This window comes from Streptococcus sp. 2741 (genome assembly GCF_013276315.1).
Classification (GTDB): domain Bacteria; phylum Bacillota; class Bacilli; order Lactobacillales; family Streptococcaceae; genus Streptococcus; species Streptococcus pseudopneumoniae.
The window spans coordinates 1-50,788 of the sequence record NZ_VMKU01000003.1 but is presented as its reverse complement, the minus strand read 5'-3'; the positions used below and the strand labels follow the sequence as shown (position 1 = coordinate 50,788).

52 protein-coding genes, 5 pseudogenes and 1 riboswitch are annotated in these 50,788 nt (G+C 38.6%); of the genes and pseudogenes, 16 read left to right on the top strand and 41 right to left on the bottom strand.

Annotation, left to right across the window (positions count from 1 at the left end; genetic code table 11):
- Window positions 1–95 precede the first annotated feature (95 nt).
- From HT671_RS00390 to HT671_RS00360, 7 genes and pseudogenes are all read right to left on the bottom strand, one after another.
- Entirely contained in the window at window positions 96–1,838 is a 1,743-nt protein-coding gene (locus HT671_RS00390) for an ABC transporter ATP-binding protein (protein WP_050975794.1), read from the bottom strand.
- Entirely contained in the window at window positions 1,828–3,573 is a 1,746-nt protein-coding gene (locus HT671_RS00385; protein WP_000022577.1) for an ABC transporter transmembrane domain-containing protein, read from the bottom strand. The genes HT671_RS00390 and HT671_RS00385 overlap by 11 nt, the downstream gene beginning before the upstream one ends.
- 54 nt (window positions 3,574–3,627) lie before the next feature.
- Window positions 3,628–4,259: pseudogene (locus HT671_RS00380) on the bottom strand (DUF421 domain-containing protein).
- Window positions 4,256–4,711, bottom strand: coding sequence for a DUF3290 family protein (locus tag HT671_RS00375; protein ID WP_000675346.1), 456 nt, complete (start codon window positions 4,709–4,711; stop codon window positions 4,256–4,258). The pseudogene HT671_RS00380 and the gene HT671_RS00375 overlap by 4 nt, the downstream one beginning before the upstream one ends.
- A gap of 126 nt (window positions 4,712–4,837) precedes the next feature.
- Window positions 4,838–5,479, bottom strand: coding sequence for an SdpI family protein (locus HT671_RS00370; protein WP_023932593.1), 642 nt, complete (start codon window positions 5,477–5,479; stop codon window positions 4,838–4,840).
- Entirely contained in the window at window positions 5,480–5,746 is a 267-nt protein-coding gene (locus HT671_RS00365) for an autorepressor SdpR family transcription factor (protein ID WP_023932591.1), read from the bottom strand.
- The gene (locus tag HT671_RS00360) at window positions 5,730–6,563 is read right to left on the bottom strand and encodes a type II CAAX endopeptidase family protein (protein WP_188093780.1); all 834 of its coding nucleotides are present in this window, start codon (window positions 6,561–6,563) and stop codon (window positions 5,730–5,732) included. Before HT671_RS00360 ends, HT671_RS00365 begins: the two co-directional genes overlap by 17 nt.
- A gap of 284 nt (window positions 6,564–6,847) precedes the next feature.
- On the opposite strand from HT671_RS00360, the gene HT671_RS00355 reads away from it, so the two are divergent.
- The 5 genes and pseudogenes from HT671_RS00355 to HT671_RS00335 all read left to right on the top strand — a co-directional run bounded on the left by HT671_RS00355 (window position 6,848) and on the right by HT671_RS00335 (window position 10,790).
- Window positions 6,848–7,675 (top strand): exodeoxyribonuclease III, encoded by an 828-nt coding sequence (locus HT671_RS00355; RefSeq protein WP_172922997.1) that lies wholly within the window; start codon window positions 6,848–6,850, stop codon window positions 7,673–7,675.
- Between the two features lie 11 nt (window positions 7,676–7,686).
- Window positions 7,687–7,782: pseudogene (locus HT671_RS00350) on the top strand (glyoxalase); the annotation flags it as partial.
- Between the two features lie 47 nt (window positions 7,783–7,829).
- Window positions 7,830–8,069 (top strand): glyoxalase, encoded by a 240-nt coding sequence (locus tag HT671_RS00345; RefSeq protein ID WP_001810061.1) that lies wholly within the window; start codon window positions 7,830–7,832, stop codon window positions 8,067–8,069.
- Between the two features lie 382 nt (window positions 8,070–8,451).
- Window positions 8,452–8,547, top strand: a riboswitch (purine riboswitch).
- Window positions 8,548–8,946: 399 nt separating this feature from the next.
- The gene (locus HT671_RS00340) at window positions 8,947–9,528 is read left to right on the top strand and encodes a xanthine phosphoribosyltransferase (RefSeq protein WP_000770395.1); all 582 of its coding nucleotides are present in this window, start codon (window positions 8,947–8,949) and stop codon (window positions 9,526–9,528) included.
- The gene (locus tag HT671_RS00335) at window positions 9,528–10,790 is read left to right on the top strand and encodes a nucleobase:cation symporter-2 family protein (protein ID WP_001194488.1); all 1,263 of its coding nucleotides are present in this window, start codon (window positions 9,528–9,530) and stop codon (window positions 10,788–10,790) included. The genes HT671_RS00340 and HT671_RS00335 overlap by 1 nt, the downstream gene beginning before the upstream one ends.
- A 54-nt stretch (window positions 10,791–10,844) precedes the next feature.
- On the opposite strand, the gene HT671_RS00330 is transcribed toward HT671_RS00335, so the two are convergent.
- Window positions 10,845–12,335, bottom strand: a complete 1,491-nt coding sequence (locus HT671_RS00330; RefSeq protein ID WP_000372608.1) for a Sau3AI family type II restriction endonuclease — start codon at window positions 12,333–12,335, stop codon at window positions 10,845–10,847.
- A gap of 116 nt (window positions 12,336–12,451) precedes the next feature.
- On the opposite strand from HT671_RS00330, the gene dcm reads away from it, so the two are divergent.
- The gene (gene dcm / locus HT671_RS00325) at window positions 12,452–13,732 is read left to right on the top strand and encodes a DNA (cytosine-5-)-methyltransferase (protein ID WP_172922995.1); all 1,281 of its coding nucleotides are present in this window, start codon (window positions 12,452–12,454) and stop codon (window positions 13,730–13,732) included.
- A 63-nt stretch (window positions 13,733–13,795) separates the two neighbouring features.
- Here the strand turns inward: dcm and HT671_RS11455 are convergent.
- The 22 genes and pseudogenes from HT671_RS11455 to HT671_RS00210 all read right to left on the bottom strand — a co-directional run.
- A pseudogene (locus HT671_RS11455) lies at window positions 13,796–14,176 on the bottom strand (DpnD/PcfM family protein); the annotation flags it as partial.
- A pseudogene (locus tag HT671_RS00310) lies at window positions 14,172–14,934 on the bottom strand (DpnI domain-containing protein). The pseudogenes HT671_RS00310 and HT671_RS11455, both read right to left, overlap by 5 nt.
- Window positions 14,935–15,073: 139 nt before the next feature.
- A pseudogene (locus HT671_RS11450) lies at window positions 15,074–15,412 on the bottom strand (hypothetical protein); the annotation flags it as partial.
- A gap of 256 nt (window positions 15,413–15,668) precedes the next feature.
- Entirely contained in the window at window positions 15,669–16,019 is a 351-nt protein-coding gene (gene rbfA / locus HT671_RS00300; protein WP_001273597.1) for a 30S ribosome-binding factor RbfA, read from the bottom strand.
- Window positions 16,020–16,184: 165 nt separating this feature from the next.
- The gene (gene infB / locus HT671_RS00295; protein ID WP_000039199.1) at window positions 16,185–18,986 is read right to left on the bottom strand and encodes a translation initiation factor IF-2; all 2,802 of its coding nucleotides are present in this window, start codon (window positions 18,984–18,986) and stop codon (window positions 16,185–16,187) included.
- 16 nt (window positions 18,987–19,002) lie between these two features.
- Complete coding sequence (locus HT671_RS00290) at window positions 19,003–19,302, bottom strand: YlxQ-related RNA-binding protein (RefSeq protein WP_001041390.1); 300 nt, start codon at window positions 19,300–19,302, stop codon at window positions 19,003–19,005.
- Complete coding sequence (locus HT671_RS00285; RefSeq protein WP_000857562.1) at window positions 19,295–19,588, bottom strand: YlxR family protein; 294 nt, start codon at window positions 19,586–19,588, stop codon at window positions 19,295–19,297. The genes HT671_RS00290 and HT671_RS00285 overlap by 8 nt, the downstream gene beginning before the upstream one ends.
- 21 nt (window positions 19,589–19,609) lie before the next feature.
- On the bottom strand, window positions 19,610–20,746 hold the full coding sequence (gene nusA / locus HT671_RS00280) for a transcription termination factor NusA (RefSeq protein ID WP_000032273.1): 1,137 nt from the start codon (window positions 20,744–20,746) through the stop codon (window positions 19,610–19,612).
- A 43-nt stretch (window positions 20,747–20,789) separates the two neighbouring features.
- Window positions 20,790–21,269, bottom strand: a complete 480-nt coding sequence (gene rimP, locus HT671_RS00275; protein ID WP_007284956.1) for a ribosome maturation factor RimP — start codon at window positions 21,267–21,269, stop codon at window positions 20,790–20,792.
- Window positions 21,270–21,394: 125 nt separating this feature from the next.
- Complete coding sequence (trmB, locus tag HT671_RS00270) at window positions 21,395–22,030, bottom strand: tRNA (guanosine(46)-N7)-methyltransferase TrmB (RefSeq protein WP_172922994.1); 636 nt, start codon at window positions 22,028–22,030, stop codon at window positions 21,395–21,397.
- Complete coding sequence (locus tag HT671_RS00265) at window positions 22,027–22,821, bottom strand: phosphotransferase family protein (protein WP_000363006.1); 795 nt, start codon at window positions 22,819–22,821, stop codon at window positions 22,027–22,029. Before HT671_RS00265 ends, trmB begins: the two co-directional genes overlap by 4 nt.
- 160 nt (window positions 22,822–22,981) lie before the next feature.
- Complete coding sequence (locus HT671_RS00260) at window positions 22,982–23,593, bottom strand: type II CAAX endopeptidase family protein (protein WP_138702987.1); 612 nt, start codon at window positions 23,591–23,593, stop codon at window positions 22,982–22,984.
- A gap of 29 nt (window positions 23,594–23,622) precedes the next feature.
- Window positions 23,623–23,871, bottom strand: coding sequence for an immunity protein BlpZ (gene blpZ / locus HT671_RS00255; protein WP_000278083.1), 249 nt, complete (start codon window positions 23,869–23,871; stop codon window positions 23,623–23,625).
- A gap of 42 nt (window positions 23,872–23,913) precedes the next feature.
- Window positions 23,914–24,603, bottom strand: a complete 690-nt coding sequence (locus HT671_RS00250) for a CPBP family intramembrane glutamic endopeptidase (protein WP_000760519.1) — start codon at window positions 24,601–24,603, stop codon at window positions 23,914–23,916.
- Between the two features lie 31 nt (window positions 24,604–24,634).
- Window positions 24,635–24,868, bottom strand: a complete 234-nt coding sequence (locus HT671_RS00245; protein ID WP_000379956.1) for a ComC/BlpC family leader-containing pheromone/bacteriocin — start codon at window positions 24,866–24,868, stop codon at window positions 24,635–24,637.
- 307 nt (window positions 24,869–25,175) lie between these two features.
- Window positions 25,176–26,213, bottom strand: a complete 1,038-nt coding sequence (locus HT671_RS00240) for a thioredoxin domain-containing protein (protein ID WP_000744512.1) — start codon at window positions 26,211–26,213, stop codon at window positions 25,176–25,178.
- A 165-nt stretch (window positions 26,214–26,378) separates the two neighbouring features.
- Entirely contained in the window at window positions 26,379–26,564 is a 186-nt protein-coding gene (locus tag HT671_RS00235) for a hypothetical protein (protein ID WP_078156111.1), read from the bottom strand.
- Between the two features lie 235 nt (window positions 26,565–26,799).
- On the bottom strand, window positions 26,800–27,030 hold the full coding sequence (locus HT671_RS00230; protein WP_001093252.1) for a bacteriocin class II family protein: 231 nt from the start codon (window positions 27,028–27,030) through the stop codon (window positions 26,800–26,802).
- A 298-nt stretch (window positions 27,031–27,328) separates the two neighbouring features.
- Complete coding sequence (locus HT671_RS00225; RefSeq protein ID WP_007284953.1) at window positions 27,329–27,448, bottom strand: PncF family bacteriocin immunity protein; 120 nt, start codon at window positions 27,446–27,448, stop codon at window positions 27,329–27,331.
- A gap of 2 nt (window positions 27,449–27,450) precedes the next feature.
- Window positions 27,451–27,681, bottom strand: coding sequence for a bacteriocin class II family protein (locus HT671_RS00220; RefSeq protein ID WP_001093251.1), 231 nt, complete (start codon window positions 27,679–27,681; stop codon window positions 27,451–27,453).
- 191 nt (window positions 27,682–27,872) lie between these two features.
- Entirely contained in the window at window positions 27,873–28,277 is a 405-nt protein-coding gene (locus HT671_RS00215; RefSeq protein WP_050207408.1) for a hypothetical protein, read from the bottom strand.
- 19 nt (window positions 28,278–28,296) lie between these two features.
- Entirely contained in the window at window positions 28,297–28,533 is a 237-nt protein-coding gene (locus HT671_RS00210; RefSeq protein ID WP_000379959.1) for a Blp family class II bacteriocin, read from the bottom strand.
- A 282-nt stretch (window positions 28,534–28,815) separates the two neighbouring features.
- On the opposite strand from HT671_RS00210, the gene blpA reads away from it, so the two are divergent.
- The 3 genes from blpA to blpC are packed head-to-tail and all read left to right on the top strand — an operon-like array spanning window position 28,816 to window position 32,553.
- Window positions 28,816–30,969: a peptide cleavage/export ABC transporter BlpA gene (blpA, locus tag HT671_RS00205; RefSeq protein ID WP_000205164.1), complete on the top strand. Its 2,154-nt coding sequence runs from the start codon at window positions 28,816–28,818 to the stop codon at window positions 30,967–30,969.
- A 10-nt stretch (window positions 30,970–30,979) separates the two neighbouring features.
- Entirely contained in the window at window positions 30,980–32,341 is a 1,362-nt protein-coding gene (locus tag HT671_RS00200) for a bacteriocin secretion accessory protein (protein WP_001069109.1), read from the top strand.
- A gap of 56 nt (window positions 32,342–32,397) precedes the next feature.
- A complete protein-coding gene (gene blpC / locus HT671_RS00195) occupies window positions 32,398–32,553 on the top strand; it encodes a quorum-sensing system pheromone BlpC (protein WP_000358818.1) in 156 nt (51 codons plus the stop codon).
- Between the two features lie 41 nt (window positions 32,554–32,594).
- On the opposite strand, the gene HT671_RS00190 is transcribed toward blpC, so the two are convergent.
- From HT671_RS00190 to HT671_RS00180, 3 genes are read right to left on the bottom strand one after another with little or no spacing between them, the layout of a single operon-like run.
- Window positions 32,595–33,935, bottom strand: a complete 1,341-nt coding sequence (locus HT671_RS00190; protein WP_172922993.1) for a sensor histidine kinase — start codon at window positions 33,933–33,935, stop codon at window positions 32,595–32,597.
- Between the two features lie 13 nt (window positions 33,936–33,948).
- The gene (locus tag HT671_RS00185; RefSeq protein ID WP_001219132.1) at window positions 33,949–34,686 is read right to left on the bottom strand and encodes a LytTR family DNA-binding domain-containing protein; all 738 of its coding nucleotides are present in this window, start codon (window positions 34,684–34,686) and stop codon (window positions 33,949–33,951) included.
- Between the two features lie 4 nt (window positions 34,687–34,690).
- A complete protein-coding gene (locus HT671_RS00180; RefSeq protein ID WP_000682128.1) occupies window positions 34,691–35,029 on the bottom strand; it encodes a LytTR family DNA-binding domain-containing protein in 339 nt (112 codons plus the stop codon).
- Window positions 35,030–35,387: 358 nt separating this feature from the next.
- Here HT671_RS00180 and HT671_RS00175 point away from each other — a divergent pair, with 358 nt between their 5' ends.
- Both HT671_RS00175 and HT671_RS00170 read left to right on the top strand, forming a co-directional pair.
- Window positions 35,388–35,639 (top strand): hypothetical protein, encoded by a 252-nt coding sequence (locus HT671_RS00175; protein WP_138702985.1) that lies wholly within the window; start codon window positions 35,388–35,390, stop codon window positions 35,637–35,639.
- Between the two features lie 28 nt (window positions 35,640–35,667).
- Window positions 35,668–35,991, top strand: a complete 324-nt coding sequence (locus tag HT671_RS00170) for a helicase BlpT (RefSeq protein ID WP_172922992.1) — start codon at window positions 35,668–35,670, stop codon at window positions 35,989–35,991.
- A gap of 61 nt (window positions 35,992–36,052) precedes the next feature.
- Here the strand turns inward: HT671_RS00170 and HT671_RS00165 are convergent, their stop codons facing one another.
- Both HT671_RS00165 and HT671_RS00160 read right to left on the bottom strand, forming a co-directional pair.
- Window positions 36,053–37,102: an ABC transporter permease gene (locus HT671_RS00165; RefSeq protein WP_000653756.1), complete on the bottom strand. Its 1,050-nt coding sequence runs from the start codon at window positions 37,100–37,102 to the stop codon at window positions 36,053–36,055.
- Complete coding sequence (locus tag HT671_RS00160; protein WP_000889950.1) at window positions 37,099–37,830, bottom strand: ABC transporter ATP-binding protein; 732 nt, start codon at window positions 37,828–37,830, stop codon at window positions 37,099–37,101. The genes HT671_RS00165 and HT671_RS00160 overlap by 4 nt, the downstream gene beginning before the upstream one ends.
- Window positions 37,831–37,897: 67 nt before the next feature.
- On the opposite strand from HT671_RS00160, the gene HT671_RS00155 reads away from it, so the two are divergent.
- Window positions 37,898–38,308: an HIT family protein gene (locus HT671_RS00155; RefSeq protein WP_001278321.1), complete on the top strand. Its 411-nt coding sequence runs from the start codon at window positions 37,898–37,900 to the stop codon at window positions 38,306–38,308.
- 9 nt (window positions 38,309–38,317) lie between these two features.
- Window positions 38,318–38,605, top strand: coding sequence for a hypothetical protein (locus HT671_RS00150; RefSeq protein WP_000777749.1), 288 nt, complete (start codon window positions 38,318–38,320; stop codon window positions 38,603–38,605).
- 682 nt (window positions 38,606–39,287) lie between these two features.
- On the opposite strand, the gene dnaJ is transcribed toward HT671_RS00150, so the two are convergent.
- From dnaJ to HT671_RS00120, 6 genes are all read right to left on the bottom strand, one after another.
- The gene (dnaJ, locus tag HT671_RS00145) at window positions 39,288–40,427 is read right to left on the bottom strand and encodes a molecular chaperone DnaJ (protein ID WP_014017330.1); all 1,140 of its coding nucleotides are present in this window, start codon (window positions 40,425–40,427) and stop codon (window positions 39,288–39,290) included.
- Window positions 40,428–40,705: 278 nt separating this feature from the next.
- Window positions 40,706–41,107, bottom strand: a complete 402-nt coding sequence (locus tag HT671_RS00140; RefSeq protein ID WP_000114360.1) for a hypothetical protein — start codon at window positions 41,105–41,107, stop codon at window positions 40,706–40,708.
- 1 nt (window position 41,108) lies between these two features.
- On the bottom strand, window positions 41,109–42,932 hold the full coding sequence (gene dnaK / locus HT671_RS00135) for a molecular chaperone DnaK (protein ID WP_000034669.1): 1,824 nt from the start codon (window positions 42,930–42,932) through the stop codon (window positions 41,109–41,111).
- A gap of 366 nt (window positions 42,933–43,298) precedes the next feature.
- Window positions 43,299–43,823: a nucleotide exchange factor GrpE gene (gene grpE / locus HT671_RS00130; protein WP_000046032.1), complete on the bottom strand. Its 525-nt coding sequence runs from the start codon at window positions 43,821–43,823 to the stop codon at window positions 43,299–43,301.
- A 26-nt stretch (window positions 43,824–43,849) separates the two neighbouring features.
- Window positions 43,850–44,884 (bottom strand): heat-inducible transcriptional repressor HrcA, encoded by a 1,035-nt coding sequence (hrcA, locus tag HT671_RS00125; RefSeq protein ID WP_000255739.1) that lies wholly within the window; start codon window positions 44,882–44,884, stop codon window positions 43,850–43,852.
- Window positions 44,885–45,023: 139 nt separating this feature from the next.
- Complete coding sequence (locus HT671_RS00120; protein WP_001088699.1) at window positions 45,024–45,557, bottom strand: DUF2812 domain-containing protein; 534 nt, start codon at window positions 45,555–45,557, stop codon at window positions 45,024–45,026.
- A gap of 607 nt (window positions 45,558–46,164) precedes the next feature.
- On the opposite strand from HT671_RS00120, the gene HT671_RS00115 reads away from it, so the two are divergent.
- The 3 genes from HT671_RS00115 to HT671_RS00105 form a co-directional block, all read left to right on the top strand.
- Window positions 46,165–48,498, top strand: coding sequence for a DEAD/DEAH box helicase family protein (locus HT671_RS00115; RefSeq protein WP_172922991.1), 2,334 nt, complete (start codon window positions 46,165–46,167; stop codon window positions 48,496–48,498).
- Window positions 48,499–48,510: 12 nt separating this feature from the next.
- Window positions 48,511–49,974, top strand: a complete 1,464-nt coding sequence (locus HT671_RS00110) for a class I SAM-dependent DNA methyltransferase (protein ID WP_000029046.1) — start codon at window positions 48,511–48,513, stop codon at window positions 49,972–49,974.
- Window positions 49,974–50,788 (top strand): restriction endonuclease subunit S (locus tag HT671_RS00105; RefSeq protein ID WP_172922990.1); only part of this gene is annotated, 815 nt, incomplete at its 3' end. The genes HT671_RS00110 and HT671_RS00105, both read left to right, overlap by 1 nt.

Sequence of the window (50,788 nt, the reverse complement as noted above, 5' to 3'; positions counted from 1 at the left end):
TAAAGTCGGGATTATACCACAAAATGGAAAAGGCGGTGAAAGAAATCTGTAATTTGAAGGATTTCCTTCTTATGCTCAATGAAAATCAAAGAGTATTAGGACATGGCCCCTGCCTGCAAACTATACATCTTGTGATAGGTTCCTCCCAGAGCCAAGAGTTCCTCATGAGTTCCACTCTCGATAATACGCCCCTTGTCCAAGACATAGATGCAGTTGGCGTCTTGGATAGTAGAAAGACGGTGAGCGATGGCAATGGTTGTCCGTCCCTGTCTCATCTTCGCCAGAGAAGCTTGAACCAAGCTTTCTGTTTCAGAGTCAATATTGGCGGTCGCTTCATCCAAAATCAGGATTTTAGGCTGGCTGGCAACTGTTCTGGCAAAGGCAAGAAGCTGTCGCTGACCAGTTGAAAAACTCGATCCACGCTCAGACACAGGGGAGTCGTACCCCTTAGGAAGTTCTTGAATAAAGGAATCTGCATCCACAAAGGCTGCCGCAGCCTGAACCTGATCATCACTGATTTCTTGGTACATGGCGATATTGGACTTAATAGTTCCATGATAGAGAAAGGGTTCCTGCAAGACCAAACCGATGTTTTTTCTCAGCTCTTCTTGACTGAAATCCCTGATATCCACATCATCCAAGAGAACTCTCCCTGACTGGAATTCATAAAATCGCATGAGGACATTGATAATCGAAGATTTCCCCGAACCTGTATGACCTACAAAGGCAATGGTTTCACCCTTGTTGACCGAAAAAGAAATATCATCCAGAATAGGATGTTTGCCATCATATGAGAAACACACATGTTCAAAACGAATATTGCCTTCTTCAACCTCAACCTGACTATTTTCTTGAAGAGGCTCATAGGTTGCCTCGTCAATCAAGGCAAAGACACGGCCTGCAGACACCATAGACGTTTGCAGGGTTGAAAAGTTTTGCGTTACTTCAATCAGAGGATCAAAGAGACGATTGATGTACTGGATAAAAGCATACATAGTCCCGACCGTTATCCCGATAGAAAGACCACGGTAGCCAAAATAGGCCATTAAGACAGTATAACCTAGGAGTTTCAACAAACTCATAGCAGGGCGCAACAAGAGGGCATCAAAGGCTACAGAGCGGTTGGCATAGACCAAGTGTTCTTGGTTAATCTCATCAAATTCTGCCTGCTGGCGCTTTTCTTGATTAAAGACCTGGATAATCCTAATTCCTTCGATATTTTCTGCCAGCTTACTATTGATATCTGACAAGAGACTTCTGGTTTTCTCGATAATCTTGACTGATTTTTTACGATAGAGATTGACCAAAAGGAAAATCAAAGGGAGAAAGAGCAGGACTAATGCTGTCAAACGAAAATCCAACACCAACATGGTATAAAGGGTTGTCAAAAAGATAAAAATTGCTGAGATAAAACTGGATAAAATCCCCGAAAACATATCACTGATTGTCTCGGTATCATTAGTCAAACGAGAGACGATAGAGCCTGCTGGCGTCTTGTCAAAATAAGACATGCCTAGCTTCTCCATATTGGCAAAGGCATCGCGACGAATATCCCTCACAATACTGTAAGACACCCGTACAAAGAGAAGATTTCCGACATACTGAACCAGAGTTTGCAGGATATAGAGACCATAGTAGGCCAGCAACACTGTCACAGCGAGTTGATTGAGATTGCTGAGATACTGGTCGATAAAGTGGGAAGCCACAAGGGGAATGACACTTTTAATGACCGTAGTCGCTAGGAGAAAGCTGAGTGCCAAAAAGGTCAGAAGACCATAAGGCTTGAGATAAGATATCAAGCGCTTCAATACAGCCCATTGTTCTTGTTTATTCTGCATCTTCTTCTCCCTTCATTTCCAGCTGCTGAGACTGGTAGGTTTGGGCATACCAGCCATCCAAAGCTAGCAAGTCTTCGTGCCTGCCTCGTTCGATGATTTGACCATTTTGCAGGACTAAAATCAAATCTGCATGGACAACTGCACTGAGGCGATGAGCCGTAATAATGGTTGTCTTGTCCTTTCGCGTCTCCTTAAGGTTGTCGATAATCGCATACTCTGTCTTGGCATCCACGGCCGACAAAGAATCATCCAAAATCAAGATATCAGGGTCTAAAATCATAGCCCGACTCATAGCCAGACGCTGCTTTTGCCCACCAGAAAGACTGACTCCCTTTTCACCAATCAACGTATCAAATCCCTGTGACATGGCTACAATGTCTTGGTAAACTTGAGCTAGCTTAGTCGCTTCCTCGACCGCTGAAATGGGCAAGTTAGGATTGCCAAAGCGAATATTGTCTAAAATCGAAGTCGCAAAGAGGAACTGGTCCTGAGGGACGTAGCCCATAAGACTACGAAGGTCTGTCAAACGATAATCGCGAATATCGTGACCATTTAGATAAATAGCTCCCTTATCCACATCGTACTCACGCAAGAGGAGTTTAATCAAGGATGTTTTCCCAGAGCCTGTCTGCCCAACCAAGCCCAGAGTTTGCCCTTTTTCCAAACTAAAGTGAATATCCATTAGCGTTTCCTCGTTTTCAAAAGCAAAGTTATCAATAGCATACTCCAAGCGCCCGTTTTCAATACCATCCAGAGGAAACTCGGAGTCTTTTACAGATGATTCCTGAGACAAAAGATTCTCAATCCGCTGGTAAGAAACCTTTCCTCGCTGAGTGATATTAAAGAGGAAACCAATAGCCATGAGAGGCCAGACCATCATATCCAAATAACTAATAAAAGTGACCAAATTTCCAACTGTAATCTGCCCCTCCCGAACCATCAAAGAGCCGACTAAGAGTGTTAAAACATAGGATAATCCAACAAACAAGAAAACCATTGGGTCAAAGAGTCTATCGTATTTCATGGTTTGGAGATTCTTTTGGAAGGTTAATTCATTGACTGCCTGAAAGGACTCCAGCTCATCTGCCTGATAACCAAAAGACTTGGTCACTTTGATACCTGATACAGACTCCTGAACCTTGTTATTGAGTTCAGAAAAGGCATCCTGTGACTCTCCAAAGACCTTATGAGTCTTTCTTCCCAAACGACTGGTCGCATATGCCATAAAAGGCAGGGGTAAAATTGCAACTAGAGTCATCTGCCAGGAAATGCTAAAGAGCATGGTCAGCAAAGTCACTAAAGCTGTAATAGAGGCATCCACCGCAGATATAACACCACCACCTGCAAGACTCGTCAAAGAATTGATATCATTGGTTGCGTGTGCCATCAAGTCCCCCGTCCGATAGGTTTGATAAAAGGCTGGAGACATCTTTGTAAAATGCTCAAACAAGCGAGACCTCATAATCTGCCCCAGACGGTAGGATGTCCCAAGAATATACATACGCCAAACATAGCGCAGATAGTACATACCAAAGGCCGCAAGAAGCAAGTAAAATAGGTAAATAAGTAGTTCATTCTGAATTAATTGCCCCGATGTGATAGCATCAATGATCCGCCCCATGACCATTGGGGGAATGAGGTTAAGGACAGAAACCAAGACCAAGGCCACAATTCCGACTAGATAACGGCGTTTTTCTAGCTTAAAAAACCACCAGAGTTTTTGAATAATGGACATAAAATTCCTTTCTAGTTCCAAATGGAAACCTGAGACTCCGACCCCAGGTTTTTCTTATTCATAGGTTACAACTGTAACGTCACCTTTGTCATACTCAGCGATAAAGATATTGGCTACATTGTCATGCCCTTGTTTGCCGAGATTATCAATCAACCACTCTTCGCTACAGCCAAGCGATTCCAAGACTTCTACTTGGATAACACCATCAGTCACAATTAGATACTTAGGATTTTCATCTCCCATTTGGACCACGATGAGTTGGTCATTTTGCTCCTGCACAGCTCGTTCAACTTGCTTCATCTGGAAAATCCCTTGGCTACGAAGTTTGAGGGTTACATCCACCCCAAACAAATCAACCGAACGACAGGCTTCTAGGTCAATCTTCTCATGTTTGATGAGGAGAGTTGGCTTACCATCAATCAAACATTTCACAAAACGAATATTATGAAGCCACTTGAGGGTCAAAACCAAAATAGTCCACATCAGTAAAATCACCTCGTACTGCAAAATGCTGATAGAACTATTGTAAATCACACCACCAATGATAGCACAGAGAACATAATTCTGAATTTAATCTGTCGCAGAGTTAGGTGCTAAGTTCCCCTTTCCTGTCACATTGATAACAAAACAAGTGAGAAGAGCCCCAAGGCCAGTTCGATTACAATTTCCATACAGTTGAGTGTCACTTGTTTACCTTCACCAATTCAATAACGTCTGTTTGATGCAATTCTAATTTCTTTAAAAGATACTTGTCTAATTCGCTCCCGTTCATAGCACGATAGACATTTGAACCTACCTTGACAAGCGCTCCATCAGTGGTAACTGAAGTATTTACGTAAACTTCTGATTTATCCACTCCCAAGTCTTTGGAAACGACCTCTATAAAATGAAGTGAAGTTTGAAATTGGTTGTTAGAGGCTTGATTGGTCTGGTATTTTGAAATTGTCACCAAAAGCATGGCTACTAAAGTCAAGGCTAAAATCATGACCAATTCCCGAAACTTAGTCCCCTTTTTATCTCGATAAGCTTTAAAAGCAAAAAAACCTGTGATAGCTAGGAGAATAATCCCAAAGCCAATCATGATTCCATTTTGCTGACTGATTTGGCTAAGAACATATTCATATGAGTAAAATTTCATTTATTTTCACTCCTTTTCATAAAATCATTCTTCATTATAAACGAAAGAGAGTGATTTTTCAAACCATACGTTGGGGAAATAGACCTATCAGACCAACTTCTCAAACTAATGACTCCAGTAGCTATTTCAAGATTCTGATTTTGATAATTGATAAGAATAGACACTAGGAATTATCACTGCAAAGAAAAGTGTCAAGAAAAACACCCAGTAAACATATAGTTGCACAAAGGAATTTAGAAACAATAACAATCCTCCTAACACCCAAATTTTTCCAGCTAATCGATGTGTTTTTCTCCAGTTTTTATCACTCTCCAAGGTCCACGGAAGTCGAATACCGATTATATAATTTCGGTGTGTTTTTGGTAGATAATTTCCAATTACGATCATCAAGACTCCCATAAAAATCTGAGCTAGAAGCCCACTCATCATGGAATACCCCAAAGATTCTCCGTAGATAGAAATCATTGATAGACAAGATACAAAAGGAATAATCCAGTAAATCAAAACTTGTATTTTTGAACTGATATTGCTAGATTTAGGATCCTTAATCATTAAAAATAGAAGCAACCAATGCATCAAAAGCATGAGAGCAGGCAATCCAAAGATAGCAAATACTTTATGATTGTAGCCATCTGCTTGACCCAGTAGATTAAAATGGGTGGGCATCTTCTCTGGCAATTGATACCAGAAAACACAACCTACAAGGGAAGATAGTAGGATGAGAATACTCGTAAATAATAGCAATTTCTTATTGATTTTTATCTTCATCTAAAGATCTCCTTTCAAATCTGCTAACCACACCATCATATCCTCTAAAACCGATGTATTTAACTCATAATAAATAAAGTTTTTTTCTTTCATTTCATGAATCAAATCCGCTGCTTTCAAAATCGTGAGATGGTGTGAAATAGTTGCATTAGTCAACTCGAATTGACTGGCAATTTCTCCTGCAGATAATCTACCTGCTTTTAGTAAATTTAAAATCTCTCTCCTAACTGGATGAGATAAGGCTTTAAAGCTATTTGCAAAACTCATAATGCCTCCTTTCCCTTTGTAATATTAGTAGGGCTAGGAATAAGCAAGGTAGAACTGATAGCATTCCAGTCGGTGATGGGCCTAAAATCAAGAGGCTTGAAACTTTTTCTCCTGGTAATTGAAAGAGTAACCCAATACCTGCAGTTGCATTGATTGCCCCATGAAATAGGACTGAAGCCCAGATAGAGCCTGTCTTTTCCAACAACCAGCTTAACAATATTCCTAGGCTAAAACAAAATAGAAACATGGCGACAACTCCTAAAACGGGATAAGAAAAATAAGATAGTCCATAATTATAGCCTTGCAAATTGATTGGTAGATGCCAAAGACTCCAAATGAGACCAAGCAAGACATGAGTCTGGACTCTTGAAAAGCGTCCTCTTAGCACTGGGTAAAGATAGCCACGCCAACCAATTTCCTCCCCTAATGCAAAGAAACTATTAAGAAAAGGAGCGTAAGTCAAACTAGCTAGGATTTGAATCAAAGCCAAGAAAGATAAGGGAATGGCTGATTGAGAGACACCTTTTTCTTGTAAAATAGCTTGAATAGATTCAAAACCAAGGCTGAAATTGCTAGGAAATACAAGAAAATAAAGTCCCGCTCCTAAAAAACTGATAACTGCTGGTAACCAGATAGCTAGTAAGTAAAAGCGCCAGTTGCTCTTGAGATTTACAACTAATTTAGATTTGATTCCACTAGGTTGATTCGTGATTTTCCCTAAGAGAAAGACTGCAAGCGCAGGCATCCACATGGCTACAATACTAGCAAGTTGACTCCATGGAGAATTTAGACCAACACCACCTATCCATAGTGCCAACCATATTATCCAAGCAAGGGCATAACCAAGACCACAAAAAGAAGGATTGTTCTCTTATTTGACATATATGTAACTTCACTTTCTATTTAGATATTTTTCTAAATAACATTATACACCTTTCCATTCTAAACACAAGAGCTATTTAGATTTTTTTCTAAATAGTTTAGGGAATTTTTATTTTCTCAGGATAAAGTCTAAAGAGTGATTTTTCAAACCATACGTTGGGGAAATAGACCTTTTTTTGGTATAATAAAATCTATAATCTGAATGAAAAAGGTAACTTTATGAAACTTATCTCATGGAATATTGATTCCCTAAACGCTGCCCTAACTAGTGATTCAGCTCGTGCCAAATTGTCCCAAGAAGTCCTACAAACCTTGGTCGCTGAAAATGCTGATATTATCGCTATCCAAGAAACCAAGCTTTCTGCCAAAGGGCCTACAAAGAAACACTTGGAAATTTTAGAAGAACTCTTCCCAGGCTACGAAAACACGTGGCGCTCTTCTCAAGAACCTGCCCGCAAAGGCTATGCTGGTACTATGTTCCTCTATAAGAAAGAACTCACACCTACTGTCACTTTCCCAGAAATCGGTGCTCCTTCTACCATGGACTTGGAAGGCCGCATCATCACTTTGGAATTTGATAAATTTTTCGTGACCCAGGTTTACACTCCAAACGCTGGCGACGGTCTCAAACGCTTGGAAGAACGTCAAGTCTGGGATGTCAAATATGCGGAGTACTTGGCTCAACTAGACAAAGAAAAACCAGTCCTTGCGACCGGTGACTACAACGTGGCCCACAATGAAATCGACCTTGCAAATCCTGCTAGCAACCGCCGTTCACCAGGATTTACCGACGAGGAACGTGCTGGATTTACCAACCTTTTGGCAACTGGATTTACGGATACCTTCCGCCACATTCACGGCGATGTTCCCGAACGCTACACTTGGTGGGCACAACGCAGCAAGACTTCTAAAATCAACAATACAGGCTGGAGAATCGACTACTGGCTCACAAGTAACCGTCTCGCAGACAAGGTCACTAAATCTGATATGATTGACTCAGGTGCTCGCCAAGACCACACACCGATTGTCATGGAAATTGAACTTTAAGGAGGAATCCGATGGACTATCAGCCTGTCATTCCCGAGTTTCTTGTATCGAATATCGAACAGTCCCGGTCCTTCTACTGTGGTTTACTGGGTTTTAGGATTGAATACTAACGTCCAGAAGAAAACTTTCTCTTTCTCTTGAAGAGTGTCAACTAATGTTAGAGGAGGGAACAAAGGATCAACTAGCTGAACTGACCTACCCCTTTGGTCGTGGAGTCAATCTCTCCTTTGGCATAAAGGATGTTCCAAAACTCTATCAAAAAGTGATGGAGGCAAACTATCCTATTTATCGTCTCTTGACCAAAAGAAAGTTTCGTGTCAGTGATCCCTATATCTATCCTCATAAATTTGCAGTTTTGGATCCAGATGGCTATTTTTTAAGATTTAGCGAGTAGAAAAATAGAGACTGGAAACATCTTTCAAATCAGAAAACGGCATATTGTCAGGTCTTGAAGAAACTTGATAGTATGCCTTTTATGATGGAAAAATCTTCTAATACTCTTCGAAAATCTCTTCAAGCCACGTCAACGTCGCCTTACCGTAGGTATATGATACTGACTCTGTCAATTCTATCCACAACCTCAAAACAGTGTTTTGAGGTTGTGGATAGCTTCCTAGTTTGCTCTTTGATTTTCATTTAGTATAAATGTTAGCTTACAATGGAGTTTTTGTTCACCCTCTCTTCTTTTTGTTCGCTTTTTAAACCAAAACACTAACAAAATAGTTGATTTCTAAAGTTATTTAGTGTAAAATAAAAACATTGGCTCAAGCCTATTTAAAATTGAATATCGTTTTACTTGTTTATGTCGTGAATTGGCACGACGTTTCTACAAGGTGCCGGAACACCTAACAATAAGTAAGTCAGCAGTGAGATATGGCCGTTTTTGCCATGTCTATTTAGGGGACTTACTTAGAGATTAAGTAGGTCTTTTTTGAATATTTTTAATATTTCCCTTAATTAGTGCGGACGGGAGGTGAAATTATCCTGTGAATAATTTCAGGAATCCAGGGAATTTCATCCCTAATTTTTGAGCCCCTAGCTCTTTCATTTCTAGGCTTAGGCTAAAATAGTTCCCCGAACTATTTTACTCTCAAAAATCCCGTCATAGACAATAACAAGATTATTGTCTATGATACCACTACAACGGGAAATATTTGATAAGACTCGCTTCGCTCGTAATAGTTTTATCAAATATATAGTATTAGCAAAAGGGATCACTATAGAAATATTTAAACAACAAGTAAATTAACTTTTAGACTTTAGGAGGTCTTATGAAATTATTAGAAGAGCGCATCCTCAAGGATGGGCATATCTTGGATGATAACATCCTCAAGGTAGATTCCTTTTTAACCCACCAAGTTGACTTTAGCTTGATGCGAGAGATTGGTAAGGTTTTTGCGGAAAAATTTGCTGCTACTGGCATTACCAAGGTCGTAACCATTGAAGCGTCGGGTATTGCCCCAGCCGTTTTTACAGCTGAAGCCTTAAACGTTCCCATGATTTTCGCCAAAAAAGCTAAGAACATCACCATGAATGAAGGCATCTTAACTGCTCAAGTCTACTCCTTTACCAAACAGGTGACCAGCACCGTTTCTATCGCTGGAAAATTCCTCTCACCAGAGGACAAGGTTTTGATTATCGACGATTTCCTTGCTAATGGCCAAGCTGCTAAAGGCTTGATTCAAATCATCGAACAGGCCGGTGCCACAGTCCAAGCTATCGGTATCGTGATTGAGAAATCCTTCCAAGATGGCCGTGATTTGCTTGAAAAAGCAGGCTACCCTGTCCTATCACTTGCTCGTTTGGATCGTTTTGAAAATGGTCAGGTCGTATTTAAGGAGGCAGATCTCTAGTGCAAACTCAAGAAAAACACTCGCAAGCAGCCGTTCTTGGCTTGCAGCACTTACTAGCCATGTACTCAGGATCTATCCTGGTTCCCATCATGATTGCGACAGCCCTTGGCTATTCAGCTGAGCAGTTGACCTACCTGATTTCTACAGATATCTTCATGTGTGGGGTGGCAACTTTCCTTCAACTCCAACTTAACAAATACTTTGGAATTGGGCTACCAGTCGTTCTCGGAGTTGCCTTCCAATCGGTTGCTCCCTTGATTATGATTGGACAAAGCCATGGTAGTGGTGCTATGTTTGGTGCCCTTATCGCATCAGGGATTTACGTGGTTCTTGTTTCAGGCATCTTCTCAAAAGTGGCCAATCTCTTCCCATCTATCGTAACAGGATCTGTTATTACCACGATTGGTTTAACCTTGATCCCTGTCGCTATTGGAAATATGGGAAATAACGTTCCAGAGCCAACTGGTCAAAGTCTCTTGCTTGCAGCTATTACTGTTCTGATTATCCTCTTGATCAACATCTTTACCAAAGGATTTATCAAGTCTATCTCTATTTTGATTGGTCTGGTTGTTGGAACTGCCATTGCTGCTACTATGGGCTTGGTGGACTTCTCTCCTGTTGCGGTAGCTCCACTTGTCCATGTCCCAACTCCACTCTACTTTGGGATGCCAACCTTTGAAATCTCATCTATTGCCATGATGTGTATCATCGCAACGGTGTCTATGGTTGAGTCAACTGGTGTTTATCTAGCCTTGTCTGATATCACAAAAGATCCAATCGACAGCACGCGCCTTCGCAACGGTTACCGCGCAGAAGGTTTGGCGGTACTTCTCGGAGGAATCTTTAACACCTTCCCTTACACCGGATTTTCACAAAACGTTGGTTTGGTTAAATTGTCAGGCATCAAAAAACGCCTGCCAATCTACTACGCAGCTGGTTTCCTGGTTCTCCTTGGACTGCTTCCTAAGTTTGGTGCCCTTGCCCAAATCATTCCAAGCTCCGTCCTCGGCGGTGCCATGCTGGTGATGTTTGGTTTTGTATCTATTCAAGGGATGCAAATCCTCGCCCGAGTTGACTTTGCTAACAATGAACACAACTTCCTTATCGCAGCTGTTTCAATCGCTGCAGGTGTCGGTCTCAACAACAGTAATCTCTTTGTCAGCATGCCGACAGCCTTCCAAATGTTCTTCTCAAACGGAATCGTCGTAGCCAGCCTACTCGCTATTGTCCTCAATGCCGTATTAAATCATAAAAAGAAATAAGAAAAAGAGGTGCGAGCCTCTTTTTTGTTTATCACAAATTGATTATAAATACAATCAATCCCAATTCCCATCTAATATTTCTTTAATAAACTTCTTAGGCATCCAAAAGGAGTGTTTTGTAATCCTACGTCCATCTGGAAGTTCATCCGTATCAGATAATGAACCTTTCCCAACAAATTTTCCTTTGTCAATTTCATAATAAGTATTGGTAGCATGTAGTTTCGTAAATAGAATTTTGTTTATCTTACTTTGAGGGAAATTAGTTGAAACTTTATTACCGTTTTGAGTTAATTTAACTCCGTCAGAAATAATTTGTCTAGTTTCCTGCCATACTCTTTGGATTTCTTCTAATTGTCTATCCTGAAATCCCCAAAACTTGATAGAATCTAATACAAATAGCTTAGGTTCAATTTCCTTAAAAATAACGAAAAGGAATCGTTTATTATAAATTTCATTATAAACATGTGATGATTCCCAACTATCTGTTGCTGCTAGTTCTTTAAAACAATAAGTTTTAAATGGAGAGTCTTCCTTAGGTAAATTATTCTTATCTACTCGAATAACTCTCAAATTCATGTTTGCTTTTTGAAATTCTTTTGTCTTATCTAAATCCCCTGTTAAGCCTAAAATTTTTCTAATCAGAGTACTATTCTTACCTTTTGCTTTGGAATTCACTTCAAATCTATCATATAACTCTTGTTCAGAAAAACCTTTGTAGGAAAGAATCTTCTCTGCAATAACCTCAGTAAATGATTTTTTCTCACCCCTAAAATTAGCCAGAACACTTTCTTGATCTGATTGATTAAAGATTTTATGATTTATCAGATAGGTCATATAACTTGATTTTAATTCCCAAGCTCTTTGTTTTGCTAATTCATGACTAAAAGGTTGTTGTCTTAAATCCTTTCCTTTACCTGCCCCTTTTGTACAAGTTGATAAATAGTTTCCATCTGATTCTGATAATTCATGTGCCTTTCCATTTTTGATTTTATCTGTAATCTTCTGATAGTCTTCAAGGATGACTGCCATATCTTCCTCAAACCATTCATATAAAAATATTTTTTCAATGACATAGTCCTTCATTGTTTGATTAGGAATTAAGCCGTTGTAAAACAATAACAAAATCTTTGCACATTTTTTCCATAAATGAGTGGAGTAAAAATCCTCTAAATTTTCCTCCATATAGTTTAGTATTGTTAATACAAGTCGTTCTTTTGCACTAAGTGTCCCATTTTTGTTTATCTTAAAAGGAGTAACTTTTAATTCTACACCTATTTTTTCAAAGTCAGCTTCCGAGTCACTATTTGGCTGATAACCATAGAAATATTTTTCAATATAATTTCCATACTGCCCTTTTGACTTCATACTAATTGCTTTATCTTGTACCTCAGAGACTACTCTATCATTATAATCGTCATATGATTTATAAAGCGAACGATTATACTCCTCCATAACATCGGAAAATTTTCTATTTAATAGTTTATGAGAATATTCAATAACACTATCGATATCTTCATCGTTATAGTTAAATAAGTTTTGATCCATTTTCTTCTCCTATCTTTTATATTATATCAAATTAAACTAAAGCAAACATTAATACTTGATCAATCATTGAAAATAGTATATAATGGATTAAACTGTAAAAAAATGAAGGAGAAAAGATGAAAGTTCTCGAACTATTTGCTGGAGTTGGCGGTTTTCGGATAGGATTAGAAAATGCCGATAAGCAACTCTTTAAAACAAAATGGGCAAACCAATGGGAACCATCTCGTAAATCTCAAGACGCATTTGAGGTCTATGATTATCACTTCCCCAATAGCGAAAACATCAATATTAGTATCTCTGATGTAACAGACGAACAATTTTCCAAAATGGATGCCGATATGATTGTCGGTGGTTTTCCTTGCCAAGATTACTCTGTTGCGCGTAGCAAGAAAGATGAAAAAGGTATTGAAGGAAAAAAAGGAGTTTTATTTTGGGAAATCATTAGAGCAACTGAAATCATTAAACCCAAATACTTAATTCTGGAAAACGTGGATAGGCTTTTAAAAGCACCCTCAAAACAGAGAGGACGTGATTTTGCAATCATGCTAACAGCTTTTAATAACCTTGGATATTCTGTAGAGTGGAGAGTTATTAATGCTGCTGAGTATGGAAGAAGCCAACGAAGACGTCGTGTATTCTTTTTCGTATATCGAAATGATACAGTCTTTGCCCAAAAAAATGACAATCTTTACGAAAAAAATGAAGAAATCTTTGAAGATAATAGGTTTGAAGATAATAGGTATGATGACTATATTTTCAATCAAGGTCTATTTGCAAAACAATTTCCTATTAAACCTATAGCAGTTAAAAATCGTCATGTGTTTTATGAGTTACCAAATGATATAGTTGAAGTTTCAGATACTTTTACTGGTACTGTTTGGAATACAGGAATTATGAGACATGGAAAATACTATTCTATTGATACAGAACCTAATTACAATGGCAATCCTATCACTCTAGGAGAAATTCTTCAAGATGAGTCTGAAGTACCTGAAAAATATTTTTTAACTGATCAGTCAAAATTGGAAAAATTTCAATATCTTAGAGGACCTAAAAAAATTGAACGAACATCCTCTGACGGACATCAATACATCTATTCAGAAGGAGGAATGTCCCCTTATGATGATTTAAACCTTCCAGGACGAACAATGCTTACATCCGAAGGAACAGTTAATCGTTCCACACATTTATTATTTGTAAACAATAAATATAGATTAATTACACCCATTGAAGCTGAACGCCTTCAGGATTTCCCAGATGATTGGACAGCTAAAAAGAAATTGTCAGATGGATCTATTGTAGAGGTATCTGATAAAATGAGAATGTTTTTTATGGGAAATGCTTTGGTTACTGAGATTGTAAAAGAAATTGCTAAATTTATTAAAAAAATTGATTAATTTATCTGAAACTAAAAAAGAGGTGCGAGCCTCTTTTTTGTGTGACAAAATAAAAACATCTATCTAATCATATATGCTAGTGTCATAGTTCTGAAAATCATCTGAATCAAGAACAATTTCACAACTCTTATACTTTTCTCTTACAAGTCGTTCGGCTTCATCTGGATTTTCAGCCTCTATACTTACTAAACGTGATAAAGTTTCTGTAATTTCTACTGTATACTTTTTCAGTTTTAAATTGCTTTCCAATCATTCACTTATTAGCAATAATCTATATAGTTTTGGGCTTTCCAACCACTCTGGTAATTCATCTCCATATTCCCAGCTATATTTTTTATTCAATAAAAAAAGTTGTTTCTCATCACCAAACTCCATATTTTCAGACAACCACCTCACACAATCAGGGTCTGATAAAGTATAAACCATTACACATAAGTTTTCATAATTTCCGATACTTTCCTCTACCTTTAAATTCTATTATTTCTTTGTCTCTTAATATTTGAAGCTGTTGCCTAATCTTTTCTTGGATATGATTGTTCTTAACAAAGATATTTTTTAGGTCACTTTCAAAACGATACATATCTTCAAGGGTAAATTCTGAACCCTCTATCTTATCTATACAATTTAGAATTTCTATTGTCCAACCTCTTACTGAAAGAGAGTTCTTCCTTAAAAATAAACTTTGCTTAAATTCTTTTGTAACTTTTTCTGGATCTCTAACTTGTCCATTTTTCACAAAAAATATTCTTCCTTTAGAAAGTACTTGTGATAAATCAATGTTACAACCAATCCAACCTGCTCGTCTAGCAGTTGGCGCAAGTGGCTTCCTTTGAATAATTGATTTCGGTGTAACAAATTGCTTCGGAAGGACAAGAAAATTATTTACCTCAAAATTTTTTGTATAAGTTAAAAAAGAAATTAGGATTATTATCTACCTGCACACGCTCCATCATCGTTGCATAAGCACCATCATTGATTGTTGATGAAAAATTTCCTTTTTTGCTCTTTAGTTCAAACTCCTCACTACAATGATTACAGTAAAAATCTGCTACAGGTCTATTATTTTCAAAATGATTTAAAGGATTTTTCCCACAATTAGGGCAATAAGACTGACGATAAACCCAATCCTCCATTAAGATACGTGCCTTCTGACTATTACTTTTATAGGTTTCTACTAGTTCTAAATTAAATTGTAATTCCATTTAAAAATTCCTCACTAATATGAGAATTCACTCGATATAAGCAATTAAAATCTACTATAACTAGTATACCACATATATGTACCTATTACATTTGTATTTCATCATTCTCTTTTATATTTCCTTCTCACATATCTCATAAAATATACCCTAGTTCTTGAGCTAATTTTAAAGAAAAAGCATAAAATTGAGCTATATTCGCTGGTATGGTAATTGCCATGGCAAGTCCACCTGGTAATCCTGCAACAACAGAAGTCCCACTCGCTAATAAAACATTATCCCTAATACAGGCATTAGCCACTCGATCTAAGATTTCTTAAGATAAGAGAGACGTTGGGTCTTGTTCTAATAAGGTAGGAATGTCCTGTGGATCTAATTCTTTGGAAAACTTATCCACTAAAAACTTCGAACGATCAACCTTAACAACAGGTAGTTTCACCACTTGTTGCAATACTTGCATAGCTAAGTCTTGTTCAGCCATATAAATACCTCTTTCTCTTGTATCTTTATCTCATAATATCACACTATCTAAATTTTATAAATCTTTTTAATAATTTTTAATACTCTTCGAAAATCAAATTCAAACTACGTCAGCTTCACCTTGCCCTACTCCAGTACAGCCTGCGGCTAGTTTCCTAGTTTGCTCTTTGATTTTCATTGAGTATAAGTCTAGAAAGATTCCCCCATCATGTTTTATTGCCTTTTTCTCCACCAAAAAAGAGGGTTGCCCCTCTTCTTTAGTTCTTATCCAGATTGCGTAGCATCTCGTCAATCTTGTTTCCATACTCGATGGACTCGTCTTTGACGAAGGTCAAATCTGGGATTTTGTACAATTTCAAATTGCGACCAAGTTCACGTTTGATGGTACCAGTTGCTTTTTCAAGCCCGATTTGGACTTTTTGGATATCCGAAGCAAGGTTACTCAAAATGGTGTAATAAACCTTGGCAACAGACAAGTCACCCAGCATCTGAACATCTGTGATGGTCACACCTTGGACACGTGGATCACGGACTTTCTTTTGCAAAATCTCATTGACTTCACGCTTGATTTCCATGCCCACACGATCTGTACGGAAATGATTTGCCATGATATTCCTTTCTCTACTTTGAACCAAAAGCTAGGCCAGCAGACCTAGCTATTTTTATTAGATAGAGGAACTAGAGCCATTTGAATCTAGGAAACAAGCCTTAGATAGAACTGAAGTTCATCAAGGCGCTGTTGACGACGAGTCAAATGAGCTATCGTTTCTCTATTATCGTTTGATTTCTTCCATGACATAGGCCTCAATCACATCATCCATCTTAATATCATTGTAGCCGTCGATCATCATTCCACCTTCACGGCCGTTTGTAACTTCCTTAACGTCGTCTTTATAGTGTTTCAAGCTTGCGAGTTCACCATCATAGATAACGACACCATCACGGATAACACGGACTTTAGAGTCACGGGCAACCTTACCGTTGATAACCATAAATCCACCGATAGTTCCCACTTTAGACACCTTGAAGGTTTCACGAATAACTGCTTCACCGATAACTTTTTCTTCGAATTCTGGATCAAGCATCCCTTTCATGGCTTCTTCCATCTCTTCGATAACCTTATAGATAATGCTGTGGAGACGAATTTCCACATCGTCAGCTTCTGCTTGTTGACGAGCTTGTGGTGTAGGGCGTACGTTGAAACCAACGATAAAGGCATTTGAAGCTTCGGCAAGGGTCACGTCAGATTCATTGATAGCACCGACCGCTGAGTGGACGATGGTCACTTTGACACCTTCCACATCGATTTTCTGAAGTGATGCAGAAAGGGCTTCAACAGAACCTTGTACGTCAGCCTTAATGATAACGTTAACAGACTTGAGTTCACCAGCTTTAAGGGTATCAAAGAGGTTTTCAAGGCTAACACGTTGGGTAGCTTGACGTTGTTTCATGAGGGCACGTTTGGCACGCTCTTCACCTGCTGCACGCGCAGATTTTTCATCTTCGTAGACAGCAAAGTGGTCACCCGCCATTGGCGCTTCGTTCAAACCTGTGATTGAAACTGGCGTTGATGGACCTGCTACCTTAACACGACGACCAAGGTCATTGGTCATAGCACGGACACGACCGAAGGTATTTCCGACAACGATTGGGTCTTGAACATTCAAGGTACCTTGTTGAACAAGAAGGGTTGCGACCGCACCTTTTCCTTTATCCAAGCGCGCTTCGATAACTGTACCGATCGCACGCACTGTTGGGTCTGCCTTGAGTTCTTGAATTTCAGCTACAAGAAGGACTGTTTCCAACAATTCTTCGATGTTTTGGTTGAATTTAGCTGAGATTTCAACAAATTCAGAATCTCCACCCCAAGCAGTTGACATAACTCCATGCTCTGCCAATTCACCGATAACGCGTTCTGGGTTAGCACCTGGTTTATCAATCTTGTTGATAGCTACGATGATTGGAACATTGGCCGCTTTTGAGTGGTTGATGGCTTCGATAGTCTGAGGCATAACCCCGTCATCTGCCGCTACGACCAAAATCGTAATATCGGTAACAGAAGCACCACGCGCACGCATAGATGTAAAGGCCGCGTGTCCCGGTGTATCAAGGAAAGTAATCTTCTTGCCATTTTCCACGATTTGGTAGGCACCGATATGCTGAGTGATACCACCTGCTTCACCTGTCGCAACACGAGAATTACGAAGGGTATCTAGGAGTGTTGTTTTACCGTGGTCAACGTGTCCCATGATAGTTACAACTGGTGGACGCTCAACCAATTCATTTTCATTGAGATAACCATCTTCGACAAAGAAACGTTCGATGTCAGCATTATCCACTTCAACCTTTTGTTTGGCTTCGATACCGTAATCCACCATGAGGAGTTCGATGGTTTCCCCATCCAAGGATTGGTTTTGTGTGGCCATGACACCCATCATAAAGAGTTTCTTAACGATTTCAGCTGGTTCACGTTTGATACGTTTTGCGATTTCCGCAACGGTCATACCATCTGTATACTCAAATTCTGTTGGCAATTCATGGAATTTACGCTCTGTAACAGGTTTTGGAGTCTGATTACGGTTGTTCTTGTTATTGCCTTTTTTGTTCTTTTTGTTGTTATTCCAGTTACTATTCTTTTGATTTCTCACTTGATTTTGACTACTTCGATTCTTTTGTTGTTTTCTAGGACCATCTTCTTCGTGATCATAATCGTCACGATTTTTGTCTGGTCGAGCTTGTTTCTTACGACGTGTATCCACTGGCGCTTCTTTAGCTACAGGAGCAAGTTCAACCACTGCTTGAACTTGCTGTTCTTGTTGCGCTTGTTCAGCTAACTTAGCCGCTTCTTCAAAGATTTCCTCTGGTTCCTTGCGTTTGTTAGCTTGAGCCAAGGCTTCTTTAGCAGCCTGATACTGCTTGAAACGTTCCTCACTTGAACGTGCATATTCAGCATTTTGCTCTGCTTTTAGGGCTGCTGCACGGGCTTTAAAGTCAACACGTGGAGCCGCTTGATTTGGACGTTTATCCTCTTGTTGACGGCGTTCATTTCCTCGATTTTGCTGACCTTGCTGTTTCTTAGCTTGATCATTAAAGCGACGATTATCGCGGTTGCCTTGACCTTGTTTTCCACCATTGCGACCGTCGTTTTTCTGACGGTTTCCGTTTTGTTGTTGGTCACGGTTATTGCCCTTATTTTGCTTGCGTCGTTCTGCCTGTTCTTTGGCACGAGCTTCACGCTCAGCCTTGAAATTACGACTTTGCGGTTTAGCTGCTACTTTTTCTGTTTTCGGAGCGACTGGCTCAGCAGGTTTTGCCTCTTCCTTAGCTACAGCTGGTTTAGCTGGCTCAGATTTTTCGGCTTTCTTTTCTGCACTTACTTTTGGTGCTGCAGGTTTTGCTTCTACTTTCGGAGCAGCTGCAGGCTTAAAGCTGGCAGCAATTTTTGCAGCGACAGCTTCTTCCACACTTGATGAGTGGCTTTTCACATCCAAGCCCAACTCTTTTGCACGCGCTACAACTTCTTTACTTTCTTTTCCAAGTTCTTTTGCGATTTCGTACAATCTTTTCTTAGACAAATCATGTCCTCCTCTTCTATTCCATAAGAGACCTCATTTTCTTTGTAAATCCAGCATCTGTTACAGCCAAAACCTTTCTCGATTTCCCGACTGCTATGCTTAATTCCAGTGTTGAAAACACGGTTACAATTTCCACTTGATAATAATGACTTTTATCTTGAATCTTCTTGGTCAGATTGGGTCCAGCATCATGAGCTAGAAAGACCAACTTGGCCTTGCCGTCTTGAATGGCCTTGACCACCAATTCTTCACCCGATATAATCCGCCCTGCTCGCTGAGCAAGTCCCAAGAGATTACTTATCTTTTGCTTATTCAAGTCCTAACTCTCTTCTTTTCACTTTGTGATCCACATAAGCGATCAACTCGTCATAAAAGCTTTCTTCCACTTCCATGCTAAAGCTGCGGTTAAAGACCTTCTTCTTTTTCGCCTCTAGGGCTTCTGCATTGTCTAGTTTGATATAAGCGCCGCGGCCATTGGCCTTGCCCGTAGGATCAATAAAGACTTGTCCTTCCTTGTTCTTGACAATGCGGAGCAAATCACGCTTATCAATCACTTCGTTAGACACAACAGACTTGCGCAAAGGGATTTTTCTTGTTTTCATCTTTCCCTCCTCTAGCAGCTTTTATTCTTCTACAGTATCGTTTTCTACTTCCAACTCTACTGAAGCAGCGTCTTCCATGGCTTCAAATTCGCTAGCAGACTTGATATCGATACGGTAACCAGTCAAGTGAGCCGCCAAGCGCACGTTTTGTCCACGACGACCAATGGCAAGAGAAAGCTTGTTATCTGGAACAACCACCAAGGCACGTTTGCTGTCGTTTTCATCAAAGATAACTTGGTCAACCTCAGCAGGAGCGATGGCATTGTAGATAAATTCAGCTGGATCTGCTACCCACTCGATAACATCGATATTTTCTTCGATTGGTACCATGCGGTCATTTTTAGCATCGTAACGAGCTGGGTGGAATTTGCTAGTAATCTTCTTGATATTAGCACCACCACGTCCAACGATTGTACCGATAGCATCCACGTTTGGATTGTGGCTACGAACAGCAACCTTCGTACGGTCACCTGCTTCACGAGCCACGCTCATGATTTCAACAGTTCCATCATAAACTTCTGGAATTTCTTGCTCCATCAAACGTTTGATCATTTCTGGATGGCTACGGCTAACAAAGACGTTCACACCACGAGGGTTGTCTTCAACCTTGTAAACATAAACTTCGATACGATCATGAGAAGCAAAAACTTCTCCAGGAATTTGGTCTTGTTTTGACAATTGGGCTTCGATGCTACCAAGGTTGACATAGATAAAGCGGTTGTCAAAGCGTTCTACTGTACCAGACATGATTTCTTGCTCATGTTCTTTGTAAGTATTGTAAGTGATGGCACGTGTTTGCTTGCGCATTTTTTCCATGATGGTTTGTTTGGCAGATTGGGCTGCTACACGACCAAACTCAGCTGGTGCTTCTTCAAACTTGATTTTGTCTCCAAGTTCATAAGCTGAATTAATGGCAAGAGCATCTTTCAAGCTGATTTCCAAACGGCTATCAAATACTTCATCAACAACTTCACGGACAGTATAAACTGTAAAGTCACCTGTTTTTTCGTTGAAGTCAATAGCTACGCTGTCTGACTGACCATAGCGTCTGCGATAAGCGGAACGAAGCGACTCTACTACTGCGTCGATGATGTCTTCTTTTTTGATTCCCTTGTCTTCTTCCAAAATGCGGAAGGCCTCTAGCATTTCTTTACTCATGTTTTCTTCACTTTTGAATCCTCAAAAGCTATCCTTTCTTTTTCTATAATTTAACTGCTAAACGTGCTTTTGATACTAAACTGTATGGAATTTGGACGGTTTTCTTACGCGTCTTGTCCATATATTCCATAGTCAACTCGTCCTCTTCGAAGGCCAACAAGGTTCCTTCAAAGACCTTTTGCTTATCGATGGCTTGGTAGAGCCCGACATGGATGTATTCCCCAACTGCTCCAGCAACGGCATCCTTGGTTTTTAAAGGACGTTCCAAACCTGGACTGGTGATTTCTAGGAAATATTGTTCTGGGAAGGGATCTGGCTTGATGGTATCTAGGACAGGACTGATCATTTCTGTCAAGTCTGCCGTGTCGTTCAAGGTAATTCCTTCAGGTTTATCTACAAAAATACTGAGAATCATGTCACTGCCAATCTTTCCATACTCGATATCCACGAGCTCGAAAGGAGCTTCTATGACAGGTTCTACAACTTCTCTGACTAATTCTACGATTGTTGCGATTGCGTCCACCTCCTCATAAGCAAGAGGCGAAGATATTTCCCCGCCTCACTTTTCATATTCTTACTCTTAGTATATCACATTTGCTAACTTATGTAAAGCAAAAGCACTTATACAGCCTGATTTCAGGCTATTTCTTAAAATTCTACCTCAACTCGGTAGATAACTTGCCCCTTATTGGAGAATTTTTGCTCGTATTCTGTCATGACATTGCCTTCAAAATCACTGGCATGTAAGTCTAGCCAGACACCATTGAGCTTCATGCCATACTGAGAAAAGCTCACTAAACTGTACTCAAACAAGCCACAGTTATCCGTCTTGAAATGAATTTCTCCATTTTCAGGCAAGATACGTTTGAAGGTATCCAAGAAGGTCTTGTAGGTCAAACGACGCTTTTCATGGCGTTTTTTCGGCCATGGATCTGAAAAGTTCAGATACAAGCGATCAATCTCACCGTCTTCAAAGTAGTCAGTCAAGTCAGAACCATCTACCCACAAGAGCTTGATGTTAGGCACTCCAACTTCAAGAACCTTGTCTAAAGCATAGCTTAAAACAGACTTTTGAATATCAATCCCGATATAGTTGATGTCAGGGTTCTGCTTTGCCATACCTGAAACAAAGGCACCCTTCCCACTTCCAACTTCCACATGAATGGGATTGTCATTGCCAAACAAGTCCCGCCATTTCCCCTTGGCTTCCAAGGGATTGAGGACCACATACTGGGGATTTGCCTCTAGTAATTCTGTCGCCCCTTTACGATTTCTAACTCTCATCTTCTCTTTCCATACTTGTCTCGGAAGTGACGCAAGCCATGAATCTCCCGATTAACATTTTCTAAATCTTGGTTCATATAATACTTGGAAATCTGGCTCAAATAAGACAATTGACCGTACCAATACAATTTACTTAATACCGTTTGATTATACTTGTAACCGTAGTAGGTCAACCATTCCTTCCACTGATGTTCTGGAATATAATGGCAGAGCATATGGGCCACATCAAACATGCGGTCGGTCAAGCGAACCGAATCCCAATCTACCAAATAAATCAAGCCACTATCTGTCTCAATCCAATTACTATGTCGTACATCTCCATGGACAATGGTCGCATAGTCCTCTCTAAATCCTGGAATAGTCTGACGTAAATCAGCCATCACTTCACTGATAAAATGATTTTTACGCAAAGCATCTGGAGCCGTTTCCTGCCAAGACTGTAGTAAATCTACAGGTGTTTCCATGGCATAGCCCAAACGACTCAACTGTGTCATCAAAGGACGTGAGCGATGAAGGCGGGTTAAAATATTGACGATTTGTTTACGATTCATATCATAGGGGGTCAATATCTTGCCTGTCAACCATTCTTGAGCACACATATCACGCCCATCTGCCAAACGGCGACTCCATAATAATTGTGGAGCAATTTGTTCTCTAGCTAGACCAGGTAGGATTGGAGAGGTGTTCATTTTTACAAAGATGCGCTTCCCATCAGGATAGCTACCCATATAAGCCTTGCCACTTTTCCCAGGTATGGGAGTCAGTGTTAGCTCATTATCACCCAAATCCATTTCTTTCCTCCGTATAAAGTTTCCTTACTATTCTACTAGTTTTTGGCCTATTCGTCAACCGCTCCACACCCGATTCTCAAAGAAAAGCCTCTGGATTGGCTTGGGTATCATTATAGAAAGAAAAAGGCAAGCACCGTCTTCTGCTTACCTTTCATGATTTTTATAAATAATATAAGAGTGGCCAAGCATTGTAAAACATGTGAACTAGAGTAGAAACCCATAGGTTTTGGCTCTTTTTATAAGCAAATCCCAGTAACAAGCCCCCAAGTAGATAAAAAATAAACGAAGGGACATTAGAAGAACCATGCATAAAAGAAAAGAGAGAGGAAGTTAGCACAAGCCCTAACCAAGAATTGTCAAAAACCGCACCTTGAAGAAGTCCTCTGAAAATGAGTTCCTCCTGGATGGGGCCAAAAACTGAGGAAGTCAAAATCAAAGACAGAGAAATTCCTCTGCTGACTTCCGCCAAGTGTTGAACTCCTGCGCCAGAAGAAATAGCGAAGAAATGAATATAAACCAGCGTCTCAAGTACACTTAGAAGAAAGATTGCAATGAAAAGCAAAAGGTCTTTCTTGCTTAACATCCCAAAAGAAATCATATCAAACTTTCTAGCATAAGCAACGCTCAGCGAGGTTACTAGAAGACTTACAAGAATCAATGCAAATTCATTTTGAAAAAAGTCCCCATGGTTAATCGTATAAGGAACTGTAATGACGATTATTAGTACTAAAAATCCAAAGCACAAGGCATGAAATTTATCAAAAAACTCCATAAAATTATCCTCCTCACCAAACAGACTTCCTACGCGTTATTCTTTAGTTCTAGCCTTTCCAAAACAAACCATTTGAGTAACCAAAATCCGACCACATAACCACCCCCTAAAAAGATAGCCATTAAAGATAGCATGGGGTTTAGGAAATTAAAGACCACCGCAGATACAAAGGTTAGCACAAAAACATTAAAGGCAATGGTGTCAGAAGCCAAGACTAGAATATAGGGTGTCAACCAGTCTAAGGTTTTGGAATCTAGGAAAAATAAGCGTTTATACATGATAACCTCCTCTATGGCTGAAAAGCAAGCCTTTTGCTTTTTTTACCCCAAGACCCTATGTAGAAAAGTCAGCAAAAACGGGAAGGTCGCTACAATATTATTGATCACATGCACCGCATAGGATGGATAAATACTCTTGGTATAGCGGGTCAAACCGGCAAAGATGATGCCAAATGTCGCAAAGACGAAAATATCTAACAGACTAGGTAAGTTTGAAAAATGAGGAAGAGCAAACAAAATGGAAGGAAGAAGCAAATCAAGGCCAAATCGCGAATGCTTAAAGAAGGCGTGTTGAAGTAATCCCCTATAAATCAACTCTTCCATTAGTGGAGTCAGGAAAAACAGGGTTACATAGATACCTAGCTCAGCAAAGTTGGTCCCACTATAACCGATCAATACGGCCCAACCTTCAGCAGTTGACTGAACATGTTTAGCTATCTGAACGTTAAAAGAGATCTGGAGCACTAGCACTAATACTGTCAAAATCGAATACCAAAGCCATTTTTTTCTTGGAATGTGAAAGAGATAACCATGACCTGTCTTAACCAGAATCCAAATCATGACTCCGCTAAATAGTAAACTCAAGATATTTTGAATCCAGACGAAATTGCCAATCTGGGAAGAAAATTGCCAATAATTTTGGACGATAAGCGTCAGCTGAGAAAGACCAAATACGAAAAATAAGTAAGAGAAGACTGCACTTATTTTGAATAGAAGTTGATACTTTTTCATAGAAATTCTTCCTCATTTCTTGTATTTCAGCCTATATTCCACATAAATGAAAACCCGCTCCTATATAACCACGGTCATGATAACCGCGCGGGCAGTAACCACTTACTGGAAAAGGACCTGAATTTTTTAATATAGGAGGGTAAGAACCGAATGGACTTACCTGATTAGCGTACCCTCTATAAATATCAGATACATCCCCACCCTCTATACGAGCAAGCATTTCATTATCCATAACTGCAAATTGTGACATCATTTTTGTATCCATGACGAATATCTCCTTTTTTATGTTTAATTTTTGTCCTGTTGCAACCTTAACAATGTTAGTATACTACTATTTTTTGAAATTTTCCATCCAAATCATAAATAGTCATCAAAACATCTTGAGGCGTTAAAATAGTCGAAAAAGAAAGCATTTCAGAAATACTTTACCTTTTACCATTCATTTCATATACAATTATAATCTTTTATATATAAAATAAATACACCTATCTTCTCATTCTTATCTACAGGCAAATTCTAGCCATATATTATTACAAACAAATAGTATCATTGCACCTGTTTACCATCTATTTTTATTTATGAATTTTTTGTTTCACTTTAATCATTACAGAAGTCATAAAAAACGCGACAGCCAGCCGAAGCAGTTGGTAACTTTCTTCCTCTCCTGTTTTCGGTAATAATTTTTCATTCGAAGTAATAGATTTGCTTACATAATCAGTCCCCTTAACATCAGTTGAAGGAGTTTTATTTTCTTGAGCAACATCAAAAATAGGTTTAGGAGTTTCCAATTGATTCTTATTCTCTAACATTGCTAAATTGTCAGATTGAGTAGTTTTAGCTTCAGAAGTTGAGTTTGTACTCTTCACTTTCCCACTATTTTCACTATTAGAATTGGGATTAACATTGGATATTTTCATTTCAGTTCTTTTTTCATCACTCATACCTTTGCTGTCACTTACAACTTTATCACTAATATTCATGCTGTCACTTCTAGTATTCTCATCACGGACACTTTCAGTTACTGTTTCCTCAGAAGATTTCACTGTCTCCGTTTGCTTAGGTGAGTTTCTCGAGTACATATAATCATACACCTGTTGTGCAGTTGCTCCGCCACCAACCCATCCAGATGTCGGATGTCCATTTCTTAAATACAAAATTGTTGGTGTTCCTGGAATACCGACTTTTTTAAATAGAAACTCTCTCGCTTCCTCATCAAAATCCTTACCATCCAAATCATAATACTCTAACTTCTTTTCAATCAAGTTATTAAATTCTTTCAATTCAGGAGAAAATTGACGACAATGAGAGCAAGTTTTTCTACCAAAATAAATAGTATGTTCCAATTGATCCTCTGTAAAAGATTGACGAACAGCTTCAATATCTATCTTTTTAAAGTCCGTAACATTGTTCTCATATTCTTCTGGAGTTACAACAGAAGGTTTATGCTCCACCTTTTCCTTAGCCGATGGCAAATCTGGTGCCACAACAGAACTATCATTCGCCTGGATAGATGAAGTAGTAGGATGTTCTTCTGCATATACAACACCCGTAGTAATAGATGCAAATACAAGTGGTACAAGTAATAGCGATTTTATATTTTGTTTCTTCATAAGAATACTCCTTTACATTTGTTATCTTTATCTTACCTTATTTAAGATTACAAATTCATCTAAATCTTAAATGGTCATCGAAACATCTTGAATTGCAAAAACTTCATTATAAAAGAGTAAGTATTGCGAAAACACTTACCCTTTTCTTTTATACTTCATTAAGCTCTACTTTTTATAATACTTCAAGCCCCAAATGAGTAAAAACATGACAATCAAGCAGAGAATATCACCAATATAGGCGATTATTTGTTGGTAGAATTTTCCTGCTGTGATACTTCTATACAAACAAATAATAGACATAAAACCTGTCAAGCCGACGAACATGAGTTGATTGGTTCTAGGACTAACCAAATCATCATTTACGTATATTTAAGAGCATTTCTTTTATGTTAATGTATGTTAGCACTGAAAAGCAAGACAGGCCAATAATATTTAAAATGAACAGTAATGGGTTTAAGTCTCTAAAAAAATTAGCCACTGACACTATAAGAAATACTAACAATACTATAGTCGAAACTATTTTTTTCTTATCCATAATTATTCACTCCATTCCAAGTCAGTCCATCTTATCAACGAAGAGCGATTTTTAACAGAAGGTAGCAGCACCCGTTGCACCTCCACCCCAAAAACCAGCAGCCGCTCCAGATACAGTACCAATGATAGGTAGCGTTACAGTGCCCACAGCACCACCAGCAACTCCTCTAGTCAATGCACCTCCAACTACACCGAGTCCACATTTTATCCAACCGCCACCTTCAATACAAGCAAGCACATCAGTATCCATAATCTCAAATTGTTCCATCATTTTTGTATTCATGACAAATACTCCTTTTTTATTTTTAATTTTTGTCCTGTTGCAACTTTGACAATTTCAGTATAGCACTATTTGTTAAAGTTTTTCATCCAAATCTTGAATTGTCATCGAAACATCTTGAATTGTAAAAAAATTAAAAAAAGCAAGCATGAAAAACATACTTTCCTCTTTATATTGTCTTGATACCGACTTGTTGGTAAACTTTTCACCCTGCTATCCCATATCACTTTGACAGACGAAATAATATTAAAGAAACTCCCCTGTAAATTAATCTAGCAAATACAGGGGAGAAATTGATTCTTTAGAAAGTACTATCCTTATTCTTTTTGGGAGATTTTGAAAATATTTTTCTAATTAAATCATCCATATAGGGGCCTAACATACCAACTACTAAACCAATAATAAAACTTTTAAAATCCATAATTACCACCAACATGTGGCTGCATAAGCTACACCTCCAAGTATAGCTCCTCCTGCAGCACCAGCTGCTGCACCTTGCCATGTTCTTGTTTTAATTCCTAGCCGAAGACCTCGTGCTACTCCTCCTCCAACACCTGCTTTGGCAAAATCTCCCCAATTGCATCCGCCACCTTCAACGCAAGTAAGCATATCAGTATCCATAATCTCAAATTGTTCCATCATTTTTGTATTCATGACAAATACTCCTTTTTATTTTTAATTTTTGTCCTGTTACAACTTTGACAAGTTTAGTATATCATTGTTTTTTAAAATTTTTCATCCAAATCTTGAATTGTCATCGAAACATCTTGAATTGCAAAAACTTCATTATAAAAGGGTAAGTATTGCGAAAACACTTACCCTTTTCTTTTATACTTCATTAAGCTCTACTTTTTATAATACTTCAAGCCCCAAATGAGCAGAAGCATGATGATTAAGCAGAGAACAGCGCCAATATAAGCGATTAGTTGTTGGTAGGATTCTCCTGCTGTGATACCTCTATACAAACAAATAATAGACATAAAGCCTGTCAAGCCGATGAACATAAGTTGATTGGTTCTAGGACTAACCAAATCATCATCTTCAAACTCTCTTATCCTCATTTCCCTAGTGAGATAAACAGTAACCAAAATAGAAGCCAAGTTAATAACCACTAAAAGAAATTGGAAAACTACGGAAAAATTTAAAAACTGACGAGATAGAAATAGATAAGTAGAAACAACCAAAGGTATCTGACCAAACAACAATCTTACTAAGAATGCATTGCGTTTTGTTGCAAATATTGTGTTCATTACTATCTCCTTTCCTATGCTAACAGGTAAGTGCACCACCAATCCCACCTAGTACAGCACCAATTGCTCCTGTTCCTATAGCATATGGTCCCAATAGAAATGTCGAACCATAAGTTGTTGCATACCCATCAATTGCGCCATACGCAATCCCTGCTCCACAAGCAATTGTTCTTCCCCAATCAATATCTCCACCTTCAACGCAAGCAAGCATTTCATTATCCATAACAGAAAATTGTGACATCATTTTTGTATCCATGACAAATACTCCTTTTTTATTTTTAATTTTTGTCTTGTTGCAACTTTGACAAGTTTAGTATATCATTGTTTTTTAAAATTTTTCATCCAAATCTTGAATTGTCATCGAAACGTCTTAAATTAGCTTTTTTATTTAAAACTACCTCTAAATTTTTTTAAAAAGATAATTTCTAATCACTTTTTTTACCATTCAGGAACTTTCAATGACTATTCAAGATTTCATAAAATATGAACTTATTTTTATGGCATAATATACCTATCTACTATATGAAAGGAATTGCCAATGACTTCTTATAAACGTACATTTGTTCCTCAAATAGATGCTAGAGACTGCGGTGTTGCTGCCTTAGCCTCGATTGCTAAATTCTATGGTTCAGATTTTTCTCTAGCTCACTTGAGAGAACTTGCAAAGACCAATAAAGAAGGAACGACTGCTCTTGGCATTGTAAAAGCCGCTGATGAAATGGGCTTTGAAACAAGACCTGTTCAAGCAGATAAAACTCTCTTTGACATGAGTGATGTCCCCTATCCATTTATCGTTCACGTTAACAAAGAAGGAAAACTCCAACATTACTATGTTGTCTATCAAACAAAGAAAGACTATCTGATTATTGGTGATCCTGACCCTTCTGTAAAAATCACTAAAATGTCAAAAGAACGCTTTTTCTCTGAATGGACTCGAGTAGCTATTTTTCTAGCTCCCAAACCCAGCTATCAACCCCATAAAGATAAAAAAAATGGTCTACTAAGCTTCCTTCCTCTGATTTTCAAACAAAAATCTCTCATTGCTTACATCGTTCTCTCAAGTTTATTGGTCACGATTATCAATATAGGTGGTTCTTATTATCTCCAAGGAATCTTAGATGAATACATCCCAAATCAGATGAAATCAACTTTAGGAATCATCTCAGTCGGTCTGGTTGTAACCTATATCCTCCAACAAGTCATGAGCTTCTCCAGAGATTATCTCCTAACCGTTCTGAGCCAGAGATTAAGCATTGATGTGATTTTATCCTATATTCGCCATATTTTTGAACTTCCTATGTCTTTCTTTGCGACACGTCGTACAGGAGAAATCATTTCACGGTTCACAGATGCCAACTCTATTATAGATGCCTTGGCTTCTACCATTCTCTCTCTTTTTCTGGATGTTTCTATTCTGATTCTTGTAGGGGGAGTCTTACTGGCACAAAACCCTAATCTCTTCCTTCTTTCTCTTATTTCCATTCCTATATACATGTTCATCATCTTTTCTTTTATGAAGCCTTTCGAAAAAATGAACCATGATGTCATGCAAAGTAATTCTATGGTTAGCTCTGCCATTATCGAAGATATCAACGGGATTGAAACTATAAAGTCGCTCACGAGTGAAGAAAATCGCTATCAAAATATAGACAGCGAATTTGTAGATTATTTGGAAAAATCCTTTAAGCTCAGTAAGTATTCTATTTTACAAACGAGTTTAAAGCAGGGAACAAAATTAGTTCTGAATATCCTTATCCTATGGTTTGGCGCTCAATTAGTCATGTCGAGTAAAATTTCTATCGGTCAGTTGATTACCTTTAACACACTTCTTTCTTACTTTACAACTCCTATGGAAAATATTATCAACCTCCAAACCAAACTCCAATCTGCGAAGGTCGCTAATAACCGTTTGAACGAAGTCTATCTAGTCGAATCTGAATTTCAAGTTCAAGAAAACCCTGTTCATTCACATTTTTTGATGGGCGATATTGAATTTGATGACCTTTCTTATAAGTATGGTTTTGGACGAGATACCTTAACAGATATTAATCTCACGATTAAACAAGGAGATAAGGTTAGCCTAGTTGGAGTTAGTGGTTCTGGTAAAACAACTTTAGCCAAAATGATTGTCAATTTCTTTGAACCCTACAAAGGACATATTTCCATCAATCATCAGGATATTAAAAACATTGATAAAAAAGTCTTGCGCCGTCATATCAATTACCTACCCCAACAAGCCTATATCTTTAATGGCTCTATCTTGGAAAATTTAACCTTGGGCGGTAATCATATGATTAGCCAAGAAGATATTCTAAGAGCTTGTGAATTAGCTGAAATCCGTCAAGACATTGAAAGAATGCCTATGGGCTATCAAACTCAGCTCTCTGATGGAGCTGGTCTATCAGGAGGACAAAAGCAACGAATAGCCCTCGCTCGTGCTCTTTTAACTAAAGCTCCTGTTTTAATACTAGACGAAGCCACTAGCGGTCTTGATGTCTTGACTGAGAAAAAAGTTATAGATAATCTTATGTCCCTAACTGATAAAACCATTCTCTTTGTAGCCCATCGTCTCAGTATAGCCGAACGAACTAACCGTGTCATTGTTCTTGACCAGGGGAAAATCATTGAAGTTGGTAGTCACCAAGAGTTAATGCAGGCGCAAGGCTTCTACCATCATCTGTTCAATAAATAAGGAGAATGTCATGAATCCTAATCTTTTTAGAAGCGTCGAGTTTTATCAGAGACGTTACCATAACTATGCGACAGTGTTAATTATACCTCTTTCATTACTACTTACTTTCATCTTGATTTTCTCCCTTGTTGCCACAAAAGAAATTACTGTTACTTCCCAAGGAGAAATCGCTCCTACAAGTGTCATTGCATCTATTCAGTCAACCAGTGATAATCCTATCCTTGCTAATCATTTAGTGGCAAATCAAGTAGTTGAAAAAGGTGACTTACTCATCAAATACTCTGAAACAATGGAAGAAAGTCAGAAAACTGCCTTAGAAACTCAATTACAAAGACTTGAGAAGCAAAAAGAAGGACTTGGAATTTTGAAACAAAGCTTAGAAAAAGCGACTGATCTTTTTTCTGGCGAGGATGAATTTGGCTACCATAATACCTTTAGGAATTTTACTAAACAAGCTCATGATATTGAACTGGGTATCACAAAGACTAACACTGAGGTTTCAAATCAAGCTAATCTTGCCAATAGCAGTTCATCAGCCATCGAACAAGAAATTACAAAAGTTCAACAACAAATTGGAGAATATCGAGAATTGAGAGATACTATCATAAATAAAAGGGCTCGCTTACCAACTGGCAATCCGCACCAGTCAATTTTGAATCGTTATCTTGTAGCCTCACAAGGACAAACACAAGGAACTGCAGAGGAGCCATTTTTATCTCAAATTAATCAAAGTATTGCAGGTCTTGAATCATCTATCGCAAGCCTCAAAATTCAGCAAGCTGGTATCGGAAGTGTAGCAACTTATGATAATAGTTTAGCAACCAAAATTGAAGTACTCCGCACTCAGTTTTTACAGACAGCTTCTCAGCAACAACTAACCGTGGAGAACCAATTAACAGAATTAAAAGTACAGCTAGATCAAGCGACACAGCGCTTAGAAAACAATACCTTAACCGCCCCAAATAAAGGTATCGTTCATCTGAACAGCGAATTTGAAGGTAAAAATAGAATTCCAACTGGTACAGAAATTGCTCAAATATTCCCTGTCATCACAGATACAAGAGAAGTACTAATCACTTACTACGTATCTTCTGACTATCTACCTCTACTAGATAAAGGACAAACTGTAAGATTAAAACTGGAGAAGATTGGAAATCACGGCATTACCATCATCGGCCAACTTCAGACAATTGACCAAACTCCTACCAGAACAGAGCAAGGTAATCTCTTTAAATTAACCGCTCTTGCAAAACTATCTAATGAGGATAGTAAACTTATCCAATATGGCTTACAAGGTCGCGTCACTAGTGTAACTGCAAAGAAAACATATTTTGATTATTTCAAAGATAAAATTTTAACCCATTCTGATTAATTTTCAGATAACACTCTATAACTATTTATTATCTTATCAAAAAGGAGAATCATAACATGGATAAGAAACAAAACCTAACTTCATTTCAAAAACTAACAACTACTGAACTCAACCAGATTACAGGTGGAGGATGGTGGGAAGAACTCTTACATGAAACAATTTTAGGTAAATTTAAAATCACAAAAGCACTTGAACTACCTATTCAGCTATAAAAATAAGACCGAGAAACAAGCACTCTCGGTCTTATTTTTTATCATTCTGTATGTATTATAGTAAACACCTGACGAAATACTTGATTTTGGCAGGTGGTATTTAGACTGGTATTGGGATGGCTTTCCACAAGCTTCATAACGGTATAGAGACCAACTCCTCTCTCCTCTCCTTTAGAGCTTGCTCCAAAGGAGAAGATTTCAGAAATATCTATTCTCTCTTCTTTGATGGAATTTTCGATGATGAAGGTCTCCTGTGCTCCATTTTTTAAAAAGGCGATTGAAACGTGAGGTTGACCAACCTCTACACTGGCTTCAATAGCATTGTCACAAAGGATAGACACAATGGTTAGAAAATCAAGTAGTCTCATCCCCTCGACCTGAATCTCCTCAGGAACTTCGACATTAAAGACAATATCCTTTTCTCTAGCTTTTATAAATTTTCCTGCTAGAAGACTTTTGAGGCCTTTATCACGAATATTCACCAATCGGCCCATATCATATTTATTGTCCTGCAATTTCTGACTAGAATCCTTTAAGACCGAGTCGTAGACCTCTTTTATCTGCTCCATATCCTCCTCTTCAATACCCAGACGTAAACTGGTCAAGAGGTTGGTGTAGTCATGACGAAAACTCCGTACTTCCTTGTAAAGTTCCTCTATATGCCGACTATAGCGTTCCATATCTCTGTAGCGCAAGGCCTGCTCTTGGTTCAGTTTTTCCTGAAGTTTTTCCTTCAAATATGTATCTAGCTTCTTGACAATTCCCATAAAAAAGAGGAGGTAAAACACTAGGATGAGATGGCGAACAGTCGTTGATTGAATACCTTGTTCATATTCAAGGTAAGATAGACTTTGCATCACTAGATAATAAGCCCCCATTGCCCAGTTAATCTTAGTAAGAGACTTTTGAAAACCTGTATCTAGAAACTCCCTTCTCAATCTAGTGAAATCATAGTCTAACCATTTCAAAAAGACTAAAACTATGAAGCAAACGAATATCATAATCAATACAAAGATAGGATTGCCATCCCCATCTACAATTCCTTGCCCCAAAAATGGAAGCACAAAATAGGAAACACCTCTGTAAAAGAGCTCTACTAATATCATTGGGAAGAGACCATAAAAAATAAGGATTTTTTTAGGAAGCCCTCTTAACAATAAGAAAGATAGACCTATACCGAACAAAGGTTCTATAAAATAGGACAAATATTCACTTACATCCAAAAATTGAAAAGTCGCAAAAATGGCTCCTAGAAGAAATTTCAGAAGAAAAGCTTTGAAAATCCTCTCAAAAGTGAGACCAATTCCATCTACCTTAAAGAAAATGACAATTTCTAGTCCATTAATAACAAGCGCATACAACAATATCCAAGCAACAGCCATAATTTCTCCTTAATCAGTGTAAGTTATTGATAGCTTCAGACACTTTCCTGACCTTATAACGCGCGATTAGACAGCTTCCACCATTGGGAAAGAAAAGCAGTTTTTCTTTCTTATCTAAATGCACCACATTTGCTGGATTGATAAGAAAAGAGCGATGGCACTGCAGGAGACGAGGCTCCTGCTTGAGAATCTCCTCTAAACTCGCTGTAAATTCCAGTCTGTCCGTCTCGGTATAGAGAATAACATGATGAGATTTTGGGGACGTTTCGAGATAGTAAACCTCTTTAAAAGGATACTGGAATTGAGCAAATTTTGATTTAAAATAAAAGCAATCTTCCGCCAGACTTTTACTGTCTTGACCATTGGCATAGAGGAGGGCTGTCTCGATACGAGATTCAAACTTCTCTGCCGAAAGGGCCTTATCAATATAGTCCAAAGCAGACACTTGGTAGCGAAAGGACAGGGGCATAAACTCCGAGTGAGTCGTCACAAAGACGATCAGGGCATATGGATCCCGATCTCGAATCTTTCTAGCCACTTCTAGCCCCTTCATCTCCTCGTTTCGAATCTCAATATCCAAAAAGAATAGCTGATGTGCGCCCTTCTCATGCACCTCTGCCAGTAGCTGGTCTGGCTTACCAAAGACCTCAAAAGAGCTGGGAATGATATGATGTTCTTTCAAAAGTTTCTCAATCGTCGTTTCAATCCTAGTCTGTTGGGAAAAATCATCTTCCAAAACAAATATTCTCATCTTCCTACTCTCCTTCTTTCAACCATTTTTGACGAATTTCTCTATAGCGACGTCTGGCATACTTGACAGCGTATTGACCTTCTTCTCCGAGAAAAAGGATTCTTTCTTGAAAATCAATCGATTTCACTTTATCAAGATTGACCAAACAATTTCGATGACATCTCATCAAGGTTTTCCCATATTGGTTCTCAAGATCACTTAAATTTTGAACCATATTAAAACTAGCTTCTTCTGTAACAATCTGTACAGTATGGGCTTTAGTTGGATGTGTTTGGATATAGTAGACATCGTCGATGTTTACTTTATAAACTGTTTTCTGTGTCTGAATAATCATATGTTTCATTGGATTCTCCTCCTAAGAAAAGAATAACAGAAAAGTTCTCACACAAGCGCACCCAATCCTAAACAGTCTTTGAAAACTCCTAAAAGGACTATTTTTCTACAACATCATGATGAGCTTACAACTATTTTATCATAAAATCTTAACAGTACCATTCAGGAAATTTCAAGGACAATTAAAGATTTGATGGTGAAAAAGGAGATAAAAGTGATAGACTATGATTATAGAAAGACTATGTTTGCAACAACTTTAAAAATCATCAAAAAAGGAGGGGTGCATATGATTTATTCACATCCACCATGATTAACACCCTATAAATATACTCTATTGCAATTGACGTAAATATAACAAGGAGAAAATTATGGCCAAGTCAAATAAAACAAAACAATTAACATCAATCGAACTTTCTCATATAAATGGCGGTAGTATGCCATATGGATGGTATTCTCCGTTTCATATGATTAGCGATAATGTACTATGTAGAAATGGATATTCATATAATAAAGCTAATCTTGATAATGGTAAATGTATCATTGATTGGGGCAACATAGTTGGCAATGTTGCTAATAATATAGGTGCCTCACTAGGAGATTTACACAATCCCTTACCTTAAAACATAAATTATATAGGAGGTCACGTAAATGACAGACCCAATTAAAACTGCTCAGGCACTGATAACTGACTTAAACAAAGCCTACCAAGCATGCAGACAGGCAACCGCTGACGACGTCCGCTTTCAGGAGCAATTAAACTCTATTCTTGGCTTTCTAGCAAAGGCTGAGACAGTGGATAATCGAGTCTTGATTGAACTGGAAAAATTTTACCAGACTTCCAGTCTTCTCATGGGACTCAGCGCTCTCGATCCAGATGCTCCTACTCGTGCCGCTTGGCGGGCCTATGACCGCTTCCACTTTGACCAAGTCAAGACCAAGTTGAGCCTCTACGAGCCAACCATTATCTTGTAGAAAATAAAAGAAGTTGAGGCAAACTGAACTCAACTTCTTTTTTAGTGTCATATAGGCAATGTTAGTCCTGCATCTGACGTTTTACCTGATAAGGCAAATACAAGACTTGTAAAACCAAACCTGCACCCAGCAAGGCTAGAAGGGCTAGTTTTTCTTGGAAGGTAATCAACCCGACAACTAATTCCACAAGTAAAACAAAACTGGTCAATCCTCGGACTACCGCCTGCAAGCCTTTTTCCTTTTGCCCCTTGTCCAGTGGAAAGAGTTGAGTCAAATACTGGTAGTCAAAGGCATGATAGAGGGCCAGCAACTGGAAGAGCAAGAGGTAGTTAAAGAGAACTACCACTGCTGTCGCAATCCAAGCTTGCTCGATAAAGACCTGCGCCAGCAAGGAAAGTAGGAGCAGACGGAGACTGAGCGCAAAGAGATCTCCATTTCGCAAATAAGAACGAAGATAGAGATTTTGCCAAATCTTCCCAGGCACCTTCTGAACAACCTTTAGGATAAAGTCCAGATAGGCACGACGCTTGACGCTGTTTGAAATTCCCTTTACCTGCGTAAAGAGGGCAAAGAAACGAAGCAAGACTTGTTTGCGCTTGCTTTCTTGGGAAATGACATAGTCCCAGTTCAGTCCAGTTTCAGTGAAAAATTTGCTGGCCTTTTGACGAAAGAGGAAATATTTACCTAACCCAAACAAAAGCACATAGATTAGGAAGACAGGCAAGCCATAACCCATGGCTAAAAATAAGGGCGCAAATAAAAGCAAGAAAAGGGTCTGTACAAAGAGCCAAAAGACTAGGGAAATGCCAGTTTGACGCTTGAGATGGAGCTTGATTTCCTCTTCTCCAACTAAGAGAAAGAGCTTGTCTGGAGCCTCCATATAGGTGGCAATTCCACCCCAAAGCAACAGTAAAACAGAGGTAATTCCTACAAACAAAAGGATGGGCCAATGATTTTCAGGAAAATCTTGCAAGAGTTGACTGTACTGGTAGGCTAGAAAGCCCAGCAGGACAAGCAGGAACAAGACAAAGTGGTCATTGAGAACATAACGTAGATAACCAAGACACTCCTTACGAAAAGCCTGCTTTCTCTTTAAAAACAAGTCTTTCATAGGTCCTCCTCTTTGGTCAGAGCCAAGTAAATATCATTCAAACTAGCCTCAGGCATGTTAAAGGCTTCGCGCAGTTGCAGGAGATTTCCCTTAGCACGCACTTCCCCTTTGTGAAGAATGACAAAAGCATCACACATCTTTTCCGCTGAATCCAGCACGTGGGTACTCATGAGAATAGACTTGCCTTTTTGCTTTTCCACTTCCAAAAGCTGAATCAAGTCCGCAATAGCCAACGGGTCAAGACCAAGGAAAGGCTCATCCACGATGAAAAGACTTGGATCCACCACAAAAGCACAGATAATCATGACCTTCTGCTTCATCCCTTTTGAAAAATGAACAGGGAACCAGTCTAATTTCTGGTCCAGACGGAACATTTTTAACAAAGGTTCTACTCGATCAAAAGCAAGATCTTGCTCAATACCATAAGCCATGGCAACCGTTTCGATATGCTCTCTGAGGGTCAATTCCTCATACAAGCTAGGTGTCTCAGGAATGTAGCCAATTTGCTTGCGGTAACTTGTCGCATCTTCTTGCAGGGTCAGGCCATTGATATTGATGGAGCCACTATAAGGTGTCAACAGACCGATAATTTCATTGATGGTCGTCGATTTTCCAGCACCATTGAGACCAATCAAACCGACCAACTGCCCACTTTCAACAGTAAAAGACACATCTTTCAAAACAGGGACATGAACATAGCCACCTGTCAGGTTTTTAATTTCTAACATATTTTCTCCAAATCTGGTATAATGTAGCTATATTATATCAAAATTCAGTACAGTAGAGGTAGATTTTATGTCAGATTGCATTTTTTGTAAAATCATCGCAGGGGAAATTCCTGCTTCAAAAGTATATGAAGATGAGCAGGTTCTTGCCTTTCTTGATATCTCTCAAGTGACACCAGGACACACCTTGGTCGTGCCAAAAGAACACTATCGTAATCTTTTAGAAATGGATGCTACTAGCGCCAGCCAACTCTTTGCCCAAGTACCAAAAGTAGCTCAAAAAGTCATGAAAGCTACCAAGGCTACTGGTATGAATATCATTGCTAACTGTGAAGAAGTCGCAGGTCAAACCGTCTTTCATACCCATGTTCACCTCGTACCTCGCTACAGTGCGGACGATGACCTTAAGATTGATTTTATCGCCCACGAACCAGACTTTGACAAACTCGCTCAAGTCGCTGAAACCATCAAAAATGCCTAAGGAGTTGCCATGAAATTATCCAATCTATTGCTATTTGCAGGAGCTGCAGCTGGAAGTTATCTGCTCACAAAAAATCGCCAAACCATCACAGATGAAGTCTTGAATACCACTGACCGCGTTCAAGCTATCAAGGACGATGTGGATATTATCCAAAACAGCCTACAAATCATTGACCAGCAAAAAGAACTCATCAAGGAATATCAAGAAGACCTGACTTACAAGTTTAAGGTCTTGGAAAAGGATATCCAGACTAGACTAGCTGTGATTAAAGAAACACAGGAAATCGAAGATAAGTAAAAAGAGCCAGTCGGCTCTTTTTTAAAACGTAAACAAGTTATATCCCATCAACTATACATCATAATTTAGGCAACTCATACTCAATAAAAATCAAAGAGCAAACTAGAAAGCTAGGCGCAGGCTGCTCAAAACACCGTTTTGAGGTTGTGAATAAAACTGACAAAGTCAGCTCAAAACACAGTTTTGAGGTTGTAGACAAGCCGACGCTGACGTGGTTTGAGGAGATTTTTAAAGAGTATCATTCACCATTTCACAACTAAATCGAAGATTTTCCGCCGTACTGAAAACGAGTCTGGGATAAAAGTCTAATCTTCAATATAAAAAGCGAACAAAACGAGTTATCTGACACTCAGAATTCTGTCTTGTTCGCTTTTTTATCTAATCTATCGATTTTTAAAATTTATAATAAAGAATTCCTGAAATCAAAATCTTTTTGTCTCAGACTCGTCCGGAAACTTTGAGACCTAGGCTCAAAGTTTAGGTATGGAACTTCGAAGAAGATCGCTACCGTCCGTCATTACTTAAGGAAAGTCTTAAAAAATCTATAAACAAAAAGAGCCACTCGGCTCTTTTTGTTTATACTCAATGAAAATCAAAGAGCAAACTAGGAAGCTAGCCGCAGGCTGTACTTGAGTACGGCAAGGCAACGCTGACGTGGTTTGAATTTGATTTTCGAAGAGTATTATTCTCCTTCAAAGGCATCTTTAATATGGTCAAAGAAGCCCTTTTTCTTTGGATTGACTTTTAAATCACCAGCAGCTGCAAATTCTTTCAAGGCTGCTTTTTGACGATCGTTCAAGCCTGTTGGTGTTACGACATTAACGGTAACATATTGGTCACCAACTGCACCACCACGAAGACTCGGAGCTCCTTTGCCACGTAGGCGGAATTTCTTACCAGTCTGAGTTCCCTCTGGGACAACCAATTCAACATCACCGTGAACAGTTGGAATATCTACTGTGTCACCAAGAGCTGCTTGGACAAAGTTGAGGTTGAGATTGTAGAAGATAGTAGTTCCTTCACGTTCAAACTTATCGCTGGCTTCCACAGAAACAACCACGTACAAGTCACCATAAGGTCCACCGTTAAATCCAGCTTCACCTTGACCAGCTAGGCGAATTTGTTGACCAGTTTCCACACCAGCAGGAATTTTGACATGTACGCTATGATCTTGTTTTTCATGCCCTGTTCCGTGACATGTTGTACATGGATCTTTGATTTCTTTTCCGCGACCATGACAGACATCACAGGTTACTTGACGACGCATCATACCAAGCGGAGTCTGCGTATCGACGTTAATGACACCAGCACCATGACAGCGTCCACAAGTGACTGGACTGGTTCCTGGCTTAGCACCTGAGCCATTACATGTACGACAGCTTGCTTCACGGTTGTATTTAACTTCTTTTTCAGCTCCAAAAATAGCTTCTTCAAAGGTCAAGTTCACACGATACTGGAGGTCATCCCCTTGGCGAGGAGCATTTGGATTGCGTGAAGCACCGCCTCCGCCGAAGAAACTTGAGAAAATGTCCTCAAAACCACCGAAGCCACCTGCCCCATTGAAACCGCCAGCTCCACCACCGAAGCCTCCAAATCCACCATTGGCGCCTGCAGCACCATATTGGTCATAGGCAGCCCGTTTTTGGTCGTCACTCAAAGTCTCATAGGCTTCTTGAACTTCCTTGTACTTTTCCTCAGCACCAGGCTCCTTATTGATATCTGGGTGATATTTTTTCGAAAGCTTACGATAAGCCTTTTTGATCTCGTCTGCCGAAGCGTTTTTTGACACCCCCAGACGATCATAAAATTCAGTATTGTTCATACAAGATACCAAGACCGTAAAATTCGACTGAAAAATAGGAAATCTGACGCTGGAGCGATGCTCCTAGACAGATTTATCTTTTTTCCGAGAATTTAGGTCGGGTTCAATTCCTTTCTGTTATATTAAGTAAGAAATTTGGGAACCCGTGTTCAATTCCCTGAACACATTTGTTCCTTTCTTTCATATTGATGAGACAAAACCCAAACAAATGATATTCCGTCCCTTTTTATCGAAAAACAGAGGCTGGGTTGCAACCTCTGCAAATAAGTAAATTAACTTTATTTTGATTTTAAATATCCTATAAGTACAGAAATATTTATATATTTTTGTCTCTTCTTAGTATTTGCTATAAAATTCCAATAGATTAGAAGGAATACACCGACAACCCAAATCATGCCCATTATAAACGATATTATAAATTCTGGTTTTTGTATGGTTGCTGATACTAGTGCTGATACTAGCGCTGACAACAATACTGAAGTAACAAAATTCCTTACCGCCTCATCATTTTTAACACAACTTTCATGCTCAGCTAAAATAATTGCTTTATACCTAGCCAAATATACTGCTGGAATATTATCTATAAAATCTTTTGCAGACTCATAACTATCAGCTTTATTACAGAAATCATTATAAACTTTTCGTGTATTTTTTAGATATTCTTCAGCCAATACACTCATCTTACTTTTCAGTAAACTCTCCGTCTACGACGTCATCGCCTGCGTTTCCTGTTGCTTGTGTGCCTTCTGCTCCTGCTTGAGCTTGTTGCGCTGCTGCTGCTTGTTCGTAGAGTTTAACAGCAAGTCCTTGAGCTTTTTCGTTCAATGCTTCAAGTTTTGCTTTCATATCGTCCAAGTTGTTGTCTTCTTGAGCTTTTTTAAGGTCATCAAGGGCAGATTGGGCAGCGTCACGTTCTGCGTCGAATCCTTTGCCTTCAGTTTCCTTGATTGTCTTTTCAGTCGCAAAGATCGCTTGGTCTACTTCGTTACGAAGGTCAACTTCTTCTTTACGTTTCTTATCTGCTTCAGCGTTAGCTTCTGCATCTTTCATCATGCGGTCAATTTCTTCGTCAGTCAAACCTGAGTTAGATTGGATCACAATAGTTTGTTCTTTTTGAGTTCCAAGGTCTTTAGCTTTAACAGACACGATACCGTTCTTGTCGATGTCAAATGTTACTTCGATTTGAGGAATTCCACGAGGTGCAGCTGGGATATCGGTCAATTGGAAACGTCCAAGAGTCTTGTTATCTGCTGCCATTGGGCGTTCACCTTGAAGAACGTGGATATCAACGGCTGGTTGGTTGTCTGCTGCAGTTGAGAAGACTTGTGATTTAGATGTTGGAATTGTTGTGTTGCGGTCAATGAGTTTTGTGAAGACTCCACCCATTGTTTCAATACCAAGTGACAATGGTGTTACGTCAAGAAGGACAACGTCTTTAACGTCACCAGTGATGACACCACCTTGGATAGCAGCACCCATAGCCACAACTTCATCAGGGTTTACTGATTTGTTTGGTTCTTTACCAGTTTCAGCCTTAACAGCTTCAACAACGGCTGGGATACGAGTTGAACCACCAACAAGGATAACTTCGTCGATTTCTGACAAGCTCAAACCTGCATCTGAAAGGGCTTGACGAACTGGAACCTTTGTGCGTTCTACAAGGTCACGAGTCAAATCGTCAAATTTCGCACGAGTCAAAGTCATTTCCAAGTGAAGAGGTCCAGCCTCGCCTGCAGTGATGAATGGTAAGCTGATTTGAGTTGAAGTTACACCAGAAAGGTCTTTCTTCGCTTTTTCAGCTGCATCTTTCAAACGTTGCATTGCCATCTTGTCAGTAGACAAGTCAATACCGTTTTCTTTTTTGAATTCTGCTACCAAGTGGTCGATGATTTTTTGGTCAAAGTCATCACCACCAAGTTTGTTGTCCCCTGCAGTTGACAATACGTCGAAGACACCGTCACCCAATTCAAGGATAGAAACGTCGAATGTACCACCACCAAGGTCAAATACCAAGATTTTTTCTTCTTTATCAGTCTTGTCCAAACCGTAAGCAAGGGCTGCTGCAGTTGGTTCGTTGACAATACGTTCTACTTCAAGACCAGCAATTTTACCAGCGTCTTTTGTTGCTTGACGTTGAGCGTCGTTGAAGTAAGCAGGAACTGTGATAACTGCTTTGGTTACTTTTTCACCAAGATAGTCTTCAGCGTATCCTTTCAAGTATTGAAGAATCATAGCTGAGATTTCTTGTGGAGTATATTCTTTTCCATTAGCAGAAACTTTTTCAGAAGTTCCCATTTTAGATTTGATAGAGATAACTGTATCTGGGTTTGTAACTGCTTGACGTTTCGCAGCGTCACCAACAATGATTTCTCCGTTTTTGAATGAGACTACAGATGGAGTTGTGCGGTTTCCTTCTGGGTTTGCGATGATTTTACTTTCAGTTCCTTCAAGAACTGCTACTGCTGAGTTTGTTGTACCTAAGTCAATACCGATAATTTTAGACATGTGTTTTTCTCCTTGTTAGTTAATTTTCTTTTTTTATATTTCCCTTAAGTGGTGGGGACGTGAGCAACTCCCTTCGGGATTTCATCACTTATTTTTGAGCCTATTGTCTCAAAAATCCCCTGTTTCAGTAGCAAAAGCTACTGAAACTTTTACCACGGCGGGAAATATCTTCCTTGCAAGCCTCCGGCTTGCCTCTTATCTTTCTTCATAGTTTATTGTCGTTTCGGACAAGTTTTCTATTATGTAAATTGCGACACGAGAAGTCGAAATCGATTTTATTTCGACGACGAGTTAATAAGGAGGCTAGGCAAACGCCATAGCGATTGCCGTTTTCTGACGAGTTGCTTTAGCTACCGTCAGAATTGCCTAGTTGTAAACAACTACCATGGCTGGGCGTAGGATGCGATCATAGAGTTTGTAGCCTTTTTGGAAAACTTGGGCGATGGTATCTGCCGGGTGTTCATCGTCTGCTGGGAGAGTTTGGATGGCCATATGGTAGTTATGGTCAAATTTACCGTCAGCTGCGATTTCTTTGATTCCTTCTTCTTTCAAAGCGTGAATCAAGCTTTCTTGCACCATCTCCAATCCTTTTTTGACATCGTCTGTCAATCCTTCAACCGCGAGTGCACGCTCAAGGTTATCCAAAGAAGGGAGAATCGCTTTTGCTAAGTCCTGGCTACGATAACGTTGCATGTTTTGACGCTCTTCATTAGCACGGCGTTGGATATTTTGCATTTCCGCATGAGCGCGAAGGTATTTGTTTTCGAACTCATCTGCACGTTCATTCGCCAAGTCCAACTCAGACTTCTCAGGAGTTGTTTCTTCAGCTGTTTCCACAACTTCCTCTTCTTGAACTTCTTCTACTTCTTCATTTTTTATATCTTGGGCCATTTTCGCCTCCTTTAATGATTTCAATCTTAATGTACTTCGTAATGATTACTGCTGAGGTAGCGGTAAAAATCTGTCAACTTCATGGTCAAAACACGGTTGACCACATTGACTTGGTTGATTAGCTGTTGGTAATCCAGATTGACTGGACCGATAATGGCTAGAATTCCAACTCCCCGATAAGGAATGAGGAACTTGCTACTAATCACAGCTAGGTCAGCTAGACAGGACTCCTGACTGTCTGCAACACGGACGTTTTGCATCTGATCTTCACGCAACCCCTCACGAATCTCCAGAGCCACCTTTTGCGGTTGATCAAAGAACTGATAGACTGCTAGATTGGCAAAATTCAAGAGATTAACCTTGCCCGCCACCACAATGTTTTCGTTGAACATTTCCTTAAAGATATGTTCAAAGAGATCGATCACATTGTCCGTTGTTGTAAAGTAACGCTGGATAATCTGCGGAATCTCCGTCCGAATCTTGTAGTGAATATCTAAAACGGTGTGACCGAGGAAACGTTCCTGAATGATGCTCTTCAGTTTCAGCAAATCTTCCTGCAAGAAGTTCCTTGGAATCAGAAACTGACTGGTAACCGTTCGCGACTCGTCTAGGGTGAATACTGCCAAGGCTGTATGTTGCCCCAAAACAACGATATCAAAGGCTGTCAAACGTTGCCTGCTCGGCTCAACATCCAGTGCCACTACCGTACAGCCACTCAGGTCTGTCAGTAGATTAGCAGCTTCTTGCAGAATATCCTCCAGTTTGAAGAATTCCTGATCAAAGGCTTTGACAATCTCATATACCTCATTTTCAGCCAGTTGATCAAAATCCAGTGAGTGTTTTACATAGTACTGAAAACCAGCAATACTTGGCATCCGACCGCTTGAAGTATGAGCCTTTTCAAGCAAACCTTGCTTTTCTAGAGCCGCCATGTCATTACGAATGGTTGCACTGCTAGAGTTAATAGACTCTTGCAAGGCTTTGGATCCGACAGGTTCGTGCGTTTTGGTAAAGATGTCAATAATCAGATTTAAAATATCCTGCTGACGCTCTGTAACCATCTCATCACTCCTCTCTGTCTGATAAATTAGCACTCGATACATTCAAGTGCTAACTTATGATTCTATTATACACCCTTAGAAGAGAATGTCAAGATAAAAATTCAAAAAATTAGCACTCTTTTATCAAGAGTGCTAAAAATCAGTCTGAAGACCTAGAACCCTGCCTTCCATCTACTCGGTATTTACTTTTTAGTCTGAAATAACCATAGATTAGATAAGAAATCATAAAGGCATATAGAGCAAAAATAACAAAGAAAGATTGCGACAGTTCTTCTCGAAACAAACTCATACAAACAACAAAACCTCCTAAGAAAGTAGCTGCACATGAACGAAGTCTATATCGCATAACTTCCCACCTGAGATTATTACTCATATAGACTTGATCCTCTGAAAGTATATCAGAAGCCGATTTACGAAGAATCGAACAAAAACCTGCTCCTATCAATTCCCAACCTCTATTTCTAAAATCTTGCAGTTCATGCTTATATTTTTTAAGAAATCTAGAATCATAGATACGGTAGATGACATCGTCTGGTTGACATTGGTCAAGATAGAACAAACCAAAACGACTAGTTCTATACCTCCAACCTTTCAAATGCATCTCATGTAAATATTCTTCTTTCTTGTCCAAATCAACAATGGTGAAAATCCGAAATTCTACTCTGCTATTCATTGTCTTACCCCAAAATTAGACAACATGCCTAGCGTTATTTATTAGATAATTCTTTCCACTTTTGACTCAATCTCCAAAAAATATAAGAAATCTGAATCGCAAAAACTATCAATAAAACCCAATCTATTATGAAACTCAAAAATACTCCCCAACTGAAAGAACTACCTCCAGTGACAAACTTTGAGAAAAACGGTAGTAGAGCTAAAAAGAGAAGCAAAATAGGAAGCATCCGCATTGTTAAAATCCTTTTGGCATAAAAAAATCTTTATTTAAACGAAAATATTATAGCAAAATTTACGCCAGTTTTTGAACGGCTGATGTAGATATTTTATACTTTCAAAATGTTTAAATGTGATTATTTATTTTTGAAAAATATCTCACCAGCCCGACTGAAAGTGCTTATAGAATGATAATAAGTCGCCTGCCGAAAACAGCGAAAAATAGCGGTGTTATGCGGAGATAATCTGACGCGATGCGAAAGTATATTGCATACTTATTTTCAACAATTTAGCAGAGTATTTTTATAAGTGTGATATAATAGAAGTATAATTTGTTCTGATAGTTTATTTTATGGAGAAGTAGATTTTTAGAATGCGGAGGGTTCAATATGGTTGAGTTTATAAAGTCTAAGAAAGAAATGAGTGAGGAGGATATTAAAGCAAATTTCATCACTCCTGCTATTGTATCCAAAGGATGGAAAAATGGTGAGCATATCGCTTACGAAGAATACTTCACTGATGGTCGAATTGAGGTTAGAGGAGATAAGGCTCGTCGTAAAGAAGGAAAAAAATCAGACTATTCACTGTATTACAAATTTGGAACTCGAATTGCAATTGTTGAGGCAAAGGATAATAAACACAGCGTTCGAGCAGGATTACAACAAGCTATTGAATATGGAGAGATTTTAGATGTTCCATTTGTTTATTCTTCGAATGGTGATGGCTTTATTGAACACGACCGTATCACGAGAGAAGAACGTGAGCTGGAGTTAGACGAATTCCCTACTCGTGAAGAATTATTTTCTCGTATGACGAAGGAAAAAGGATTGACGTACGAAATTACAGAAGCTATCTCAACTCCATACTATACAGACGCCTTCTCAATGAAAACGCCACGCTATTATCAGCAAATAGCTATCAACCGTACTATTGAAACAGTTGCCAGAGGACAAAAACGAGTAATGTTTGTGATGGCAACAGGAACGGGGAAAACGTTCATGGCTTTTCAAATTATTCATCGCCTTCGAAAAGCTGGTTTGGCTAAACGAGTTTTATTCTTAGCAGATAGAAACATCTTAGTAGACCAAACGATGGCTGAAGACTTTAGGCCATTCGAAAAGGTAATGACGAAAATTACACCAAAACTTTTGACTGCTCCTGAAAAATTAAATTCTTTTGAAATTTATCTAGGGCTTTATCAGCAACTAACTGGTGAAGATGGAACTGAAACACATTATCAAAAATTTGACAAAGACTTCTTTGATTTAATCGTAATTGATGAAGCGCACCGTGGTTCAGCTAAGGAAAACAGTAACTGGCGTAAGGTAATTGATTATTTCAGTTCTGCGACACAGATTGGGATGACCGCTACTCCTAAAGAAACCAAGAATGCTTCCAATACGGAATACTTTGGTGAGCCAATCTATACTTATAGTTTAAAACAGGGAATCGAGGATGGTTTTTTGGCTCCATATCGTGTTATGAGGGTTAATTTAGATGTGGATGTGGATGGTTATCGTCCAGAAACTGGAAAAGTTGATGCTAACGGACAATTAATAGAAGATAGGTACTACGGCAGGAAAGATTTTGATAAAACCATTGTCATTGATGATAGAACGCAAAGAGTTGCCAAGTTTGTTTCTGATTATATGAAGCAAAACAATGCACGATTTGATAAAACAATTGTTTTTTGTGTTGATATTGACCATGCCGAGCGAATGCGTGCTGCACTTGTAAAAGAGAATCTAGACTTAGTCCAAGAAGACTATCGTTATGTCATGCAAGTAACTGGTGACAACGCTGAAGGAAAAGCTCAACTGGATAACTTTATGGATGTCAATTCTAATTTTCCCGCTATTGTAACAACGTCTAAATTATTAACGACAGGAGTTAATGCTAAAACATGTCGTTTGATTGTTTTAGACTCTAATATCCAATCCATGACTGAATTTAAACAAATTATTGGTCGTGGCACACGTCTTTATCCTCAAAAAGGGAAAGAATTTTTTACGATTATTGATTTTCGCAATGTTACCAATTTGTTTGCTGACCCTGATTTTGATGGTGAACCAGTGAAGGTTCTGGAAACGGGCGCAAAAACAAACAATGGTACTACACCTGGTTTTGTAAACGAAGGTGGTGACCCAGTAGAAAAATATATCGTTACAGACAAGCAGGTTACCATTCTTAATTCTACTGTTCAAGTATTGGACGAAAACGGGAAACTGATTACCGAAAGCCTGACCGACTACACTCGAAAGAATATCTTAGGTAGCTACGCCACTTTGAACGATTTTATCACAGTTTGGCATACGGCGGATAAAAAGAAGCTTATCTTAGATGAACTTTATAAAAAAGGAGTTTATCTAGATGCTATTCGAGAGTCGGAGGGAATATCAGAACAAGAAATCGATGATTTTGATTTACTCCTAAAACTTGCCTATGGTCAAAAAGAATTAACCAAAACGGAACGTATCAATAAACTCAAACAAAGCGGATATTTATATAAATATAGTGAGGAAGCGCGTGCTGTTTTGGAAATTTTACTGGACAAATACATGGATAAAGGTATTGGAGAACTCGAAAGTATTGAAACATTAAAACTTCCAGAATTTCAGATATATGGTGGAACCTTCAAAATCATCAATACTTATTTTGGAGATAAAAAACGATATTTACAAGCAATTAAAGAATTAGAGCAAGAGCTATTTACAGTAGCTTAATGAAAGGAAAGTATGTCAATTACATCATTTGTAAAAAGAATTCAAGATATCACTCGAAACGATGCTGGTGTTAATGGTGATGCTCAACGTATTGAACAAATGTCTTGGTTATTATTCTTAAAAATTTATGATAGCCGTGAAATGGTTTGGGAATTAGAAGAAGACGAGTATGAGTCAATTATCCCAGAGGAATTAAAATGGCGGAATTGGGCTCATGCTCAAAATGGGGAGCGGGTATTGACAGGCGATGAATTACTTGATTTTGTCAATAACAAGTTATTCAAAGAGTTGAAAGAGCTTGAAATAACTTCAAATATGCCTATTCGAAAAACGATTGTTAAATCAGCTTTTGAAGATGCGAACAACTATATGAAAAATGGCGTCTTGTTACGCCAAGTCATCAATGTTATTGATGAAGTTGATTTCAATAGCCCTGAAGATCGTCATTCGTTTAATGATATTTACGAAAAAATTCTTAAAGATATTCAAAATGCTGGGAACTCAGGAGAATTTTATACGCCACGTGCAGCGACTGATTTTATTGCCGAAGTTCTTGACCCAAAACTTGGAGAATCAATGGCAGACCTTGCTTGCGGAACAGGAGGATTCTTGACTTCGACTCTGAACCGTTTAAGTAGTCAACGTAAAACTAGTGAAGATACCAAAAAATATAATACAGCTGTTTTTGGTATTGAAAAGAAAGCATTTCCTCATCTTTTAGCAGTTACAAATCTGTTTCTTCACGAAATTGATGATCCTAAAATTGTTCATGGAAATACTTTGGAGAAAAATGTTCGTGAATATACGGATGATGAAAAATTTGACATTATTATGATGAATCCACCTTTTGGAGGGTCAGAATTAGAAACAATAAAAAATAACTTTCCAGCAGAATTACGGAGTTCTGAAACGGCTGATTTATTTATGGCTGTCATTATGTATCGTTTGAAAGAAAATGGTCGTGTTGGAGTTATTTTACCTGATGGTTTTCTATTTGGTGAAGGTGTAAAAACTCGCTTGAAACAAAAACTGGTAGATGAGTTCAACTTGCATACGATTATTAGGTTGCCTCATAGTGTCTTTGCACCGTATACAGGAATCCATACGAACATTCTTTTCTTTGATAAAACAAAGAAAACAGAAGAAACTTGGTTTTATCGTTTAGATATGCCAGATGGTTATAAAAATTTCTCTAAAACTAAGCCGATGAAGTCAGAACACTTCAATCCTGTTCGTGACTGGTGGGAAAATCGTGAAGAGATTCTGGAAGGTAAGTTCTACAAATCTAAATCATTTACACCTAGTGAATTGGCTGAGTTGAATTATAATTTAGACCAGTGTGGTTTTCCAAAAGAGGAAGAGGAAATCTTAAATCCCTTTGAGTTGATTCAGAATTATCAAGCGGAAAGAGCAACTTTAAATCATAAGATTGATAATGTATTAGCTGATATTTTGCAGTTGTTGGAGGATAAATAATGACACCAGAACAACTTAAAGCAAGTATCCTTCAAAGAGCGATGGAAGGGAAATTAGTGCCGCAAAATCCCAATGACGAACCTGCAAGTGAATTGTTAAAGAGAATTAAAGCTGAAAAAGAAAAACTTATCAGTGAAGGAAAAATCAAACGAGATAAAAAGGAAACCGAGATATTTCGTGGTGATGATGGGAAACATTATGGGAAGTTTGCTGATGGAAGTATAAAAGAGTTTAAACATAATATACCTAAAGGATGGGCCATAGTTTATTTACCAGACATTTGTGCATTAGAGGACGGCTCAATAAAAAGAGGTCCTTTTGGTAGTTCTATAACAAAGTCAATGTTTGTTCCGAAAGGAGAACATACATATAAGGTTTATGAACAAGGTAATGCTATAAGAAAAACTATAGATTATGGAGACTATTGGTTAAAAGAGAGTGATTATATACGTTTAAAAAATTTTTCAATAAAAGCAGGAGATATTTTAATATCTTGTGCAGGTACTATTGGAGAAATCTTTCAAATACCTTCAAATTATTATAATGGAGTTATAAATCAAGCATTATTAAAACTTACGTTAAACTCAGATATAATAGATTCACAGTATTTTAAATGGATGTTTACGAGTTTGATTAATACACTAAAAGAGCATTCTATAGGTTCAGCGATAAAAAATTTAGCTTCAATAAAATTTTTAAAATATGAAGTTCCTATGTTATTGCCTCCACTATCCGAACAACAACGAATAGTAGAAGCAATCGAATCAGCTTTAGAAAGAGTAGATGAGTACGCTAAAAGTTATAATAGACTCGA

Excerpts from the sequence above, each read along its gene's own strand:
- HT671_RS00390 (WP_050975794.1), bottom strand. The coding sequence starts at position 1,838 with ATGCAGAATAAACAAGAACAATGGGCTGTATTGAAGCGCTTGATATCT.
- HT671_RS00385 (WP_000022577.1), bottom strand. The coding sequence starts at position 3,573 with ATGTCCATTATTCAAAAACTCTGGTGGTTTTTTAAGCTAGAAAAACGC.
- HT671_RS00375 (WP_000675346.1), bottom strand. The coding sequence starts at position 4,711 with ATGAAATTTTACTCATATGAATATGTTCTTAGCCAAATCAGTCAGCAA.
- HT671_RS00370 (WP_023932593.1), bottom strand. The coding sequence starts at position 5,479 with ATGAAGATAAAAATCAATAAGAAATTGCTATTATTTACGAGTATTCTC.
- HT671_RS00365 (WP_023932591.1), bottom strand. The coding sequence starts at position 5,746 with ATGAGTTTTGCAAATAGCTTTAAAGCCTTATCTCATCCAGTTAGGAGA.
- HT671_RS00355 (WP_172922997.1), top strand. The coding sequence starts at position 6,848 with ATGAAACTTATCTCATGGAATATTGATTCCCTAAACGCTGCCCTAACT.
- HT671_RS00345 (WP_001810061.1), top strand. The coding sequence starts at position 7,830 with ATGTTAGAGGAGGGAACAAAGGATCAACTAGCTGAACTGACCTACCCC.
- HT671_RS00340 (WP_000770395.1), top strand. The coding sequence starts at position 8,947 with ATGAAATTATTAGAAGAGCGCATCCTCAAGGATGGGCATATCTTGGAT.
- HT671_RS00330 (WP_000372608.1), bottom strand. The coding sequence starts at position 12,335 with ATGGATCAAAACTTATTTAACTATAACGATGAAGATATCGATAGTGTT.
- dcm (WP_172922995.1), top strand. The coding sequence starts at position 12,452 with ATGAAAGTTCTCGAACTATTTGCTGGAGTTGGCGGTTTTCGGATAGGA.
- rbfA (WP_001273597.1), bottom strand. The coding sequence starts at position 16,019 with ATGGCAAATCATTTCCGTACAGATCGTGTGGGCATGGAAATCAAGCGT.
- HT671_RS00285 (WP_000857562.1), bottom strand. The coding sequence starts at position 19,588 with ATGAAAACAAGAAAAATCCCTTTGCGCAAGTCTGTTGTGTCTAACGAA.
- nusA (WP_000032273.1), bottom strand. The coding sequence starts at position 20,746 with ATGAGTAAAGAAATGCTAGAGGCCTTCCGCATTTTGGAAGAAGACAAG.
- trmB (WP_172922994.1), bottom strand. The coding sequence starts at position 22,030 with ATGAGAGTTAGAAATCGTAAAGGGGCGACAGAATTACTAGAGGCAAAT.
- HT671_RS00265 (WP_000363006.1), bottom strand. The coding sequence starts at position 22,821 with ATGGATTTGGGTGATAATGAGCTAACACTGACTCCCATACCTGGGAAA.
- HT671_RS00260 (WP_138702987.1), bottom strand. The coding sequence starts at position 23,593 with ATGGAGTTTTTTGATAAATTTCATGCCTTGTGCTTTGGATTTTTAGTA.
- blpZ (WP_000278083.1), bottom strand. The coding sequence starts at position 23,871 with ATGTATAAACGCTTATTTTTCCTAGATTCCAAAACCTTAGACTGGTTG.
- HT671_RS00250 (WP_000760519.1), bottom strand. The coding sequence starts at position 24,603 with ATGAAAAAGTATCAACTTCTATTCAAAATAAGTGCAGTCTTCTCTTAC.
- HT671_RS00245 (WP_000379956.1), bottom strand. The coding sequence starts at position 24,868 with ATGGATACAAAAATGATGTCACAATTTGCAGTTATGGATAATGAAATG.
- HT671_RS00240 (WP_000744512.1), bottom strand. The coding sequence starts at position 26,213 with ATGAAGAAACAAAATATAAAATCGCTATTACTTGTACCACTTGTATTT.
- HT671_RS00230 (WP_001093252.1), bottom strand. The coding sequence starts at position 27,030 with ATGAATACAAAAATGATGGAACAATTTGAGATTATGGATACTGATGTG.
- HT671_RS00225 (WP_007284953.1), bottom strand. The coding sequence starts at position 27,448 with ATGGATTTTAAAAGTTTTATTATTGGTTTAGTAGTTGGTATGTTAGGC.
- HT671_RS00220 (WP_001093251.1), bottom strand. The coding sequence starts at position 27,681 with ATGAATACAAAAATGATGGAACAATTTGAGATTATGGATACTGATATG.
- HT671_RS00215 (WP_050207408.1), bottom strand. The coding sequence starts at position 28,277 with ATGAACACAATATTTGCAACAAAACGCAATGCATTCTTAGTAAGATTG.
- HT671_RS00210 (WP_000379959.1), bottom strand. The coding sequence starts at position 28,533 with ATGGATACAAAAATGATGTCACAATTTTCTGTTATGGATAATGAAATG.
- blpA (WP_000205164.1), top strand. The coding sequence starts at position 28,816 with ATGACTTCTTATAAACGTACATTTGTTCCTCAAATAGATGCTAGAGAC.
- HT671_RS00200 (WP_001069109.1), top strand. The coding sequence starts at position 30,980 with ATGAATCCTAATCTTTTTAGAAGCGTCGAGTTTTATCAGAGACGTTAC.
- blpC (WP_000358818.1), top strand. The coding sequence starts at position 32,398 with ATGGATAAGAAACAAAACCTAACTTCATTTCAAAAACTAACAACTACT.
- HT671_RS00190 (WP_172922993.1), bottom strand. The coding sequence starts at position 33,935 with ATGGCTGTTGCTTGGATATTGTTGTATGCGCTTGTTATTAATGGACTA.
- HT671_RS00185 (WP_001219132.1), bottom strand. The coding sequence starts at position 34,686 with ATGAGAATATTTGTTTTGGAAGATGATTTTTCCCAACAGACTAGGATT.
- HT671_RS00180 (WP_000682128.1), bottom strand. The coding sequence starts at position 35,029 with ATGAAACATATGATTATTCAGACACAGAAAACAGTTTATAAAGTAAAC.
- HT671_RS00175 (WP_138702985.1), top strand. The coding sequence starts at position 35,388 with ATGGCCAAGTCAAATAAAACAAAACAATTAACATCAATCGAACTTTCT.
- HT671_RS00170 (WP_172922992.1), top strand. The coding sequence starts at position 35,668 with ATGACAGACCCAATTAAAACTGCTCAGGCACTGATAACTGACTTAAAC.
- HT671_RS00165 (WP_000653756.1), bottom strand. The coding sequence starts at position 37,102 with ATGAAAGACTTGTTTTTAAAGAGAAAGCAGGCTTTTCGTAAGGAGTGT.
- HT671_RS00160 (WP_000889950.1), bottom strand. The coding sequence starts at position 37,830 with ATGTTAGAAATTAAAAACCTGACAGGTGGCTATGTTCATGTCCCTGTT.
- HT671_RS00155 (WP_001278321.1), top strand. The coding sequence starts at position 37,898 with ATGTCAGATTGCATTTTTTGTAAAATCATCGCAGGGGAAATTCCTGCT.
- HT671_RS00150 (WP_000777749.1), top strand. The coding sequence starts at position 38,318 with ATGAAATTATCCAATCTATTGCTATTTGCAGGAGCTGCAGCTGGAAGT.
- dnaJ (WP_014017330.1), bottom strand. The coding sequence starts at position 40,427 with ATGAACAATACTGAATTTTATGATCGTCTGGGGGTGTCAAAAAACGCT.
- HT671_RS00140 (WP_000114360.1), bottom strand. The coding sequence starts at position 41,107 with ATGAGTGTATTGGCTGAAGAATATCTAAAAAATACACGAAAAGTTTAT.
- dnaK (WP_000034669.1), bottom strand. The coding sequence starts at position 42,932 with ATGTCTAAAATTATCGGTATTGACTTAGGTACAACAAACTCAGCAGTA.
- grpE (WP_000046032.1), bottom strand. The coding sequence starts at position 43,823 with ATGGCCCAAGATATAAAAAATGAAGAAGTAGAAGAAGTTCAAGAAGAG.
- hrcA (WP_000255739.1), bottom strand. The coding sequence starts at position 44,884 with ATGGTTACAGAGCGTCAGCAGGATATTTTAAATCTGATTATTGACATC.
- HT671_RS00120 (WP_001088699.1), bottom strand. The coding sequence starts at position 45,557 with ATGAATAGCAGAGTAGAATTTCGGATTTTCACCATTGTTGATTTGGAC.
- HT671_RS00115 (WP_172922991.1), top strand. The coding sequence starts at position 46,165 with ATGGTTGAGTTTATAAAGTCTAAGAAAGAAATGAGTGAGGAGGATATT.
- HT671_RS00110 (WP_000029046.1), top strand. The coding sequence starts at position 48,511 with ATGTCAATTACATCATTTGTAAAAAGAATTCAAGATATCACTCGAAAC.